Origin of the sequence: Paenibacillus sp. FJAT-27812, assembly GCF_001273905.1 — a bacterium.
Classification (GTDB): domain Bacteria; phylum Bacillota; class Bacilli; order Paenibacillales; family Paenibacillaceae; genus Pristimantibacillus.
The window spans coordinates 7,024,560-7,082,230 of the sequence record NZ_LIGH01000001.1 but is presented as its reverse complement, the minus strand read 5'-3'; the positions used below and the strand labels follow the sequence as shown (position 1 = coordinate 7,082,230).

Here is a 57,671-nt window from a genome sequence, read left to right as displayed (position 1 = left end):
GCTATCGGCTGACCTGTTAGTTATTTCGAATAAAGCTGTAGAAGGGCAAAAGCATACGTACATAGAAATCCGCTTTTTTTAAGCGGATTTTTTTTATCGTGTGTTATGAACGAATGAATAATAGCCGTCGTTGCGGTTAGACAAATATCGGAGTCTCTCTTCAGTTCGGGATGGAACAACAGGATAACCCAGCTGACTTGAAAGTTTAGCTAGTACAATTGTCACTCACTATCATTATTATGAACGCGGACATATGTCCTTTTCGGAACCTTCTCGAATTGTTAAATTAGAGTGAGCTTGAAGGCGAGGGGAGGAGAGAAGGATATGAAAGGTGTAATATACGCTTGTTTGGGCGGTGCGTTTCTGACTCTTCAGGGTGCGGCTAATGCGGCCATTGGCGAAAGTATCGGAACATGGCAGGCAGCTGCTCTAACTCAGGGTACTGGATTTATAGCCGCACTAATGCTTGTTTGGTTTCTCGGAGACAAATCATGGAGAAATCTTAAGCATGTGAAGCCTGCTTACCGGCTCGGAGGGGGGCTTGCAGCTTTTATCCTGTTCAGCAATATAACGGCGTATCACCAAAATGGTGCGGCATTGACCGTATCGGCAGTCCTGATTGCTCAAATCACAGCAACCTTAATCATGGAGAAAATCGGCTGGTTCGGCTCTGTCTCACTTTCCTTGAGACCATCGCAATGGGTCGGTGTCGGGTTGATGGTTATTGGCATCCTTTGTTTAACATAATGAAAAATGTAATACCTAGTAAGGGAGAGGGAGCCAGCTATGAAAGAGATCATGGACACGAAGCGGATCAATCAGTATCTAAGCCAATTTGGCTTGGAAAATGTTGTGCCGGAGGCATTACGACAACATCTGGGTTTATACCGTTTTGGATCGGATGAAACACTATGCCAGCAGGGGGAAGAACCTCAATTCATATATTTTATTGTGCAAGGAAAGGTAAAAGTGTTTACCACCTCAACGGAAGGAAAAACATTGCTCATTAATTTTACTACCCCGCTGGGGGTTATTGGGGAAATTGAATGTTTACGGGGGATGGAAAATTTAAATACGGTTACCGCGGTGTCTAGTGTAGAGGCGATCGGCGTTCACAAACGATGGTTAAGGCAATTTGAAGGAGAGGCATCGTTCCTGAAATTGCTGCTTGACGTGGTGACCCATAAGTTTTACCTGAAATCGATATCGCTTAGTTATAACCTGCTGTACCCAGTAGAAATCAGGGTCGCCAGTTATTTACTCTCTGTCTCAACTGAGGACGTGAAGGGGGCATATTCAGGTATAAGCATAGCGAGTTTAAAAGATACAGCGAACCTCATCGGAACGAGTTACCGACATTTGAACCGGGTGCTTCAAGGATTCGGCCAATCAGGGCTGGTTGTGCGGAGCAATGGCACGCTCATTGTGAAGGACCGGAAGGGGCTATACGATATAGCCGGACAAAATATTTACGAGAACGGGGACAGGAAGTCATGATAGGGGGCATCATGATGGCTTTGGCGGCAGGCACCTTAATCAGTGTTCAAACGATGTTCAACAGTAAAGTCAACGAAGCTGCGCGTTCTCATACTACGACGGCTCTAGTGCTTGGCATGGGATTTTTATTCTCGTTCAGTTTAGGGTCAATGTTGGACGGTGCCGATTTTTTCAATTTGAAACCAATGCCATTATGGTTCTGGTTCAGCGGTTTGCTGGGGATTGGCGTTGTAACATGCGTTGTAAGAGGAGTGAAATTGCTGGGACCAAGCCACGCGATCTCGATCGTCATGGCATCTCAGCTAATCTGTGCGTTATGGTGGGATTCCGCAGGCTGGTTTGGACTGGATACGGTTCCTTTTACGAGTCAAAAGGCAATAGGGGTAATTGTATTAATCTGTGGCGTATTGTTATTCAAAGCACAGCCTGGAACATTTACTAAAAATCAGGGGCAAAACAGTTAGAGCCTTCTTCTTAAAAAATAAATGGCCAACCAGATCAACTGGTTGGCCTTCGTTTTTTTCTGAAATCAGTAAGCCTTACGAGGGTTAGCTATGATGTCAACTGTGCTTTCCTTGTCCTTCAGCTCTGCAAGAAGCTTATCGCCTTCGACATCCAGGTTTGGCAGCATGCGGTCTAACCATTTTGGCAGCCACCATGCTTTATCACCGAATACCGCCATGACTGCTGGGACGAGCGCCATGCGGACGATGAAGGCGTCGATAAGGATGCCGATCGCCAGCGCAAAGCCGATCTGTTTGATCATGATATCATGAGCGAAAATAAACCCGGCGAAGACAGATACCATAATTACGGCTGCGGCTACAACAACGCGGCTGGCCTGCGTATATCCGTGAACGACGCTATCCGTTCCGCGATGGCCATGGACGTAAGACTCGCGCATGGAGCTGACGAGGAAGACCTGATAGTCCATCGCCAGCCCGTAAAGAATGCCGGTAACCATAATCGGCATAAAGCTGAGCAGCGGACCGCCGGTATCAAAGCCGAATAGGGAGTGAAGCCATCCCCATTGGTATACGGCCGTGGTGATCCCGAACGTGGCGAGCACACTGAGAAGAAAGCCGACCGTAGCTTTGAGCGGAACGATGATCGAGCGAAATACGAGCAATAGAATAATCAGCGAGAGGATGACGATAATGCCGACGTAGAGAGGGAACACCTCTGCCAGCTTCGAAGACATATCAATATTAATCGCAGTGAATCCGGTAACGCCAACCGTGACATCATGCGTTAGCGCCATGCTCGAATCGGAAGCCCGAATCTCGCGTACCAGGTTTTTGGTTTCCGCATCCGTCGGTCCTGTTTTCGGAATAAGACTAATAATCGCCATATCTCCGGTCTTGTTTACGCCCATTGGCGTCACGAGCGAAACGTTCTCATGCTGCTGCAAATCCTGAACTAGACCCATCAGCGTTTCCGGCGTCATTTTGTCCGAAGCGCCTTTTGGCTTGGCAACCAGGAGCAGCGGGCCATTGAAGCCTTCGCCGAAACCGTTGGAAATGGCGTCGTAGCTCTGTCTGGACGGTGTGTCCAAGTTCGCCGTGGCACCCGAAGGGATACCCATTTCCATTTTTGCTACAGGTAGTGCGGCTGCGCCAAGAATGACAATGACGCCAAAAATAATAAGCCAACGGCCCTTCTTTACGCCCGTAACCCAGCGGTGTGCGAATCCATGAGAAATTTTATTCGCGTGGGTGCTGCTCTTCGAACGCGCTTTTGCCGAACAGATGCGTTCACCCAGCAGACCTAACAGAGCAGGCAGCAACGTTAGGGCAACCAGGACGTTGACGAGGACGGCCAAAGCGGCAACAAGCGCCATCGCGGACAAAAAGCCAATGCCAATTACAAGCATGCCGCACAGCGCAATGATAACGGTCAAGCCAGCGAAAAATACGGCGCTCCCGGCAGTGCCGACTGCTCTGCTAGCAGCTTCCTGCGCGTTCAGCCCTTGATCGAGAATCATGCGTCGCTGACGGTTCACGATGAACAGCGAGTAGTCGATACCGACGGCAAGCCCGACCATAAGCGCCAGAACTGGCGTGAGATCGGTCATATGAATGAATTTCGAGAAGGCATATGCCCCTCCTACGCTTATGCCTACTCCCATTAGAGCGGTCAGAAGCGGCAAGCCCGCAGCAACAACCGAACCGAGCGTCATGAAAAGCACAACGGCGGCGACGGCAATGCCGATGGCTTCAGTCGAGCCAATGGAAGGCTTGGTCGAAAGCGAGTCGCTAGGCAATGCGGCAATGCCAGTCTGCTCTACAGCCATGACAGCATGGATTACGGAATCGGGGACCGATTCGGGAAGCGACATTTGCTGAACGGTGAATTGGAATTGGAACAAAGCGACGCTGCCGTCAGAGGCAAGCATAACGCCGGGTACCGGAACTCCGTTTACCATCAGTGGGCCGTAGGGAGGCATCTCGCCTGCGGCTGCTTGCGCTTTTTCGTTCCCTTTCGCAGTTTCATTGCCTTGCGTATTTCCAGAAGCGGAAGCGCCGGCTTCCGCGGCCAATTTGGCGGGATTAATGACATAGTCAAGGTTGTATACATCATTAACGGCATTGCTAATGGAGCTCAAACGCTCCGGCGTGTCGAGACGTTCGCCCTTTGGTGCCGTAAATACGATGCTGGCTTGTCCGCCAGAAGCTTCCGGCAGCTCTGCCGACAGCTGGTCTAACACCTTTTGCGATTCCGTGCCCTCAATTTTCATATCGGAAGTGACATGTATTCCGTTGACCCCGAGTATGGCAAGCACAATCCCGAGGATCGCGATCCAACTGATAATGAAATACCAGGGTCTGGTATAGGCTGACTTGCCCAATCTGTACAGAAAAGTTGACATACGTTAATGTTTCTCCTTTGCATGTAGAAATAACGTGAGGTAAGGAACTAGAAGCCGTTTCGCAAGAAACTGAACATGGTGTCTAAATAATGATCGAACGTAATGGCTTCAGGGTTTTCGTCGGCCGATTGACCTGGAAGCAGCACGTTCAGGCTGCCGTCCAGTATGGGCAGCACAGCCCCGTAAACAGCGCCGGCGAGAAGGTGGGTGTACCCCTCGGGATAACGTCCATAGGATAACTCGCTCAATGTCTCTTGGGCGGATATTTGCAAACGGTGCAGTCCGCTGAGGATGTACGGCTCAAGAGACGGATACTGCTTCGAAAGCGATACAAGCTGCCGCAGCTTATAAATATGCTCTGCTGTCAGCTGCATTTTCATCAAATGGTAAAGGACGTCGGGCGGGGCAATGTCCTCGTTTAACTTCGTGATCCAATCCTCGACCTCTTCGGCGCCAATAAAAATAACAGCTGCTGCCGCTGCCGCTTCCTCCTTGCAGGAGTAATGGTTCGCGAACGTTCTTCTGGAGTAACCGGCGCGCTGAACGACATCCTCGACGACGAAGCCGTCCATTCCCCTTTCCAGAGCAAGAGCGAACGCTGCATCGGCAAGCGCATTCGCGGTTGCTTCCCTTTTGATATGGCGTAGGCTTTGTTTATTCATCATATAACGCCTAAGCGTTCACCTCTTTTCAGGTAGACTGACAGTATTTTCAAAAATAATTCTATATCTATATTATTGCCCAATGGGCAATGATGCACAATGGGCAAGTTGTTACGGAATTGTGGCGTTGACGCGGCAGCTTATCAATAGCTTGGTGAAGGGAAGCTCCAATACGGGGATTCTAGCGGCGAAAGGAGAGACAACGTCATTCCGGATCAACCCATTGTGATGGACCGTAAGGCCATTACTTCTTTTAACCCGTCAACCGCCTTCGATGTAGCCTTTACCCTTCTTGCATGGCTTACTTCGACAGAAAATGCAAACGACGTAAAAAGGCTTTTGGGGTTTCTCGCATAATTTCTGTACGAACTGCCGCAGCTCCACAGTCTAGTCAACCTCGTCCTCTGGATGTGGTTTTCTGTTTTATTGGGGACAAAATGAAGCTTTTTACCATTGAAAGCCCTTTCCTATATTGTGATATAATGAAATCCGCTTTATAAATCGTTTCTATAGAGGAGATGAAATCATGTTTAATGTTCTCATTGTTGACGATGAACAAATTGAACGGGAAGGCATAAAAAATATAATCGCTCAGTATAAATTTCCTTTCAACGTGCTGGAAGCAGAGAATGGATTAATTGCCGAAGGCATTCTAAATAGGAAATCGATAGATATCCTCATTACGGATGTAAAGATGCCCATGATGAACGGTTTGGAATTAAGCAAGATTGCGAGGAAAACGCAGGAGGACCTGAAAATCGTAATTTGCAGCGGTTATGACGAGTTTGAGTATGCTAAAAGCGCGATCAAATTAGGGGTTGTGAATTACTTATTGAAGCCATTAGCCGTTGATGAGTTTCTGGAGGCGATGGAAGAAATTACGCAATTCAGCCCTATTCGGGACAATCCAGAGCACGAAACGCAGGAATCGAAGGTCATTAAGCAAGTGAAGGAAATCGTGAAGGATAATTTTCAAAGAGATCTCTCGCTATCGGATGTATCTAAGGAAGTTTACCTTTCTCCGGGTTATTTAAGCATATTGTTTAAGAAAGAAACGGGTGTGAATTTCTCCAAGTATTTGACGGATTACCGGCTGCGCAAGGCAAACTATATGTTAATCCATTCCAATATGAAAATAAATGATATCGCGGTTTTTGTAGGCATTGAAAATACCTCTTATTTCTGCAGATTGTTCAAAGCGAAATACAATGTCAGCCCATTACAATATAGAGAGAGCGGTATCCCTTATGATCAATCTGATAAAGAAAAAGTTCAATGATATCAGATTCCGCAACAAGCTATTGCTTTCTCACCTTATTATCGCTTTAATTCCTATTATTCTATTAGGTCTGTTTTCACTTATTCAATCGTATCGAACGCAGGTCAAAGAATTAAAAAGCGAAGCGGCTTCAAGCTTGAACCAGATTTCCAACATCCTTGATTATAAAATTAATAGATATAACACGTTATGCGAGTTTATGGTGCTTAATCGAGAGTTTTCGAACGTATTTATTAACAATTACGAAGAGAACTATTTTGCTATGTACCTCGATTTCAGGGACAAGGTCGACCCGATGATTTCGCATATCAAAATGATGGATGATAATATCGAGGAAATTACCTTTTATACGTCGGGGGATTTGCTAGGCATCCGCGAAAATATTTTGCCGCTAAGCGAGTTGAAAAATAAGCCCTGGTATGACGGGTTTAGGGGAAGACAATGGGTCGTATATGACGAAAATGTATATTTGGTCCAAGAGCTGATCAGCAATTTCAAAGACAGCAATTTTATGGTGATCTCGATTAATTATGATAGTATTTTTTCGGACCTGGACAAGCTGTCGGAATACATTTTTGTAAAGATTGAGAACGAAAAAGAGCAAATTGTTTTTAGCGAAAAAAAACCAGAGGAACGCTCATCCCCGGCCGCTATATCCGATTATCCCTTTAAAATAAGCGGCCATTTGAAAAATATCGAATGGACGATCCATTATTATCTCTCGAACGCCAACGCTTATATTAATGCTTTTGCCATTTTTAAAATTACCGTATTTGTTATTTTGCTCAGTCTAGCAATCACCTTCTTTCTTATATACATATTTTCAAACAATTTCACGAGACGGATTATCCATTTGAAAAATAAAGTCGATAAAGTGGAACAAAACAATCTAGACGTCATTATTCAAAGTACGTCCATGGATGAATTTGGCGGACTCACAAATGGAATCGGGAAAATGCTGGAGCGGATTAACAGTCTTATTTTTCAAGTGTACCAGGCCGAAATCGCCAAAAAGGAAAGTGATTATAACAAGCTCATAAGCCAGATCAATCCTCATTTTTTATACAATACCCTCTCTTTTATCCATTGGCGGGCGTTGAAGAAGAAAGATATCGAAACGAGTTATATGGTCACCACGTTGGCGAAGTTTTATCGATCAACCTTAAATAAAGGGAAAAATATGGTTACGGTTGAAAATGAAATTAAGCATATTCATGCGTATCTCGATTTGCAGTCCATCATGAATGACGGATCATTCGAAGTGGACTACCGAGTAGACGAATCGATTCTAAATCAATCGATTATTCATTTTATCTTACAGCCTATCGTTGAAAATGCCATTATACACGGATTCACCGAACCGAATCCTCAGGGCAATCAGATTATCATTTCGGTGTATCCACAGAATGAGGAAATCAAAATGATTGTAAGCGATAATGGCGTGGGGATGTCCTTGCAGCAGCAAAAGCTGCAATTAGCAGGGGATGGCGGCGGCTGCGGCGTAAGAAACGTAAATGACCGTATCAAGCTGTACTATGGCAACGAATACGGGTTGGAAATTGAAAGTGAGCCTAATAAAGGAACAACAGTTACGTTAACGATTCCGCTTTCTTGATGCAGGATATTGCTCATCTTCGAAAACCGAGGTACTTCGCGTACAGCGGTTTTTTTATTGTCGATAAAGGAAGATAGAACACTAAAAAGTGCTATAGAAAAGAAAAATGTTGCATATACGCTTTTTCTGATAGCGCATACAATTTAAATATAAATAAGCAAAGGAGCTAATAAATAATGGGGAAAAGCAGGAGATTCGCAGTAATCATGGCCGTTTGTATAAGTTTGCTGGTTGCGAGCGGTTGCAGCAGTACTAAGAATGGCGGAAATGAAGCAGCAAGTCCGGTCAACGAAAACGATTATAATCCCTACGGAAAATATGAAACGCCTGTCGAATTTACGATTGGCCGAAATACAAATCATGTAAATAATTTGCCGGAAGGGGATACGATCGAAAATAACCTTGCTACACGATATGTGGAAGACAGGGTAAACGTAAAAGCGAAGGTTGCTTGGGAGACAGATGATATGGCCCAGAAATTATCCCTTTCGATGACCACCGGTGATTTGCCTGATGTTATGCTGGTCAACCGGGAAATTTTCAATCAATTGGTCGATAATGATCTGATTGCCGATATGACGGAGGTTTATGAAAAAACAGCATCCGAGGGAATTAAGAAAATTTACGATTCTTATGGCAATTTATTATTGGATCAAGTGAAGGTAGACGGCAAAATTATGGGACTTCCAATGACGAATATTGGAAATCAGCACCAGCTATTGTGGATAAGAAAAGATTGGATTGATAAAGTTGGAGCTGAAATACCAAAAAGCTTGGATGATGTCTGGAATTTGGCTAAAACCTTTATGGAAAAAGACGCTTCCGGAACGGGGAAAACGGTAGGATTTGTCATGGATCAGAATGCTATGAATTTTTCGCCTGTTTTTGCAGCGCATCAAGCGTTTCCGGCTCAATGGATTACAGGTAAAGATGGACAAGTCGTATACGGGTCCGTTCAGCCTGAAATGAAAGAAGCGTTAGCAGATTTGAGTGAGCGCTACAAAGAGGGACTTATCGATAAGCAATTCGCAGTCAGATCAAACGAAGAAAAAGAAGCTTTGGTAATTAACGGCCAAGTAGGCATGCTATTTAATCCTTGGTGGATCGGATATACGAACTATAAGGATTCCATTAAGAAAAACCCGGAAGCCGAGTGGATAGCGGTATCTGCACCAGTGGATGACAACGGGAAATTTAAGACGATTCGCCAAGATCCAATCGGCGGCGGGATCGTCGTTGTGAAAAAAGGGTTTAAGCATCCAGAAGCGATTATGAAATCTATTAATCTAACAACGGACTTTTTATATTCGATGACCGATGATGCCGTGCAATACAAAAAAGAGCATTCGGATGAATTGTTGACGGACGCAAGCAGATGGAATAATGACCCTACCCAAATTCCGATGCAAGTGGATTATGACGATGTATTAAAGCGTTACTATGAAGACATTATGGCAACAGACAAATCTGGAGACGAGTCCACGATCCAGGAAGATCGGATTGTGTCCTATCGTGCCTATCAGGCGTTTAAAGAAAAGGGAAATGATATTGACGCCAATACCTATGGTGAATATTTATCCCGGATTGAAGGCCAGCGGGAAGCGAACAATGAGAACCTTGAAGTGATTCCTGGCGGTTTTTATGGAACAACCGAAACGATGAAGATGAAATGGGCTAATCTCAAAAAAATGGAAGAAGAAGTGATTTTGAAAATTATTATGGGTGAAGCCAAGATTGACGAGTTTGATAAGTTTGTTGATACGTGGCATCGTACGGGCGGAGATGAAATAGCCAAAGAGATCAATCAATAGGCAGCAGCATCAGGTGGAGGATGACTCCACCTGAACATTTTCGTGTAGCGGATGCGAGCGAGTTCACTAATTTAGATAAAAGGATGTGATGCGAAAATGGCGCAAGTGGATATGCCTGTAACCAGCGGGGGAAAGCCCCTCAATCACATACATAAAAAACGGAACTGGTCAAACGGTATCGTTTATCATTTCATGCTGTTGCCCGGAATGATCATGCTGTTTATTTTCTCGATCATTCCCATGTTTGGAGCCGTGATGGCGTTTCAACGATTTATCCCTGCGAAAGGGATAGGGGGTTCCGACTGGGTGGGCCTCGCCAATTTCACTTATATGTTTCAACTGCCCGACAGCAAGCAAATCTTCATCAATACGATTGTAATCGCGATAGGGAAAATTTTACTCGGCTTACTGGTACCCATTGTTTTTGCCCTGCTATTAAATGAAGTAAGGCTTAAAGTCTTTAAGAGTACGGTTCAAACCATTGTATATTTACCGCATTTTATGTCATGGGTTGTCTTGGGCAGCATGCTTTCCATGATTTTTTCATACGACGGCATGGTAAACGGTTTGTTTGAATTTTTGGGTCTGGAACGAGTTATGTTTTTGGCAAGCAACACCTGGTTTAGACCTCTGCTTATTTTAACGGATACGTGGAAGGAATTTGGTTACGGGACCATTATTTATTTGGCTGCGTTGACAGCAATTAATCCGGCATTATATGAATCGGCTGCGCTTGATGGCGCTAATCGCTGGAGGCAGATCAGAAGCATAACGCTGCCAGGAATCTTTCCAACCATCGTTTTACTAGGCACCTTGAGTCTGGGAAATGTATTGAATGCAGGGTTTGACCAAGTATTCAATCTCTATAATCCGTTGGTATATGAAACAGGCGATATCATCGATACTTTTGTGTACCGCATGGGTCTGATCAATATGCAGTATTCGTTTGCCACAGCCATAGGTTTAATGAAATCTGTCATCAGTTTTGTTTTAATCATTCTCTCCTATAGGTTAGCTGCAAAATACGCCGGGTATAAGATTTTTTAGGAGGTAAACATGGTACAATCCAAAGCCCTGGGGTCCAGGTTTGTAAGCATATTGATCATAACGGCATTGTTAATGATCACTTTTGTATCCATCGTTCCGATGGTTAATACGATCGCCATTTCGATTAGCAGCAGTACGGCTGTAAATGCAGGAGAGGTTTATTTTATCCCCGTAGATATTAATTTCTCCTCCTACGAAAAGATATTAAATGATACGAAATTTTGGAAGGCATTTCTTGTCTCGGTGGAGCGTGTCGTTCTTGGTGTCAGCCTGAATATGATTTTGACCATATTAATGGCTTACCCGCTGTCTAGAAGCATCAAGCAGTTTAAGTCCAGAAACGTTTATATGTGGGTTATCATATTTACGATGTTATTTAGCGGCGGCATTGTCCCTTGGTTTATGGTCATTAGCAATCTGGGGCTGATCAATTCCATCTGGGCTCTCGTATTACCCGGAGCGGTCCCGGTATTTAATGTCATCTTGCTGATGAATTTTTTCAAAGGGATTCCTAAGGAGCTGGAGGAAGCTGCATTTATGGATGGAGCAGGACCACTGAAAATATTGTTTCATATTTTTCTTCCTGTTTCATTGCCAAGCTTGGCTACCATTGCCTTGTTTTCCATCGTAGGCCACTGGAACAATTTTTTTGACGGGATTGTTTTAATCAACGACAGCAACAAAATTCCTTTGCAGACCTATCTTCAGCAGCTTAGCCTGACGCGGGATCAAATCCAGAATCTTACGGTTGAGCAGCTTAAGGAGTTCAACAAGATATCCAATGTCACCTTGAATTCGGCAAAAATCTTAGTATCCATGATTCCTATTTTATTAATCTATCCCTTCCTGCAGCGGTACCTTATTCACGGAATCGTCTTGGGATCGGTAAAGGAATAGGTAAACACGAAGTTCGCTGCGGATAAAATGGATAATTAACAGTACAGGAGAATGATAATGCATAACCATACGGAAGAACAGATCATTCAATATATTACCGATAAAATGTCCGATCGCCCTAAAATCATCCAAATGTTCAAAAGCTGCTATCAGAATACGCTGGAAACAACCATTCACAGGCATGAAGATGATGGAACGGTATTCATGCTGACCGGAGATATTCCAGCCATGTGGCTGAGAGATTCCGTGAATCAGCTCAGGCCTTATTTAATGCTGGCGGCACAGGATGCCGACCTTAAGAAAATAATTGAAGGGGTTTTAAAAACCCAATATCAATCCATTTTAAGAGATCCGTATGCCAATGCGTTTAATGAGTTTGATAATGGCAAAGGGCACCAAAATGATAAGACTGAGATGTCGGGATGGATCTGGGAAAGAAAATATGAAATAGATTCCTTGTGTTATCCTATTCAATTAGCTTATTTATATTGGAAAAACACAGGTGAAACGGGACACTTTACTCCCGATTTTGAAAAAGCGGTGCGGTTAGTTTTGAAAGTTTGGCGGACCGAGCAATACCATATGGAGCAATCGAATTACACCTTTGAACGAGAAAATTGTCCTGCCACAGATACTTTGGAAAGAAGCGGCAAAGGCAGCGAAGTAGCATATACAGGGATGACATGGTCAGGGTTCCGGCCAAGTGATGATGCCTGCAAGTATGGTTATTTGGTGCCTTCGAATATGTTCGCCGTGGTCGTGTTGAAGTACTTGGAGGAAATAAATGATTTGTTCATTCACGATCAGAGCCTGGGTCAGGAGATTGTGTCCATTCGGAATGATATCGAGCAAGGCATTGAGCAATTCGCAGTCCTAAATGATGAACAATTCGGCCCGGTTTATGCCTACGAGGTCGATGGTTTAGGGCAGGTCAACATCATGGACGATGCGAATGTACCGAGCTTGCTCTCCCTTCCCTATCTGGATTACTGCAAAAAAGATGATCCTGTTTATCTAAATACAAGAAGGATGATTCTAAGCCAAAGAAACCCTTATTACTATGAAGGCAAGTATGCCAAGGGGATCGGAAGTCCGCACACACCGGAGCATTACATTTGGCATATCGCTTTGTCCATTCAAGGAATGACCGCTATCGATGAATCGGAGCAGAACGAAATACTGGACATGTTTGAACGAACAGACGCTGGAACCCATTTGGTCCATGAAGGATTTCACAAGGACAATCCCGATGCATTTACGAGAGAATGGTTTTCTTGGTCAAATGCCATGTTTGTTGAGTTTATATTAAGCGTATGCGGGCTGGAAATCAGAAAATCATAATTAAATAGTATATTGACATACTAATCTAATTAATATTATATATTGACATTAGGTTAGTATGAATATTATAGTATTTATGAAAGCGCTTTATATCATATATGCCCGCTGCGGTTATGCGGAGCCGAAATGGAGGCAATATTACGATTATGGCACTGAAAAAAACGAAACCATCTACGTTATTAGTGTTATGTTTGGCATTTTCACTCATTTTCGCTTCAATGTCTGCTATTGGAAATACAAAAGCATATGCATTTACTTCATCCGATGCAGACACCGCTATGGAGGCATTTAACGCAAAGTTTTGGGATAGCAACGCAAAATATTTTTGGACGAATTCCAACCATGGTGACAGCTACCAGGGCTTCTGGGTGGAAGCGGAGCTTTGGGAGATGGTAATGGATGCGTATGTCCATACTTCTAATCCTGCATTGAAAGCTAAGCTTAGGACGCAGATTGACGATATATTCGATGGCACAGTAGTTAAGTATGGAGATGATTGGACAAACAATCATTTTAATGATGACATCATGTGGTGGGCGATGGCGTCCGCAAGGGCTTACGAAATAACGAAGGATCCGAAATATTTGGATAAGGCCAAGTATTATTTTGACTTTGTATACGATACGCAATGGGATGACAACTTTGCAAACGGCGGCATCTGGTGGATGAATAGCGAGCATAACACAAAAAATTCATGCATTAATTTCCCAGCGGCCCAAGCAGCTGTTTTCATGTATAACATTACTCAGGATGATCATTATCTAGATGCAGCTAACCGTATATACAAATGGGGCAAGACCATGCTTACGGACGGCAATGGCAAAGTATTTGACCGCATTGAGCTTGAAAGAGGCGCTGTTCCTGATGCAACTCATTACAACCAGGGCACATTCATTGGCGCGGCAGTAGGATTGTATCAAATAACGGGAAGCACCGTATATTTGGATGATGCAGTGAAAGCTGCTAACTTTACCAAAGATCATTTAGTGGACGCAAACCAGTTGTTGAACTATGAAGGACCGAATGGGGACTTAAAGGGCGGTAAAACGATATTAATTCGCAATTTGGCCTATCTTCAAGCTGCTTTAAAGGAGAGAAGCGAAAGTGCATACAAGCAGGTTAGGAGCGAATTGAAATATTGGCTTGCGTTGAATGCGCAAATGGCATGGAACAATCGAAATGCTGACAATATTATTGATGGTAACTGGGCAGGGCAGCTGCTTGCCGGAACTTATGAATCTTGGTCATCATCCAGTGCGGTTGAAGCGCTGATTGTTCTAGAATCACAGGATGTGGCTTTACAATATGCGGTTAAAGACCCTTACAAAAAAATAGAAGCGGAAAAGTATAATATCGGTACTGGATTTGTTATGGAGGACAGCAAGGAAGGATCCATGCAGCTGGGAGGAATTCAGCCCGGAATGTATGCCGCATATAAAAATGTGGATTTTGGATCTACCGGTGCAACTGGATTTATTGCAAGAGCGGCAAGCGGAACAGGCGGGGGAAATATCGAAGTAAGGCTTGATTCCCTGAATGGACCTAAAGTCGGCACTTTAAACGTACAAGGAACTGGCGAATGGAATAATTATTCGGATGCCGTTACTGTTCTTAAGGATGATCAAGGAAATCCAAGTGCTATAACAGGAACACATGATGTATATCTGGTCTTCACCAAAACGAATGATCAATATTTGTTTAACTTGAACTGGTTTAAATTCACCGCGACCGATCCAACGAGAACAGATGCATACACAAGGCTTAAGGCTGGAAATTTCGACAGCAGCTCCGGTCTAAGTAAAAATGCGGACGGAGGATTTTTAGAAGGCATTCATAACAACGCTTATGCCTCTTATACAGGAATCGACTTTGGAACAGGCGCCGCTGGCATTACCGTTCATGTATCAAGCGGCAATCAAGGCGGCACGATTGAAGTTAAGCTGGACAGCCTGGACGGCCCAACCGTAGGTGAAATCGGGATTCCGGCATTAGGAGATTGGGATAACTGGGTGGACATCATGTCTAATATTGACGATACCAAAGCGGTAGGTATTCATGATCTATATCTCGTGTTCCATGGGACAGATGGAAGCGACTTCCCTAGTAATTTGGATTGGTTCTCCTTTTCAACGGTGAAAGGGCAAGCTAAGGACGCATATGGCAAGCTGGAGGCTGAAAAATATACGAGCGGCGTAGGATTCGGTACAGAAAATGGCGGAGGCCAAACCTACCTAGCTGGAATATATGGCCCTAATCAACCCTATGCCATGTATAATTACATTGATTTTGGAAGCACAAGCCCGTCTAAGTTTACCGTTAATGCAGCAACCGACACAGGCGGAGGAACGATAGAAGTAAGAGTGGACAGCATGAATGGCCCTGTTATAGCTACAAGTACGGTTTCAGGAACAGGCGGTTGGCAGAACTTCAAGGTGGTCTCTGCGGATATTACAGCTCCTGTAACGGGGAAACATATTGTTTTCCTATTATTTAAAGGAGATGACTGGTTATACAACCTTGATAAATTCACTTTCGGCGATCCTGCCGTATTTACAGAACCAACTCCCCCTATTGAACCTGTGGAGGACCATATTGCTCCGGGAGAAGTGGAAAATGTTCAGATCATTCGTGGCGATGACCAGATGAAATTGTATTGGGATGGTCCATATGATATCGATGGTCAAAAGGTGAAAATCTCTTTATTAAACAAAGGACAACAGGCTGGAGCGGCAATAGAGGTTAATAGAGGGATACAAACGGCAGTTATATCTGGAATTGAAAAGGGCGAAAGCTACACAATCTTGATAAAGACTGTAGATAAGTCAGGAAATGAATCACAGGGAATCAGGATAAATGAAAAGGATGTGCTTTCATTTTCACTTTCTGCAAACGAAAAGGTGTTAAAAGAGGGCGAATCTTTTGAAGATTATAAGGCTTTAACCTTCAAAATAGGAGGCAGCATATCCGTTATCAAATCAGCAATCATTACAATTGATGGAAAACCATACACGATTAATGCGCAGACAAAGGACAAAATAGCCATCGATATGGCCGGAAATTTAGGAAATAAGACGGCTGCAGTTGCAATAGAGGATTACTCAGGCAACAAGCTTCAGCAAACATTTAAATTTAATGTAGCAACGAGTATAAATTCCATGCAAAAATTAATAACTCGTTTCAAGGACTCAGGCGATATAAGTGGAGCGATGGTCCCGCAGCTTACGAATGCACTTGCGCAGGCTCAGCATCAACTGGATAAAGGGAAACAGAAAAATGCGATTAAACATATGCAGGATTTTATAAAGCACTTAAATAAAAAAGCTTTAAATCATAACGTTAAAGAACATGCCAAAGCGATTCTGATTTCGGATGCTCAAGCACTAATCGCGCTCTGGGACAATATCCGTTCAAATTAGATTAAGTCTAATGAAAGAACCTCACTGTTTTCATACACAGTGAGGTTCTTCTTTGTAATTGACAACAGCGGTAATCATTTCGTATACTCTTTTTATTTCGACTGTACAGTATAAATAAAATAAGGAAAAAGGTGAACTCTTTTGCCCAAGCTAGGAATGGAACCGAAGCGCCGAGCCGATGTCATTAACGCCACGTTAACTTGCATAAGCATTCACGGGATAGATGGCATGACACTCGATAAGGTTGCAGAGTATGCCGACTGTTCAAAGGGCGTTGTCACTTATTATTTTAAGAATAAGGATAATTTGACGATTGAAGCGTTCAAGTCGTTTATGGCCTATTATGGCCTTAAGATAGAATCTGAAATTGAACATACAATGAATGCCGTGGAAATGATGGACGTTACTTTGAATCATATACTACCGACATATAGCGACGACTCGGGAAAGCGGATTAATGTTTCGCAGCTTGATGGAATCGATAAGATGTTTATCCCGCATGAAGACCAAGCAAAGCTATTCCTGCAGTTTTTCTCAAAAGCCGTGTTGGATCGCAATTTGCAGGAAGTTGTATCCAAGAGCTATTTGGCTGATCTCCAGGGCATAGCCAAGATTTTTGATTACGGCAAAATGACAGGGCATATGCGTGTAGAAGATTCACAAAGCGCGGCATATGGTCTGTTAGCGATGGTGATAGGTCTAAGCTTCTTTAGAGTAGCGAACATACCGCCAATAAATGGCGAGGATAACCGCTATATTTGTGATGATTATGTGAGAAGGTTTACTGATGGACGCTGACAATAAGCAAAGCGCATGCTGACGAAGCCGGATTTTGATCGAAAGGATAGTGCTTGTCTCATGTCCAAAACATAGAGGAGGATATTTATGAATATTAAGAGTATTGAAGCTGGCGGGGCAAATATTGCGGTCGTGAGCAGCGGCGAGGTTTTAATAGAAGATGTGCAGTCAGCATTGGATTTTATGGCAACCGTGCATTATGAAGCAGGCACAGATCGTATTGTGATAAACAAATCGCTGCTAAGCGAGAGCTTTTTTGATTTGAAAACACGTCTTGCAGGCGATATTTTGCAGAAGTTTACCAATTATCACGTGAAGATCGCCATTGTTGGAGATTTTTCGATGTATTCCAGCAAAAGCTTGCGTGATTTCATCTATGAATGTAATAACGGAACCGATTTCTTTTTCCTGCCGACCGAACGACAAGCGATTGAAAAGTTAAGCATGTTGAAGTAGAAGACAGAACGGGAGGAAGCTAGGTGCCAAACGTGCAGCATATTCATGCTGAGTATCCCATGATCAAGATTTGTGCAGGTGAAATTGAATTAAGGGACGATCGGAAAAAGACGACATGGAAGGTCCATTTGGATTCTTTTTTGCTTGCTCCGGTTCCAGTTACGAAAGCGTTATATTTCTCGATATTGGAAAAGACGGTTGAGCCTAATGAACATCCTCAGACTCCGGCTGTGGATGTCTCATGGCATGATGCGATCTCCTTTTGTAATACGCTATCTCAGCGTGCAGGTCTAGCGGAATGTTACTCCATAAGCGATGATGGCGAGAAGGTTATCTGTATCGTAGGGGCAAATGGCTATCGACTTCCTACGGAAGCGGAATGGCAGTATGCGTGTAAAGCAGGAACGAATGCTTATCAATACGGCGAGCTTGATGCAATAGCTTGGTATCAGGGAAACTCAGGAGGCTTGATCCATGAGGTAGGTAAAAAGCTGCCGAATGCGTGGGGGCTTTATGATATGCTGGGAAATGTGTGGGAATGGTGCTGGGATTTATACGATGTGAAAGTATACGATTCCTATAGAATTTTCCGCGGCGGCAGCTGGGCGGAAGAGGCAAGAGGCTGCGGAGCAACGTGCCGCCGCCGCAGTCACCCGACGTTTCGCATTGATGATCTTGGCTTTCGCCTTGCCAGATCGCTGTCATTATAGCCATTCAAAAATGAATAAATTTGCTAGAGTATGGTGATTGCTAGTCAGACGGACACATGCCTATAATAGATGTAAGCAATTGTGGTAATCCATAATAGATTTGCAGAAGGCGGGGACTATGAAAATGAACAATGAGACAACAAATGAAGAAGCAAACAGCAAGGAAGCTGTCATGTCCGAGGAGCAATGGACGGAGCTTCTAAAGGCTGTTCATCATAACGGTCTCGTAGCTTTAAAAATGCACTTTAACGATGTTGAAGGACAAGCGCTGAATTTGGACCCTTATGGCCCGGTTTTTATATTCCATGTGAAGGATGAACAGGATAGCGTATATTCATGCGGCTTTTTTCTGCGCGAGTTGGTCGCCAGATTCCAATCGGGCAATGATCCTGCACTCTGGATGTCTTCCTTCTTCGTCGATCTTATGGAGGTAGAGGGTGGAAAAGTACTTCCGCAACCGGCTACCAACGAAGATGAAGCTAAAGCGATCATTGACAAAATACTCGTTCCGCAGTGTATAAAAGCAGTAACGGAAGAGTTTGCACCAGAGCAGGTACATGCGGGACTTGCTTGGAACGAAGAACATGGCCCGGTTTTTGAAGCTGGATTTCCAACGATTACAGATGGAAATAATGTATGCGCGATCCCTTTGCACCTATTGTTGACCTATTTGCAGTTGAACCGCGACCCTGGAGAGCTGCTCATTCAAGGATTGTATGACATCCGAAGCGAACATGGCTTGGAATAACAGGCACGGTCAATTTTAACTAGTAAAACGGAAACAGCCACGTCCTCGGGACGTGGCTGTTTCCGTTTCCGTTTCAAATACAGCACTAGTGATTCAAAGCATGCTCTCTTTGCTTGTTATAAACAACGAAAGCAGCGAAGAGCAGCAGAATGATTCCTGTGAACATAAATCCTTCAACGATCGTAAAATTCAGCCAGCCCAGCACGGAAGATCCGGCAACAACGCCTAGCGAGAAGAAGGCGTAGAAGTAACCATAAGCTTTGCCGCGCAGCGCAGGCGGCGTGGATTTGATGAGCATCGTATTAATAGAAGGGAACAAAAAAGCAAAACCTACGCCATATAGTCCTAACACGAAGTAAAGAGCCAATGTCGTCGTTGATTGGCTGATCAGCAGCTGGCTTATTCCCATTAAACCAATGCCTAAAGCCAGCGTTTTGGACGGTTTGATCCGATCGAAAATTCGATTAGTGGGAAGTACGAACAGGAGTACGGCAATGATCCCAAAGGTGCTCATTAAGGTGCCGCTTAATCTCGAATCATAACCGAGCGTTTGAACATGCAAAGGAAGCAAATAAGCGATAACGCCTTGTGAGAACATTAAGAAAAAAGCGCCGGCGTAAGCTTTTAAAACACCGCCATTGAAGAGCGAGCCTGCTGGTTGAACGCCGGCATCGTCCTTTTCTTTTTTCGATATTTTATATTTGCCAAGAAAAATAGCGGACAGGATGGCAAGTGCAAAACCCATTATTGCAACGCATGTAAAAACGAATGGAACGGAGGTTTTGCTGGCCATAATTCCGCTGAAGGCCGGTCCGATAATGGCGGCTAGTCCTACAAATGTACCGGTGAAAGCGACTTTTTTGCCTTGCTGTTCATTTATCGTCGTATTCGCAGAAAAGGTAAAAGCAGCTGGAACAATCAAGCCGGCCACAAAACCATGGATGATTCGAACAGCGATCAAAAATAAAGGCTGATCGACGAAATGATAAAGCAGCAGGGCGCCGCTTGATAAGAGCAATCCGGCCATCAGTATTTTGAAAGGACCGATCTTGTCCGTCAGAATGCCGGATAAAATATTGCCAACCGTATTGGCTAACGAGTATAGCCCAATGACAAAACCTACAATAAACGAGCTGGCACCGACGGAAGCCGCAAATGTACTCATGACGGGCAGCTGCGAGAATAAATCAAAAAAGGAAAAAAACACGATGCTGTACACAAGCAGGGCATAGTTAAAAGGCCGAATAGGATATTGGACTTGCGCCTTCTTCAGCTTCCAGTCCAGCAAAAAGTTGCCAAACGGTATAAAAGCCGCGATTACCGCCGCAGCAGGCCAAAGAAGATTCCACTTTACCCGAATGGCCGCATAAAGAATGGTTAGCGCATATGCACTGAAAATCCCGCCGTGGATGCTGCCTACAATCGTTACGGCTTTGTCTATTCCCCAAATATATTTCAAGGGCATAGCGATACCTAGCAATACTAATAATGAAATACCATCTAAAAGACCAGTAATACGTAAAATGTAAATGGGATGTGCCTTCACTTATTATGCTCCTAAATTGTATTTTGATTGGATTGCTCTATTCTAACATGTTATGAGGCGAGTAAAGAAGGTCAGAATGGAACAAGGTTTGAACATTTCGCTCGAATCCTTCCAGCATGCACCATAAACGTATAAGAAAGCGGCAGAGATGCCGTTTTTTTTATTTTCAATGGCCAAGGTCAAAATATTACTCCTTCGATGTCATAATCGATCCTTTGAAAACACGGCAATTCCATTATGATTATGCCAACATAACAGATTGCTGAGGTGATTCGAGGTGGATGCTACAAGATCTGCTGGATTGGATGAACGGCTGAAAAGTCCAAAAAAGTTTTGGACACCGGGTCGAAAGGAAGCGCTGGTTGGCTGGCTGTTCCTCTTGCCCGAAATCGTGGGCATGCTGCTGCTCAACGTGTTTGCGCTTGTATTTTCATTGTATTTGAGTTTCTCCTCCTGGGATTTACTATCAGGACTATCCGGCATTAAATTTATCGGCATAGACAACTACGTCAAGCTGTTCCAAGACATTACGATAGGCAAGGCGCTCATGAACAACCTGCTGTTCACCGTGCTGACGGTTCCCCTTTCCATAGGGATAGCGCTGGTGCTCGCCGTGCTCATTCATTCCAAGGTGTATGGCAAGGATTATTTCAAAGTCGTCTTTTTTCTGCCGTACATTTCATCTATCATTGCCATTGCGGCGGTTTGGAGCGCCCTTCTGCATCCGTCGCTGGGGCCGATTAACCAGTTCTTGATGGATATAGGCATCAACAATCCGCCGAAGTGGCTCGTCGATCCGAAGACATCGTTAGTATCAATCGCCATTATCAGCACTTGGGCAGGCATAGGCTATACGATCATTATTTACTTGGCAGGACTGACGAATATCTCCGCCGACTTATATGAAGCTGCAGATATTGACGGGGCATCCTCGTTGCAGAAGTTTTTCAAAATAACGGTACCGCTGCTGCGTCCTACGACCTTCTTCTTGTTCATAACGATGCTGATCGGCTCATTCAAAGTATTCGATCTTATTGCCTTCCTGACGGAAGGAGGCCCGCATAATTCATCGACCGTTGTCGTATTCCGAATCTATGAAGAGGGCTTCCGAAATTACAACATGGGCTATGCTTCCGCCATTTCCTGGCTGCTGTTCGCCATTATTGGCTTGATCACGGCAGCAACATGGAAAATGCGAAAAGAAGACACGGCCTAACTAAGGGGAGGGAATAAGATGCTCGTTCTGAAAAAAAACGTATCGAAGATTATTGTAACCATCCTAATGGGAGCTCTTTCTATTTTCTTCCTCGTGCCGTTCATCTGGATGCTGTCATCCGCTTTCAAATTTGAGAAAGACGTGATGCGCTTCCCGATTCAATGGATACCGGAATCGATCAATGTAGTGTACAATTTCAAAACGGTGTGGATGGGGAATGTGCCATTCTACCAATTCTACTTCAACTCGATTAAAATTGCATTGACCGTAACGCTGATTACACTCGTATTCTCATCCATGGCTGCGTATGCTTTCACGAAGCTGCGCTTCAAGGGGAGAGACATGGTTTTCCTGATGCTAATCTCTTATATGATCATACCCGCCCAAGCGACATTGATTCCGCGGTTTATGCTTATTCGCTGGATGGGGCTATATGATACGCATGCGGCGCTTATTCTTATGGACATGTTTTCCATCTATTTCACGTTCCTGCTAAGGCAGTTCATGATTAGCGTTAACAATGATTTTATTGAAGCGGCGAAAATTGACGGTGCGGGCTATTTCCGAATCTTCTGGTCGATTATGCTTCCACTCTGTAAGCCGGTGCTTGCGACGGTCGCGATCATCAAGTTCATCTGGACTTGGAATGATTACCAGAATCCGCTTATTTTCCTGCTCGACAAGGATCTGTATACCATTCCGCTGGGCATGGCGCTATTCCGGGACGATTACACGAACAATTACGCCATTATGATGATGGCTTCGCTATCCGCGATCATACCGCTGCTCATCGTATTTATTATTTTGCAGAAGCAGGTCATTAACGGGATCGCATTAGGCGGCGTGAAAGGTTAAGCGAAAAAGTCAAATATTTTCTCCAACCACCTAAAAATTGTACACGCCGGCATCTGCGCTAAAACCTATAATTCATTTTAAGGACAGCAGTTATTACAAATGTCTACAAGGGGGAATAGCAAGTGAAGAAGAGAAGCGCCATGTTACTACTGAGCATCATGCTGGCGATCGTTACCGTATTGAGCGCCTGCGGCAATTCCGATTCCGGCAAATCGAACAAAGGTGGTTCCGCATCGCCAAATGCATCATCAGACAAGAAAGCTCCATCCGATGAGAAGGTTACGATCAAATATTACAACTGGGATAATGAATCGACATCGCCGAATACAAGGGCGCTGCTTGATCAGTTTGAGAAAGAGAATCCGAACATCAAGGTTGAGCATATCGTTCTTGTTCCCGGCAACTCGGTAGAGATGCTGAAGAAGCTGGACTTCCTCATTTCCTCCGGGGAAGCGATCGACGTAATCGGCGTCCCTAGTCTTGATGCTGTTATAGAGAGAGCCTCAAGAGGGGCGCTAGCTCCGCTGAACGATTATTATAAAGCGGAAGGACTTGTCCCTGAAGACGAATATTTCGTGAATCCGAAAATCGACGACAATTACTATGGCATGCAGAACACGACCAGCTATCAATTCATTTTGATGAACAAAAATGCGCTGGATGAGGCTGGCCTGCCGGTTCCAACTTACGGATGGACGTGGGATGATTTCCGTGAATATGCGAAAAAGCTTAACAAGGGAGAAGGCGTGGACAAGCGTTACGGCAGCTACTTCCACACATGGGAGCTGTACATGAATCCGCCTGCGCAGACCGTTGTAAGAAATCCTTTCCGATACGAGGACGGCACGACGAATTATTCCGATCCAACGTACAAATATTTTTTCCAGCTTCGCAAAGACATGGAAGCGGTCGACAAGTCGGCGAAGCCATATGCTGACGTGCTTGCAGCTAAGCTGAACTATCGTACGGAGTTTTTCAACGAAGATGCGGCAATGATTTTGTCAGGCAGCTGGATGGTTCCTGATCCAGGAAACCTGGAGCAATATCCGCATGACTTTGTGACGGCATTCGCGCCGGTTCCTCTGCCGCCGGCTTCTGCAGAGCCCAAGGATTACGAGGGCGGCAAATATTTCGTGGGCGGCTCCCACTTGGCAATTGGAGCTACATCCAAAAACAAAGAAGCTTCCTTCAAGCTCATGCGTTTCTTGACGACGGTGGAATCCGAGTTTAAAACGGAATTCTCCGGCTGGAAAAAATCCGATCCGAAACCGCTGATTGATCGCTTGATCGGAGGCAATGCGAAGATGTACGATGTGGATTCGCTCAAAAACTCGTTGTTCAGCGATAAGATTGAATATTTGGAGGCCTCTCAGGTCGTAACGACTTTCGGCTCCCAGCTCGCGAAAGTACAAGCGGACTCATTCAGTAAATTTATGCTTGGAAATGAATCCATCGATGATATTCAGAAGCAAATGGTTGACGAAGCAACGAAGATCATTAAAGAGAATACGAAGTAAGAGGAACGAGAGAAAAGTGTTCAGGAGGGGTGTTTCTGCCCATCCGGAACGCTTTTTTTTTATTTTTGATAGGCGGCTTCGGAAGGAGAAGGTCAAAATATTACCCTTCAAGTCAAAAATCGTACTAACGGTAAAGGAGCTAGGTCCTTATAATGGGAGATATAGCGAGCGATAAGTGGAAATGAAATATAACCATAGACGGTGATCATCATGAAGAAGCTGCTTCGCAGCACTTATTATCGAAAGATTCAGCTTTCGTTTATTATTCTTATTTTGCTTCCTATTGTTACCGTATCCATTATTTCTTACCTGCTGAATAGAAATGCCAGCATGGAGAACATCGAGCTGACGAATAAGAGCATTTTGCAGCTTATGGAGAAGGACATTGAGGGGACGATTAGCGATTTGGCTTACGCTTCCCTTATTTTTGTTGAAAATGATCTATTAAAGCCCTATTACAAGCATTACGCGGAGCTAAGCCATATTAACAACTATGAGGATTATAAGGTTTACAACGGGATAGAAAGCCTCCTCAAGTTGGTATCCTTTAAGGCTTCTCCTAATCATATCCATCTATTTATCGCCAATGAGCAAGGAATGATCATCGCGACGCCGGGCTTTTTTGACCAAGGGAAGGACATTGGGCAGCTCAAAGAGCACTGGAGACAAATACGCTCCAATGAGAACCTGACAAATTCCGGGCATTTTCAGTGGCTTGGCGCGGTTTCGTCGGATAGGTATCCTGAAAAATTCTTTTATGGGACAAGGGCGATTCGCGAGTCGGGCACCGGACGTACGCTGGCTGTTCTCAACATCGGCATTTCGGAAAATTATTTCAGCGAGCTGTTTAAACCGTTTCCCAACGGGAAATTTGGCCTTTTTAACAGTGACGGTGAGCTGTTCGCGGGGTCGGAGGAAGTGAAGCTTCAGCCAGCGGCCGATGCCGCGACATCGATTCGGAGCAAAGCCTCCATTCCGATCGTGGATTGGGATCTTGTTTTCGAGACGCCTAAGCAGGACGTAGTCGGTCAGCTTACGAGAACGTTTTATATTAGCGGAATGATTATTGGGATCTCGATGCTGCTGTTTTTATTGTTATCCATGGTACTGGCAAGAAGACTGCATAAACCGATTCATAAGCTGCAGCGGATTGCCTTTCAGTTCGGAAGCGGCAATCGCTCGATGCGCTTTCTTGTTTCCGGCGATGACGAGATCAATGATCTGGGACGGACGCTCAACCAGATGCTGGACCAGATCGAAGAGCTGATCGCCAATATTAACCGGGAGCAGGACGAGAAGCGAAGAATGGAACTTCATACGCTGGCAAACCAGATTAGGCCCCATTTTTTGCTCAATACGCTCAACGCGATCAAGATCAGCCTCATTATGCAGTCGGATTCCCTCCATAGCGAGAAAATCAATTCGCTCATCACGCTGCTGCGGAATTACTTGAGGATGGATGAGCCTTCTACCCTGCGGGAGGAATGCGAGGTGCTCCGGCACTACGTCAGCCTTATGGAGATGAGGAGCGATATGAGCATCGGTCTCAATATGGATTATTCAGAGGATGCAGGCAGCGTCCTTATTCCGAAGCTCCTGCTGCAGCCGCTGGTCGAGAACGCGATCGTACACGGCTTTGTCGAGCGGGACAACCATTCAGCAATTGCGCTGGATGCCCAGATCCTCAGTCAGCACCTGATCATCGCCATCACGGATAACGGCGCGGGAATGACGGAGGAGTCGCTCGCCATGATGAACGACAGACTGCATGAGGAAACCATCGAGGAGAGCGAGGGCTTCGATCAAATCGGACTGCGCAATATTTTGAAACGAACGAGACTTATATACGGCCCTGAAGCGGCTATGTGGCTCGTCTCGAACAAGGATGCAGGCATTACCGTCTATCTTAGCTTTCCTATCTTAGAATCGGATAAGCTGCCGGAGGTCGAGAACGATGTATAAGGTCTTGATAATTGATGATGACGCGCTCATGCTCAAATATTTGCGTCAGCTTATTGATTGGAACGCTTTAGGCTTCAGTTCGCTGCTGGAATCGTACTCCAGCGTTAAAGCACTAGAGCTGTTCAAGCAAGAAAAGCCAGATATCGTGGTGACGGATATCGGTCTTCCGCAAATGAACGGCCTTCAGCTCGCGGATCAATTCAAAAGGCTGAAGCCGGATGTGAGAATCGTATTCTTGACCTGCTACGAGGAGTTCGAATTCGTGAAGCAGGCGCTTCATATGAATGCGGACGATTATTTGATCAAGGACAAGCTGGTGGCCGCGCAGCTTGAGCAAACGTTGAACAAGTCCATTGCGGCGATGAAGCAGCAAGCGGTTTCGGAAGCTACGGAATCGTACCAGGAGGATTTCATTCGCAACCTGGATGTACTTAAGAGCGCTTTCTTCGAGCATCTGGCAAGCGGAGTAAGCAATGAAGAAGCTATGGTGAGGTACGCACGCAGGCTCGGCATTAAGTGGACCTATTCCTCTTTCAAGCTTGCGCTTGGATTTATTCCTTATTCTAGTCTGCGGATGCGTTACGCTCATAAGGACATTGAGCTGCTTCGGTATTCCGTATACAACATGGCTTCCGAGATTTCCAGCCGCTATGAAGGAATCAGTACATTCAAATACAAGGGTTATTTAATGGTGCTGCTCAATTATCGAAGCAGCGTTACGACGACGCCGCAAAGCTATTTGCAGAGTTACTTGATCGACGTGCAGCGGCATGTGGAACAATTTTTGAAGGTAGACCTCCATTTCATTAACTGCACGGCAGAGCTGGCTCTTAAAGACATACCGGATATGTATAAAAAGATAAATAGCAATAGGCACCAGGTTTTCTATGAAGGAGCGAGCCTGATCGAATGGCGTCCAGACCGTAACCGCCTCGTATTTTATCCTGCCAATAATAGCTTTGAAACGTTTAAAAAGTCATTGGATAGAGCTGTGCAGGATGGCGATGTAGTCGCCGTGCAAGAACGGCTTGCAGCTATGAAGGCGGAAGCTTCGGATAAGCGGTTTCAGCCGCTGGATTGGATACAAGCATGTACCGAATTGGTGCGTTCCTTAGAGATGAAGCTGAATATACGGACAAAGGACGATGCTTTCTATCAAGCGCTGGAGTCCGTCATGAACGGCGATGATCTGATTAGTTTGATGGGCGGGAAGCTTGACGAGCTTATTGCGGGAGACAAAATACCGCTGCAATCGCCCTTGCAGGAGCTGAAGCTTCAAGCAATCGATCGCTATATTGTCGACAACCTTTCGGAGAATATCAGCTCCATCGATATGGCACAGTTTTTAGAGTTGAATCCGAGCTACTTCTCGCGATTTTTCAAAAGACTCACGGGGATCAACTTCACGGATTATGCCCACCGCTATAAGGTTGGGATCGCGGAGCAGCTCCTAAAAAACTCGGACGAGAGCGTCGAGATCGTGGCTGCCAAGCTGGGTTATTATGAGCGAAGCTATTTCTCGAAGGTATTCAAGAAATATACGGGACTTACTCCGACAGAGCTGCGGGGAAAATCGGAGTAGGGGACGAGCTTTGTTAATGAGGAAGCACAGAAGGACTAGAAACAATGCCAAAAAAACCATGCTTGCCATAAGGATTGGACGACATATAATACGGGGAGTGAATGACATGCTGCAAGAGGCACTTAGGGATGCTGTGGCAAAAACGAAACAAAATATCGCGAGGTTCAATGGGAGATTTCCGCATGTCAGCGAGAATGGCGTCTATCACCTCAATGATAATACGGATTGGACGAATGGCTTCTGGACCGGCATGTTATGGCTATGCTACGAGAATACAAAGGATGGGGAGTTCCGGGATGCGGCGGTTGCCAATGTGGAGAGTTTTCGCCAGCGGCTGGAAGCACATACGGTATTGGACCATCATGACATCGGCTTTCTCTACTCTCTCTCCGCCAAGGCTCAGTGGATGATCGAGAAGGATGAGACGGCTAAGAAGCTAGCGCTTGCTTCCGCTGATGTGCTTATGAAACGCTGGAGACCGAATGCCGGCATCCTTCAGGCTTGGGGGCCGGAAGGAGACGAGAAGAACGGCGGCCGAATTATTATCGACTGCCTAATGAATTTGCCCCTTCTGTTCTGGGCGGCCCGGCACACGGGAGATCAACGCTACGCTGAAGTGGCTGTGCAGCAAGCTGATATGAGCAGACGTTATCTCGTGCGCGGCGACGACTCCTCTTACCATACGTTCTACTTCGATCAGAGCAACGGAGTGGCCATTCGCGGCGGGACGGAGCAGGGGTATGCCGATAGCTCAACGTGGACGAGAGGACAAGCATGGGGAATCTACGGATTCGCGCTTGCTTACCACTACACGGGCAATCCGCTCTATCAGGAAACCTCGCTTCGTATGTCGCGTCACTTTCTGGAAAGATTACCGGGTGATGGCGTTGTTTACTGGGACTTCTCTGCTCCAATTCATGCAGAGACAAAGAGAGATAGCTCCGCGTCTGCTATCACGGTATGCGGCATCCATCAATTGCTGCTGTCCTTGCCAGCGGATCACCCCGACAGGGCGTTTTTGGAGAATGGCATGAAGCGATCAATGGATGGCTTGATCCATCACTATGCCACGATCGGCAAGCCGGATGCGGAGGGGCTTCTGGAGAGGGGATCATACAGCGTACGCGGCGGAGCTTCACCGGATGATTATATGATTTGGGGCGATTACTATTATATCGAGGCGCTTATGCGGATTTTGCATGGTCATAAAGGCTACTGGTATGAATAGAGTTTGTAAACATGCAGTTGATGGTTAATAGAGTCTCTGAAACGGTTTGAGATTCAAGGAGGGGATATCCATTCTTCACACGAAATTGCCGGCGTCCGTTCATGGAGGTTTCCGGATGGATGGCTACTGGGTATGGTGCGGGTCGGTCGCAAAAGGCGAGGATGGGCGATTTCATATGTTTGCGTCTCGCTGGCCTAAATCATTGCCCATGCATCCGGGCTGGATCGTAGCTTCAGAAATCGTTAGAGCCGTTTCAGATACGCCTGAGGGTCCATATGATTTCCAAGAGGTTGTATTCCCTGCAAGAGGCGCGGAATACTGGGATGGCCGCAGCACGCACAACCCGCATATTGTGAAACACGAACGGTAATTTCGAACGGCCATCTTTACTGTTCCAGGACGGCAGGCCGACTCATTTATTTGGAGCCGTATCGGATGGGAAAACGGGTTTTGGCGATGCACGGCATACATGGAACATGGTGATTCCACTCGGTAATTAAATGAAAGAAACGACAGCTGCTTGGCAGGGGCTCCCTCGTTACGGTGCTGAACGAGTAAAAATGCACGGTGACGTGATAGCTGATCTGGACTGCCGAGCCGCTGCCGGCTGAAAATAGAGCTAAAAACCCGAACGGGGTTAGGGATTTAATTTGAAACAGCCTTCCTTTCACCCTTACTGCTTTGCTCCTGATTCGTCAATAATTGTTCCGCATAATCCGGGTCCTCTAAGAGAGGGCGGCCGATCGCGATGCCGTCGGCTAATTGATCCTCGAGGATGCGGTTGGCGAGGTTTCGGGTATAAATTTTGCCGACTGCAATGATTGGAATGCTGAAATGTTGTTTAAGCGCTGCCGCATGTGGCAGTTGATAAGCGGTGTATACGTCGCTTGGCTGCACGGGAAGATTCCCGCCTGTTGTGACGTGGATAGCATCGAGTTCAGACTCGAGCGGCAGCAGCATGCGCGCCAATTCTTCAGGCGTTAGTCCTCCATCGGAATAATCAGTCGCAGATACCCGTACGATAACCGGATAATTTCTTCCGACTTCTGCCCTAATCGCGAGAAGAACTTCTTTCAAGAACCTGGCTCTGTTATCGGAAGCGCCGCCATAGGCATCCGACCGTCTATTGGATAGCGGCGATAAAAATTGATGAATTAAAAAACCATGCGCCGCATGAATTTCTATGCCATCAAACCCGGCTGCTATGCTCCTTTTTGCCGCAAGACGATATTCCTTCATAATTCCTTCAATGCCAGCAATAGACAGAGACTCGGGAGTGCCGTAATGATCGTCGAACGCAATTGCGCTCGGCGCGACTAAACGATTTGTTACTTCGGGAGAAGATTTCCGTCCCCCATGCGACAACTGGATAAAGACAGGCGTTTCGTGCGCGTGGATGGCGTCTGTAATTTTTTTTAAGGGCTCCACGTGGCGATCCGTAAATATTCCGATATCATTTGCCCACAGCCGTCCATTAGAAGAGATAGCGGTAGATTCCAAAATAACGAGGCCCACATGCTTTGCCCTTCGGCCGTAATGTTTAATGTGATGATCCGTGGCAAAAGCCTCGGAAGTTCCCTTGTACTGCTGCATTGGCGCCATAATTAGCCGGTTTTTTAAAGTTAACCCGCCCATAGCGAGGGGATCGTTTAAGGTCCATGTCATCTTATATTCTCCTTTGCGATTGAATAGTGATATTTTATGATGGATAACATATAAATTACATAGTATTCTTAAGGAAGATTGCATCTGATAACTAAATTATTTAGTTATTTTAAGTCTATAACCTTTAATATTGAGGCGGCGATGATTATGGATCAAATTGATTCCAAAATCTTATCTTTGTTGCATGAAAATGCCCGAATGCCTATTTCTGAGATGAGCAGAATGATCGCGATGTCGCAGCCTGCGGTAACGGAAAGATTGCGAAAGCTGGAAGAGCAAGGCATTATAACTGCCTATCGCGCGCAGTTTTCCCCTTCAAAATTAGGCAAGCATACTACCGCATTTGTACTGTTTAAAACAAATAGCTGCCAGGATTTTGTTGCTTTCAGCGAAACGGCTCCTGAGATTGTTGATCTTTACAGAATTAGCGGAGAATATAATTTTTTATTGAAGGTGTTAACCGAAACGACGGAATCATTGGCGAACTTTCTTGACGGCTGCAGCGCCTACGGATTTTCTACGACCTTGATTGTTCTCTCGACGGCATTTGAGGATAAAAGCCTTGCAGCAACCGCGACCAAGGTGTAATTGCGCAATGATGGAATCAAACAAATCAACCACGCCCAATGGACGTGGTTGATTTGTTTGACATGGTACGGAGTCGAACAGGGTGCCGGTTTTTTATTTTTAACTGAATTAAATAAATATGTAAATTACAAGCTATCCATTGTTATCAGCAAGTAATGACCAGGAGCTTATAGTATAATAAATCTACTAAACAGCTATGAAAATTAACAAGGCTTATCATCATGATCATCCGGCATGTAAGTGACATAGTGAGAGGAGATTGTATGCCGCAAATTAAGAGAGTTCTCAGAAGCAAATGGTTATTATGGACGACCGGCATTTTTTTAATTATGATAATCGCATTCTCCACGGTTTCCTTTCTGCTGGTGAACTCGGTTTCTGCTACTTTTAAGACGGGCAGCGTGGAAGAGAAATATGCGTCACGAGGACAATATGAAGTAGCAGTGAAGGAAATCTCGGACGAGAAAGGAAAAAAACGGTACAAAGTCTACTCTCCAGTATCGCAAGAGTCGATGCATCCGTTAATTGCTTGGGGCAATGGGACGGGCGCTCTGCCTGAGCAATACGACGAGCTATTTCGCCATTTGGCGGGCTGGGGATTTGTAGTTATCGATACGTATAGCACGACAACTGGTACGGGGAAAGAAATTGTTGCGGCCATTGATTATATGCTGGCTCAAAACGATACGTCCGGCAGCCCGTTCCATCAACGCATTCAAACTGATCAAATAGGCGCTGCGGGCCATTCTCAAGGCTCCACCGGCGTAATTAACGCCCATACTAATTTTGAACGCGGCGCTGCTATCAAGACGGTTGTCTCGATCGCGCTCCCGGCGCTTAAATATTGCGATCCAGAGGATGTGTATGACACTTCAGCTTTGAAGGTTCCTTTTTTTGTGATGAGTGGAACCCGTGATTTTATCATATCTCCTTCAGCCTCGAACAAGCTGGCGATCAGCAGCTCAAATCCGGATATTCCGGCGATGATGGCGATGGCCAAAGGGGCAGCGCATACGGCGATCGAACAGGATGGCGGCAAGCATAGAGGGTATCTGACAGCTTGGATGAGATATCAGTTAATGGGCGATTCGGAAGCGATGTCCGCCTTTAAGGGCGAGGACGCGGAAATTTTGACGAACGATAACTGGAAAGATATCTTCTCAGCAAACATGCAGCAACAATAGCCGGCGTATAACGAAACGGTTCGATTGACGGCTTGAAGACGCGGTCCTTATAATTGAGCTATGATTATGCCAATATTATCAACTAAACTATACATCCCCCCGAACCGGCCGGAAATGGTCCTTCGTTCTCGGCTGATTGATCGCTTGAATGAAGGCAAACAACGCAAACTGACATTGATCTCTGCCTCGCCTGGCTTTGGCAAAACGACATTGGTCAGCGAATGGCTTGCCGGATGCGGTAGGCCTGCCGCATGGCTGTCGCTGGACGAAGGCGATAACGATGCTGCACGTTTTCTGACGTATCTCTTCGCTGCCCTGCAGAATATCGGAGCGAATGTTGGAGAAGGCGTGTTTGGACTGCTCCAATCTCCGCAGCCGCCGTCAATCGAATCGATTTTGACATTGCTGCTGAATGAAATGACTACGATTCCAAGCCCTTCTATCCTCGTTCTTGACGATTATCACGTGATTGACGCCACACCGGTTCAAGAGGCTGTCTCCTTTCTGGTTGAGCGGCTGCCTGTACAGATGCATTTGGTCATGATTACTCGGAAGGACCCGCACTTACCGCTTGCAAGGCTGCGCGCTCGAGGACAGCTAAACGAACTGCGCGTTGCTGATTTGCGTTTTACCTCTATTGAAGCTGCTGGATTTCTAAATGAGGCGATGGGGCTAAGTCTCTCTCCAGAGGACATCTCGCGCCTTGAGACCCGCACCGAAGGCTGGATTGCCGGCTTGCAATTAGCCGCTATCTCCATGCAGGGACATAACGATACAAAGGGCTTTATCGATTCTTTTACCGGCAGCCACCGCCACGTCATGGATTATCTAATGGAAGAAGTGCTGCGCCAGCAGCCTGAAAGCATCCAGCTTTTTTTGCTGCGCACCTCTGTTCTCGACCGGATGAGCGGTTCTCTTTGCGATGCCGTTACGAGAAGAAGTGCTCAGCATAGCAGGATGAAGGGGACGTTGGCTGCTTCAAGCTCGCTTCCTCCCGCTTTCACCACTGCTTCAGGGCAAGAAGTTTTGGAATATCTCGAGCAATCCAATCTATTCCTTGTTCCGCTCGATAACGAACGGCGATGGTATCGCTATCACCATCTCTTTGCAGATTTGCTGCGGCAGCGGCTGCATCAGCACAGCGCTGCATCCGCTGGTGATGAAGGCTGGGACGTCGGCGAATTGCACATGCATGCGAGCGTATGGTACGAAAAAAACGGGCTGGAGATAGAAGCCTTTCAGCATGCCGTGACGGCTAATGATGTTCCGCGCGCTGTTCGTCTGATGGAAGGAGGGGGCATGCCCCTGCACTTTCGCGGCGGGGTAACGCCTGTAATGAGCTGGCTGGAATCACTGCCAGCCGCGACATTGAATGCTAATCCTTCCTTGTTGGTGATGCATGCTTCCGCTTTGTTGTTTGTCAGCCAAACAACCGGCGTCGAACAGAAGCTGCAAGCAGCAGAAGCAGCTCTGCAGGATGCCGTCTTAGACGACAATAACAAAAATCTGATTGGCCATATAGCTTCTGTTAGGGCAACGATAGCCGTAAGTCAGCATCAGGCAGATACGATTATTGCCGAGTCGAAGCGCGCCTTAGCGTTTTTGCATCCTAACAACTTGCCTGTCCGCTCGGCTGCAGCGTGGACGCTTGGCTACGCCTACCAGCTGAAAGGAGAACGTGCTGCAGCCAAAAAAGCATATAGCGATGCTTTAGCGGTCAGCCAGACGATTGGGCATTACATCATCCGCATTATGGCGACGCTTGGCCTTGGCAACTTGCAGGAGTCGGAAAATCAGCTTGATCAGGCGTTCCAAACATATCGGCAGGTGCTGGAGCTTGCAGGTGATCCGCCAATGCCGGTATTTTGCGAGGCGTATCTTGGCCTAGCCCGTATTTGCTGCGAATGGAATGATTTGGAGGCTGCTGAGCAGCATTTGCAACAAAGCATGCGATTAGCGAGGCAAATTGAACATACGGATAGACTCGTTACTTGTGAGATATTTCAGTCTAAGCTAATGCTGGCTAAGGGAGATCTTGCCCGGGCTTTCTCGATTCTAATAAAGGCGGGCCAGTTCGTTCGCCGGCATAGCTTCGTGTACCGGATGCCTGATATTTCTGACGCCCAAGTGCTTGTTTCGCTACGAATGGGCAATATGGCTGCTGCTGCTGAGTGGGTAGAGGCGTATGGCCTTCCATTCAGTCCAGTCAGCGCTGCCCGTGTGCATTTGGCACAGGGAAACACAGCCGCAGCTTTGGCGCTGCTGGAGCCTTGGCGCCAGCAAGTGGAGGCAAAGGGCTGGGAGGACGAACGGCTTAAGACGATGGTGTTGCAAACGGTCGCTTTATTCGCGCATGGCGAGAAGAACGAAGCATTACGGCTGCTGGGAGAGACGCTCAAGCTGGCTGAGCCCGGAGGGTTCGTCCGTCTATTTGTCGACGAAGGATTACCGATGGCGAGGCTTATATCAGAAGCATCTGCCCATGGAATAATGCGGGATTATACGGCTAAGCTGCTGGCTGTATTTGAAGCGGAACAGACGCACCATGGACTTCAGTCGGAGCCGCTCCGAGCTCAGCCTCTTATTGAGCCGCTCAGCGCTCGCGAGTTAAACGTACTGCGGCTTATAGCCGAGGGGCTTTCGAATCTGGAGATTAGCGAGCGCCTTTTTCTCGCCCTAAGTACGGTTAAAGGGCATAACCGGATTATTTTTGACAAATTACAGGTGCAGAGACGAACCGAAGCAGTGGCGCGTGCACGCGAGCTCGGCTTGTTGTAATCCATAACATAAACATACTTTAGTATCTATGCGTCAGTACCGGTTTGCCTATAAACTACTCCTAAATAGTGACGGTGGCACAGCTGTTCAAAGCCACGAGTTCATTTCATCAAACAAGGAGAGATTCCCATATGAAAGCTGTCGTTTTTCAAAGATATGGGCCGCCCGATGTCCTCGAACTAAAAGAGGTAGATAAGCCTGTTCCAAAGGATCATGAAGTGCGGATAAAAATATATGCGACTACCGCATCGGCAGGAGATTGCAGAGTTCGAAGCTTTACGCCACCACCGATGTTCAGGCTCCCCATGCGATTCGTAATGGGCTTTAGAAAACCCAGAAAACAAATACTGGGCATTGAGCTCGCCGGGGAAATTGAATCCGTTGGCAAAGCGGTCAAGCGATTTCGCGCAGGCGATCACGTATTTGCGGTTACAGGTTTCGTATTCAGTGCGTATGCCGAATATGTTTGCTTGCCTGAAACGGCCGGAATAGCTTTAAAACCGGCTAATATGTCCTGGGAGGAAGCGGCCGGGGTTCCTGTCGGAGGCCTTGCGGCGCTGCATTTTCTTAGAAAAGGGAAAATTCAGAGCGGGCAAAAGGTGCTTGTATACGGCGCATCCGGCAGCATGGGCACTTATGCAGTGCAGCTTGCTAAGCACTTCGGGGCCGAAGTGACCGGGGTGTGCAGCGGCAAAAACGTCGAGATGGTAAAAGCACTAGGCGCTGATAAGGCCATTGATTACACGAAGGAGGATTTTACGAAAAGCGGCGATACGTATGATATTATTTTTGACACGGTAGGCAAATCTCCTTTTTCCGAATGCCAAAGATCACTTAAGAAAAAAGGCTGCTATTTGATGGCTGTTATGATGCTGCCACATATTGTTCGGGGAACCTGGGCTTCAATGACCGGCAGCATGAAAGTCATTTCCGGCGTGTCTAGCGAACGTGCGGAAGATTTGTTGTTCCTCAAAGAGCTTATTGAAGCGGGCAGGTTAAAAGCGGTCATCGATAGAAGTTATCCGCTGGAACAAACGGCCGAGGCGCATCGTTACGTCGATGCTGGGCACAAGATAGGCAATGTCGTCATTACTGTGAACCATAAATAAACGATTCTAACAGGCAAGCTGGTGCGGGGATTTTAACTGCATCAGCTTTTTTTTTGCTCGTACACCATCATTATGGCTTGCTAGGTTTAAGCCTTGCCTTTATTGGACATTCTTTTATGGACAGGAACGTATGTTCCTTGAATCGAACAGGAATGGGATGATGATATGCTTGAAATGATAGAGGATATTGATGCGAAAATGATTAGCCTGCAATCGCAAATTCGAAATCGAAAATCATGCGAGCGGAATAATTTCAGTTATGAGTCGGATAACCAATATAAGATTTTAGTCTTAACTCTAGAGCTGGAGAAGTGGGAGGCGTTGATGGCGCTAATCGCTCAATATCAGAAAAAGAGAGGGACGCCGATCATCAGAAAGAGCAAGGATTTCGAGAGAACGATTCAGCTTCAAATGAAGGATGTGCCTGGATCCATTAGAAGAGAAACCTGTTTAGCGATGATTGATTACATGAAGCAGCTGGAATGGGAAATCGAGAATAAAGACGAAGCAAATGGGCTCAGTTCACTCGGCTGAGCGGGTTGTTTTTTCACTTTTTTTCGGGTTAATGTGTCATTTGAGGCCAATTCTGTGAAAATGTTAATGCTACAACTGCAATTAGCTGTGATATAATTTTGCCCAGAAGATGAATGTTGGCAGATTACACCAACAGGAAGCGCTGGGAGGTACCTATGATCAGAAAAGGAAAGCCGGTTAGCAGGCTTATAATTGCAATGGTTTTGGGATTGCTTCTGCTTTGTATCGGACCGATGTCCTTCGTCTCCGCAGGGGAAGCTGCTGCTGTGAATGATGTGACGATCAAGTTTAACGGGGAAAATGTAAAGTTGAAAGACCCGGCTTTTATGCTGGACGGAAGAATGTATGTGCCAGTGGCTCGCATAGCTGAAATATTCGGCGCCAAGTCAAGCTGGGATAACGTCAATGAGGAAGTAACGATACATACGGTTCTAAAAGATAAAATCGTGCTTGGAAACGGGGTGCCGGTCGTTTATTTCAACGAGGACCGTTACCGGATGGAAGCGGTTCCTTTCCTGTCGGAGGGCAGGCTGTATGCGCCGCTTCGCCAATTGTCGGAATTGCTGCATGCCAACGTGAATTTGAATACTGCTTCGGACGTTGTCGAACTCATAACGGTGAAGCCAGCCGTCATAACGGAAGAATACGGCTTGGAGGAAATCAGCAAGGAAACGGGCAGCAGCAAGTCTGAGCTGTTGAAGCGGAATGGACTCGACGGCAAAGCAGCGGTCAAGCCGGGAACGAAGCTTAAGGTTGTAGTTCCTTCGATATTTGATAAAGCAGCAGCACCTTATACGGAAGCAGAATTTATGCTGCTAGCCAAGATTACGATGGTTGAAGCCGGATATGAATCGTATGAGGGGCAGCTCGGCCTAGCGAATGTCATATTAAACAGGGTGAAGGATGCAAGCTTCCCTGATTCGATCCGCGACGTTATTTATTCAGGAAAGCAATTTCCGCCAGCCCATAACGGCATGCTCGATAAGAGCAAACCGAACGAAAGCGTTCTGCGTGCCGCGAAGGATGCACTGAATGGAAAAAATAACGTTGGCAACGCGGTTTATTTTTTCAATCCCGAAGTTTCCAAAGGTTCGTTTTGGTCGAGCCTTGATGTGATTACGACAATTGGTCATCATAGTTTTGCGAGATAGGAAGTCCGCTATGGCTACAAGGCCATAGCGGGCTTTTTTTTGGACAAAGATAAGCCACTTCGCTGGGACGAATATATTACGCGTCAATCCCTCATATATACATATAGAAGGGGGATAAGTAAATGTGGATTATTTTGCTATCGCTGGTCGGATGCCTCTCCGGTTTTCTTCTGTTTCGAAAAAATACTTTGCCCGTCTATGATGAGCCTTATCAGGGGCTAAGGAAATTGTCCGTCATCATTCCCGCTAGAAATGAAGAGCTAAATTTGCCTTATTTGCTGGAATCCCTTAAGTCGCAAACATTCCGCCCCTTCGAGATTATTGTTGTGGATGATTTCTCAGAGGACCGGACGAGGGAAATAGCGGAAAGCTATGGGGTCAAGGTTATTGCGGGCAGCAGCCTCCCTGATGGGTGGACGGGTAAGAGCTGGGCGGTTTGGACGGGATACAAGCATGCCTCCGGCGATGTTTACGCCTTTTTGGATGCTGACATAAGATTGGCTCCCCATGCAATGGAATCGTTGATGAAAGCGAGAGAGCGATCCGGAGGGGTTATTTCGGTCGTTCCGTTTCACCATGCGGAGAAGCTTTATGAAAAGCTCGCCATGATGATGAATATTTTAGGCATTTTTGCGTTCACATCGGTTTTTGAGAGAAGCAACCCGAAAAAAGGGCTTTATGGCTCCTGCATCGTTGCCTTAAGAGAGGATTACGAAAAAATCAAAGGCCATGAGAGCGTCAAATCCGAGGTGCTTGACGATTTGTTATTAGGATCAAAATTTATGGCAGCGGGCATCCCTGTCACCAATTTTATCGGGTATGGCCTCGTTTCCTTTCGGATGTACCCCAAAGGCATTCAAAGCGAAATCGAAGGGTTTAGCAAAGGTGCGGTCTTAAGCACCTCACAGCTAAGCCCATGGACGATTATCCCTACAGCGATATGGGTCGTTGGGCTCCTGCTATCTAGCACCGTGTTTATATTCGTGGACACTTCATGGGGAGCGCCTTTAATGATCGGATACATCCTCTATATGCTTCAATTCATTTATTTTATTAAATATGTCGGACACTTTGGGTTTTTGATTCCGGTTTTGCATGTTTTTTCTACGCTATTTTTTGTAGTCATTATGATTTATTCGATGTATCAGGTCGTTTTTCTGGGCCATGTAAAATGGAAAGGAAGGTACGTCCGAGTGAGGGGTAGGCGGGAGCAATGATCATTTTGTTGACGGCTTGTTTATTTCTGTCGGGGTCGCTTATGTTCTCGTACTGGCTCGGCCTGCTGGGCAAAAAAAATCTAAAAGCCGTTGGAGACGGCAATCCGGGTGCCTTGAACCTGTGGAAGGCCAATGGTTATAAATATGGCATAGCCGGCGTTTTGCTCGATTTTTTAAAAGGATATTTGCCGCTATTATGGATTATGGGAAGCGACTACGGGCAAGGATTTTTTATCATTCCGCTTGCGCTTGCTCCCATTGCGGGTCATGCATTCAGTCCCTTTCTGAAAGGGAAGGGCGGCAAAGCTATTGCGGTCACCTTTGGTGTGTGGAGTGCGCTTACGGGGTTCGAGGTTACTTTGGCATATGCAGTCATCTTAGCGTTGTTCATGGCTGTGAATCGCAGTATTTTCAAAAACAGGTATAAGTCCGCGCAATCGGATGGCTTGCAGGTTGTAAGCGGGATGCTGCTGCTCTCCGTTTATGTGTCAATCAGGCCGTTCCCTGCGGCTATTTTCTGGGTCTGGTTGGGCAATTTCGCCATTCTTGTCTTTAAGCACAGATTTGAATTAAAGGCTTGGCTGAAGAGGAGCTTGGGGAAAGGTAATTAAATGGCTTTGGCAGGGCGTGAAATTATGCCGGTCCGCCGGAAAGAGAAAGGGCCGCCTCAAAAGGTCGGAATTGACCTCAGAGACAGCCCTGTTTTTCTGATTATTGATTCATAGACGGCTTGTGCACCACTTTAATTGATTGGTTATAGACGAGCACGATGTACACGATGTCCAGTATAAAGATCAAAACGTACATGATCAGCAACAACACGGATTGTGGGTAAAGCATATAGCAGAGGACGGAAGCGCATACGGTACCGATCATTTTGAAATAAGCGATAGACAGCGATTGGCCTCGAAGCTCCTTGACCAGCAGCATTCTTATAAATAGAATGGACATCATCAGGTTGATGCCAAAGGCGGAATAAMCCCCCATTTTATCATGAAACTCCACCGCCATTCCGTAATGCAGCAGCAAAGCGATGACAAGCAAGGAGAAGACGGAAGCATGAAGCGTGCTTTTTGGATATAAGCCTTTGGAATAATAGAGATATTGAAACAGAATGATACAATCCAATACGAACCATATGAAGGTTACGACTTGCTGAAGCGGGTGGAATGGCATGAAAAAAGTAAATAAAAATTCCCACGTAATATTTGCGCATATGGAGGCGAGGGGCATTCCGCAGGATTGATCCTGGAACCCTTTATAAATGACAAGAATATAGACGATCGTCCAAAATAGGGCTACCCCAACTAGCAGTATTACTTTTAGCAGCAATAGATGCTCCATTTAGCAGTGATCGCATCCTTTCTTAAAAAAATTCGTCATACAAGAATATGAATTTAGCTTGTCTATGTATATGAAACAATCGATTGATGTAGACCGAAGGATAGAACGAATAAGATAAGAACCGTAATATGCCTCGCTTTTTAAGAGCTTTCTTGAAAATACTTTACCGATCGTTCTCAAAATGCTAAGATGGTTTTGGGAGGGATATGTGATGGGACGTACCAAAGCATTTGAGGAAAGCGCAGTTCTGCATAAGGCTATGCAGTTGTTTTGGGAACAAGGCTATGAGAAGACGTCTTTGAATGACCTTGTTGAACATATGGGCATCCATCGCAGAAGTATGTACGATACTTTTGGGGACAAGCATTCACTGTATTTAAAATCACTGGACCGCTATGGGCATATGGTTGGCTCCCAATTAGAAGCCGGGGCAAAAGGCGCGCAAACGGCAAGCCAAGCGATACGTTTTATTTTTGACTTTATCATTGAAGGCGGCGAGGATAGGCCGCTCGGGTGCATGTTTGTCAATTCAGCCATCGAGCTGGCAGCCCGTGATGAAGAAGTAGACGCCAAGGCCGCAAAAGGTTTTGACCATACCGAGCAGCTGCTTGTGGACATCATTCGCAGAGGACAGCAAACAGGAGAATTCACCGCTGACCACGATGCTCAGGCGCTTGCCGAACACCTGCACAATACGCTGCTGGGCTTAAGGGTCCTTGTCCGTACCACAGTCGGTAAAGAGAAGCTGCATCGCATTGCCAATTTTGCATTAGCAGCAATGGAAAAATAAAAAAAATTTTTTTCAGCAAATGAGAATGATCGTTCTCAAAAAGTTGGCCGGCTTACTCCATCGGCAATCCAGCTTTACTCCCACAAATGAAAACCTAAACTAGAGGAGACGATATACATGACAGAATCACTGAATTTAACAGGCAAAGTGGCTTTCGTAACTGGCGCCACACGGGGAATCGGATTAGAAACGGCGCGTGGACTTGGCAAGCTGGGCGCAACTGTAGTGATAGGAGCACGCGATGCGCAAAAAGGGCAGGCCACGGCAGACCAATTCAGAAAAGAAGGATTAACTGTCGAAAGCGTCAAATGTGATGTCAACAGCATAGAAGACCATGCTGCGGTATATGGCTTCTTTGAACAGAAGTATGGCAAGCTGGATATTCTCATTAACAATGCAGGCATTTTGCTGGATGAAGAGAACGTATCGGCGCAAATCATTAACCGTACAAGCACGCTGCCCGCAGAGACCCTTCGTGAAACCTTTGATGTCAATTTCTTCGCGCCAATCCAGCTGACGCAAACGTTGCTGCCGCTGATTCGCAAATCGGAGGCAGGACGAATCGTAAATCTGTCCAGCGTCTTAGGCTCGTTAACGCTGCATGCTGATCCAACGGCTCCTATTTATTCGTTCAAAACGTTTGCTTACAATGCATCGAAGACAGCATTAAACGCTTTTACGGTTCATCTGGCGCATGAGCTGAAGGATACCCCGATCAAAGTCAATTCCATTCACCCTGGTTGGGTCGTAACCGCATTAGGCGGCGACAACGCGGCAATCGATGTTGTGGAAGGCAGCCGTACCAGCATTATTGCTGCTACTTTGCCGGCTGACGGACAAACCGGTGGTTTCTTCCATCTCGATGACCAATTGCCTTGGTAATTCCTGCTTTCATATGAACTATTGCAAAAATGGTTGAACCGGCAGTCGTCGGCTCAACCATTTTTTTTATCGCGTCAAACAGGGATGTTATTTAAAACCTTCAATAAAACGGCTTGCTGCAATGGAAAGCGGCATGTTGCGCATAATCATAATACCTACTTGCGAGGGAGGTAGCTCCACTTCCAATTGGATCTCAAAAAGCGAGCCCTCCTCCAGCTCCTTGGAAACAAATTCTCGGGTGACGTAAGAGATGCCGAGTCCTTTTCGCGCAAATTCAATGAGAAGATCTACGCTTCCGACCTCAATTTCAGGCTTCAGCTCAAAGCCGTAGCCCTGGAACAATTCCGTAATGGCCATTCGTGCCCGGCTATTGCGCGAGAATAGGATGACGGGGTACTGGATTAGCTGCTCGAGCGATAGCGGCTTGTTCTTAAGCTCTGCATAACGGGCTCCGGCCACAAAACAATCCTGCAGCTGAATGCCTTCCCGCACTTCAAGCTGAGCGTCGACAATCGGCATACGAACGACGCCAAAATCAATTTTGCCTTCTTTCAAGAAAGCTATAATTTCCGGGGTAGTCCCATGAATAAGTTGAAGCTTGATGCCAGGGTGAATCTGATGAAAATCTTCTAAGTATGGCAGCAAATAATGCTTGAACAGCGAATCGCTGCCGCCGATCCTCAGCTCGCCGCTGTCCAGGTTTTTGAGCGCCGCCAGTTTTTCTTCCGCCAACGATATTAAGATTTGCGATTTTTCAATATAAGAATAAAGGATAGCGCCTTCTTGCGTCAGGGATACGCCTTTGGAGTTCCGGTAAAACAAGGTGATGCCAAAGCTGTCCTCAAGCTGTTTGATGGCATGGCTGACGCTGGGCTGGGTGATATACAGGAATTTAGCAGCCTGAGTCAGGCTTCCTGTCTTAGCAGCCCAATAAAAAACCTTATACAGCTCATAATTGTTCATAGACATGGTCTATAGCTCCTGTGAAATATATTAATTACTTGTATAGGTGATAAAAGTATTATAGTGGAACTAAGCAAAAGAAACCAGCGCTTGCAGATTGGAACGGATAAGCGCCGCTGTTCCGGTCGCCGCAAATCGTGCTGTTAGAAATAAGAGAGAAGCTATGCTGGAAGGAGTAATGAACATGGAAGCCGCAACGTTTGTCTTGTTTGGAGCGACAGGGGATTTAGCCAAAAGGAAAATTTACCCTGCCTTGTTTAATTTATTTATCGAACAAAAGCTGCCGCAATCATTTTCTGTCATTGGTCTTGGAAGAAGAGAGCTGTCTGATGAAAAATTTCAAGCAAATGTGGAGCAATCTCTTCTTAGCTTCTCTAGACGCAAAGCAAGTGATCCTGCATTATTGAAAAGCTTCTTAAGCGCCTTTCGTTACAGTGTATTGGATGTAGGAAATAAAGAGGATTACCAGAAGCTTCTGAAGCTAATTGAACAACGCGAAGAAGAGCTGGATCTTGCGCCAAATCGAATGTTTTATTTGTCCGTTGGACCAGAGTTTTTTGAAACGATCGCATTCAACATCAAGGAAAGCGGGCTAGGAACGACAACGGGATGGAAACGGCTGATGATCGAAAAACCATTTGGACATGATTTGCAATCTGCTCGGGATTTGAATGAAAAGCTGAGCAAAGCTTTTGCGGAGCATGAAATTTTTCGGATTGATCATTATCTCGGCAAACCTATGGTGCAGAAGCTTGAGGTGCTGCAGCAGACTAACCCCGTTCTTCAAGCATTATGGTCAAATCGTTACATTGCCAACGTTCAGATTACGGCTAATGAAACAGTGGGCGTTGAAGAAAGAGCGGGTTATTACGATCACGTAGGTGCGGTTAGAGACATGTTCCAAAACCATATGCTGCAATTGCTTATGATGCTGGCGATTCACCTTCCGAAAAACAGCAGCTCCGATGATGTTCGCTTTAAAAAGAAGCTGGTGATGGAATCGCTTGAGCCGCTGCAAAAAGAGGATGTAAAATCGAGCGTGATCCGCGGCCAATACGCAGCAGGCGCAATCCAAGGGAATCCGGTAGTCGGCTATACTTCCGAACCGAGCATTCCTAAAGCATCCATGAACGATACGTTTATTGCCGCTAGGCTGCAAATCGATGATGTTTTTTGGCGGGACGTTCCTTTCTATATCCGAACCGGCAAAAGAATGAAAGAAAAATCAACACGAATCGTCATCGAGTTCAAGGAGCCGTTAAAGCAGCAGTCGTCGGCAAATGACAACAAAACACCAAATCTGTTGGTGTTTGAGATTAGCCCTAATGAAGGGATAACGCTGCAATTAAATACAAGGGACCCTCAGCAAAAAGGGGAGTTCAAGCCGATAAACATCGACTTTCATACGAGCCGCAACGATGTGCCTGAAGCTTATGAAAATTTGCTGCATGATGCCTTGCACGGTGATCCTACGTTTTTTGCGCACTGGGATGAAGTGGAGCTGTCATGGAAATGGGTTCAACCGATTTTACATGCGTTTGAAGAAAATCTTGTTCCGCTTCATCTTTATTCAGCGGGAACTTACGGACCTGCTGAGTCTGATGCATTACTGGCGAGAGACGGCTACCATTGGTGGTTCGATACGCTGACTGAACAAGAAATCGATACAATAAAAGGAGAACAATATGCCTATCACACAAACGATTGACCAGCTAGCTATTGATACGATCCGCACTTTGTCTATTGATGCCATTAACAGCGCCAATTCTGGCCATCCAGGCCTGCCAATGGGGGCTGCCCCAATGGCTTATGCCCTTTGGTCCAAATTGATGAATCACAATCCAAGCCATTCCAAATGGTTTAACCGTGACCGCTTCGTTCTTTCTGCGGGCCATGGCTCTGCATTGCTTTACAGTCTCCTGCACTTGTCAGGTTATAACGTGTCCATTGAAGATTTAAAGCAGTTCCGCAAGCTTAACAGCAAAACGCCGGGGCATCCCGAATTTGGGCACACTGATGGTGTAGAAGCAACGACGGGCCCACTTGGTCAAGGCCTTGCGATGGCTGTTGGGATGGCGATGGCCGAAGCTCATCTGGCATCTAAATTTAACCAAAGCAGCTTCCCGGTTATCGATCATTATACGTACGCGCTTGTTGGCGACGGATGTTTGATGGAAGGGGTAGCTTACGAGGCGATGTCCATGGCTGGACATATGAAGCTTGGCAAATTAGTGGTCTTGTACGATTCCAATGATATCTCACTAGATGGAGAGCTAAACCTTTCCTTCGGAGAAAATATGCAAAAAAGAGCGGAATCGGCTGGATGGGAATATTTAAGGGTTGAGGACGGCAATGACGTGGCGGCAATTGCGAAAGCGATCGAAGCCGCTAAGCAAAACGATTCGCAGCCTACCATTATTGAAATCCGGACGATTATCGGCTTTGGAAGCAAGAAGGTAGCCGGAACGAACAAGGCGCACGGCAATCCGCTTGGCAAGGACGAAGCGAGGGCTACCAAGGAAGTTTATGGCTGGCAGTATGAGGAAGAGTTCACGGTTCCAGAAGAAGTCAAAGCACACTTTGAGCAGCTTAAGCATAAAGGCGAGGCAAAAGAAGAAGACTGGAACAGATTGTTAGCTTCCTATAAAGCGCAGCATCCTTCGCTTGGCGAGGAGCTGGAGCAAGTAATCGATGGGACTGTCGTATTTGAAGCCGAAGACATCCTAACGTTTGACACGTCGAAAACCGTTTCTACCCGCATAGCAAGCGGTGCTGCTATCAATCATTACATCAAATCCGTACCATCGATTTTTGGAGGCAGCGCAGATTTATCGCATTCGACGATGACGGACATTAGCGGCGATCAAACCTTTGCCGTGGAATCCTATTTGGGACGCAACATTTACTTCGGCGTTCGCGAGCATGCGATGGGCGCAGCCGGCAACGGGATGGCGCTCCATGGCGGCGTAAAACCGTTCGTCAGCACCTTCTTCGTATTCAGCGATTATTTGAGGCCGTCCATTCGGTTGGCTGCTCTGCAAAAGCTGCCTGTCATTTATGTCTTTACGCATGATTCGATTGCCGTTGGGGAAGATGGTCCAACTCATGAGCCAGTCGAGCACTTGGCAGCGCTGCGAACGATTCCAGGCCTGACGGTCATTCGGCCATCAGACGCAAATGAAACGGCAAATGCATGGGCGTATGCCTTGCAGCAAAAGCAAGGTCCGGTAGCGCTTGTGCTAAGCCGCCAAAACCTTCCCGTATATGAAGCGACGAAAGCAAACGTTGACGGGGTAGCAAAAGGCGCTTACGTGCTGGAGGAAACGAATGATCAACCGGATGTCATTCTTATCGGTACCGGATCAGAGGTTTCACTTGCGGTGAGCGCGAAGGAAGAGCTGGAGCGGGATAACCTCTCTGTACGTGTAGTTGCCATGCCGAGCAGAGAACTATTCGATCGCCAATCCGAAGATTACAAGCAGTCCGTTCTGCCTGCATCTGTTACGAAGCGGATAGCCATTGAAGCAGGTATTTCGCTTGGCTGGGAGCGTTATACGGGACCTACCGGAAAAGTATTGTCCATCGATACTTTCGGTGCATCAGGTCCTGGAAATGAAGTAATGGAGTACTTCGGTTTTTCAGTAAATAATGTGGTTCGCCTAACTAAACAATTGCTAAGCAATTAAAAAAATGGAGGTTGATCATTATGAAATTTTTTATCGATACGGCAAATGTGGAAGACATTAAAAAAGCGTACAAAATCGGCGTTTTATCCGGCGTAACAACGAATCCTTCTTTGGTTGCCAAAGAAGGAGTGAAATTCGAGGACCGCATTGCAGAAATTTTGCGAGAAGTGCCTGATGTAGAATCCGTGTCCGCTGAAGTAACGCCTGACGCACTTACAGCAGAGGAAATGATCGCGCAAGCGAACGAACTGATCAAAATCAATAACAATGACAAAAACATTACGATCAAGCTTCCAATGACGCTTGCAGGCTTAGAGGCTTGCCGTTATTTAACTAAAAAAGGCGTGAAAACAAACGTTACGCTGATCTTCACAGTGAACCAAGCGCTCCTTGCTGCTCGCGCTGGCGCCACCTATGTCTCGCCGTTTCTAGGCCGCTTGGATGACATATCGGAGGATGGCGTTCAACTAATCGTGAAGGTTGCGGAATTATTCCGTACGCATAACCTGGACGCGCAAATTATCGCTGCCTCTGTCCGCCATCCGGATCATGTGACTCGCGTAGCGATGGCGGGTGCGCATATCGCAACGATTCCGTTTTCGGTTATCGAACAAATATCCAAGCATCCACTTACGGATCAAGGGATGGAGAAATTCGCAGCCGATTGGAAAAAAACAGTTCAGCAATAAGATAGCTTGAAAGTTGAAGATGCAAATTGCAGGGAGGTAGTTACAATGACAAAACAGCAAATTGGCGTGGTCGGCTTAGCCGTAATGGGTAAAAACCTTGCCCTAAACATGGAGAGCAAAGGGTTCTCGGTTGCTTTATACAATCGTTCGCCTGAGAAAACGAATGAGCTTTTGGCAGAAGCGCCGGGCAAAAATTTCGTCGGGGCTTACAGCATCGAACAATTTGTTCAATCGCTGGAGACGCCGCGCAAAATATTAATCATGGTTAAAGCGGGCCAACCGACTGACGATACCATTAATCAGCTTGTGCCTTACCTAAGCCAAGGTGATATACTCATTGACGGCGGCAACGCGCATTTCCCGGATACGCAAAGAAGAAATAAGGATCTGCAAGCCAAAGGCTTCCGCTTTATCGGCGCAGGCATTTCCGGCGGCGAAGAAGGAGCGCTGAATGGCCCTTCGATTATGCCAGGCGGGCAAAAAGACGCTTATGAGCTGGTTGAACCGATCTTGACAGCCATATCGGCTAAAGTTAACGGCGATCCTTGCTCCACGTATATCGGTGAAGACGGTGCCGGGCATTATGTCAAAATGGTTCATAACGGCATCGAATACGGCGACATGCAGCTCATTGGCGAGGCTTATCATTTGCTCAAGGATGTATTGCACCTTGGCACAGACGAGCTGCATGACATTTTCTCGGAATGGAACCGCGGCGAGCTGGATAGCTATCTAATCGAAATAACAGCCGACATTTTCGCCAAAACGGACCCGGAAACAGGCAAACCAATGGTCGATGTTATCCTTGATTCGGCAGGGCAAAAAGGAACAGGGAAGTGGACCAGCCAAAGCGCACTGGATTTGGGCGTTCCGCTGTCCATTATTACGGAGTCGGTGTTTGCCCGGTTCATCTCCGCAATGAAAGAGGAGCGCGTAGCCGCAAGCGAGCGGTTGAACGGTCCGGCTGTACCAAGCTATGACGGCGATCCGAAGGAATTTATCGAAGCGGTACGCAAAGCGTTGTATACAAGCAAAATCGCTTCTTATGCGCAGGGCTTTGCCCAAATGAGAGCGGCCTCCGACGAGTACAAATGGAATCTCAATTATGGCAGCATTGCGATGATATTCCGCGGTGGATGTATAATCCGTGCAGCCTTCCTGCAAAATATTAAGGATGCTTATGATCGTGATCCGGCTTTGAGAAACCTGTTCTTGGACGATTATTTCAAAGGAATAGTCGAGAATTATCAAGACGCTTGGAGAGACGTTATTTCTATCGCGGTTACTAGAGGGATTCCGGTTCCTGCTTTTTCTTCCGCACTAGCTTATTATGACAGCTATCGTTCAGAGAGGCTGCCGGCTAACTTGCTGCAAGCGCAGAGGGATTATTTTGGGGCACATACCTTCGAGCGGCTTGACCAAAAGGGCAGCTTCCACTTTCAGTGGATGAAATAAGGTATGGGGGCTTCGAGCAATCATTTCAACTGATCTCATAAGATGACAACAAACAGAAACGAATCGGATAATTATAATGTGAGGAGGGTGCCCCTTTTGGGTCACCCTCTTTTGATTTTTACAGCCATAATCTTGTGATTTATCATCTTTTGAGGGGCGTAGAGGGGACGATTGGCGGAACATTCACCTCGCTCATGCATAAGCTTGGCAGCTTGCAGCCAGCCCTGTTGAAAGGAGGATATGATTTTTGCGCCGCTTACGCTGTAACTTTACCTCACCAAAAATAATCGCTGAAAGGCGTCACGTCCATTTAGCAAATTTAAGCATATAGACATGTAGGTGTTTTCCGCTGTTTAGGATATAATTGGTAAATGGCTTGGTCTACTAATTACATTCCTATTTTAAAGAGGGCAGGTGCGGTATGAAATTTAACGAATATCGTTATGAGCGTCCGGATGTAAAGGCTTTGGAGCAAAAGATCAAAGTATTATTGGAATCGTTCCAATCAGCTGAAAGCTTCGAGGAGCAGGATGCCGCAATGGCGGCATTTAATAAGCTTCGGAGTGAATTCGATACGCAGCAGCAAATTGCAAGCATTCGCCACTCTATCGATACGAACGATGATTTTTATAAAGCGGAGCAGGATTTCTTTGACGAGAACGGGCCGGTCGTGCAAGAATATTTGACAGACTATTACCGTTTGCTCGTGAATTCGAAGTTCAGGGCTCAATTGGAAAATAAGTGGGGGCGGCAGCTGTTCCAATTGGCTGAGCTGGCGCTTAAGATTTTTAGCCCGGAGATCATAGAAGACCTTCAGCGTGAAAACAAATTGACAACGGAATACGCCAAGCTGATTGCATCGGCCAAAATTTTGTTCGAAGGCGAGGAGCGGACGCTCTCGCAGCTCGCGCCATTCCAGCAGTCCACTGATCGCGAAATGCGAAGGCGAGCTTCGGAAGCATCATCCGGCTTCATGGCTGAGAACGAAGAAACGTTTGACCGCATCTATGATGATCTTGTTAAAGTACGGACAAAGATCGCAACGAAGCTTGGTTTCAGCAATTATGTCGAGCTTGGTTATGCCAGAATGTCACGTACCGACTACAACGCGGAGATGGTAGCAAACTTCCGGAAACAAGTGCTAGAGGGAATCGTTCCGGTTGCGACGAAGCTGAGGGAGCGCCAGCAAGCTAGGATCGGCGTCAGCGAGCTGTTGTATTATGACGAGAACTTCAGCTTCAAATCCGGGAATGCGACGCCGAAGGGCGATCCGGAATGGATCGTAAGCAATGGCGCGAAGATGTACGAGCAATTATCCCCGGCGACGAACGAGTTTTTCCGCTTCATGCAGGATAATGATCTCATGGATCTCGTCAGCAAGAAGGGCAAGCAAAGCGGAGGTTACTGTACCTATATTAGCGATTACGGCGCTCCTTATATTTTTTCCAACTTTAATGGGACATCAGGCGATATCGACGTGCTAACGCATGAAGCGGGCCACGCCTTCCAAGTGTACGAAAGCAGGAGCTTCGAGGTGCCGGAATACAGCTTCCCGACTTATGAGGCTTGCGAGATTCATTCGATGAGCATGGAGTTTTTTACTTGGCCGTGGATGAACCTTTTCTTCGAGGAGGATGCGGATAAATACCGGTTTGATCATCTAGCGAGCGGCTTGATCTTCCTCCCGTACGGCGTAACGGTGGATGAATTCCAGCATTATATTTATGAGAACCCGGATGCGACACCTGCCGAGCGGAAGCAGGCATGGCGGGAAATAGAGCGCAAATATTTGCCTCACCGCAATTATGCGGATAATGCCTATTTGGAGCAGGGCGGCTTCTGGCATAAGCAAGGGCATATTTTCAACACGCCATTCTACTATATCGATTACACGCTGGCTCAGATTTGTGCCTTTCAGTTCTGGAAAAAGATGCATGAGGATCGTTCCGGGGCATGGGCAGATTATTTGAAGCTTTGCCGCCTTGGCGGAAGCTTGTCTTTCACGGAGCTGGTTAGCGTCGCGGGACTAAAATCTCCGTTTGAGGACGGCTGCGTCTCATCCGTTATCGGCAGCATTTCGAACTGGCTTGACAGCGTGGACGATAAGGCGCTTTAGAAGTCAATCTTCATATCGGCCACAAAAACGTAAAGCAGCCTAATGAGCTGCTTTTTTTTTATTCGTGTTCGAAATGATTTATAGCTTATCCAAGAAATATTGGTACTCGGAAGTTGGCATTTAAGTTGATTCGGTCAAATGGTTTACACTGTTGCTCAGTAAAAGGATGTTTTCTATTCGTTGCTTGGAATGATAGCTCATTGCTAATAAATGATAGTTTGGCATAGTTAAGAGAACCGTTTTGTTTTGCACCTTGTTTCATATAAAATGAAATCACGATACTGCCTTAAAGGAGCCATCCATTGAGAAGAAAAAGCAAAAAAATAGCTAAAGGTAGCCTAATATTCATTGCTGTGCTGATTGCAGTCGGATTGATTTTTCCCACATGGACCCCGCAAATAAAAGGCGATAACAGCATAAGCTCATTAGAACAGGTTACGATCAATGGCACGGGCCATGAAGTCATGATCAGGGGAGCAGACCGGCGGAATCCGATTGTCATTTTTGTGCATGGCGGACCGGGGTGCTCCGAAATTCCTTATGTGAGGAAATATCAAGATTTGCTGGAGGAAAACTTTACAATCGTCCATTATGATCAGCGTGGAAGCGGGAAGTCGTATCATTTTTTTGAGGACTATTCCAATTTATCAACCGATTTGCTCGTAGATGATCTGCTCTCTTTGACAGATTACGTTGCAGAGAGGCTTGGACAAGAGAAGGTGCTGCTTATCGGCCATTCCTTTGGCACATACATCGGCTTGAAAGCGGCGGCCAAAGCGCCAGATAAATATATGGCTTATATTGGGATTGGGCAGGTTGCCGATACGGTGAAAAGCGAATTAGACAGCTTGAATTATACGATTGAGCAAGCAAAGCTTGCCGGTCATTTGAAAGATGCGAAGCGATTGGAGCTTCTTCGGGGGCGAGTCGAGCAAGGGGAGGCGACTACTCCCAGAAGCATGGTTCGAAAATACGGCGGAGCGGCAAGATTAATTAACGATAACATGGATTATTACAAAGGGTTTCTCTTTGAACCGGAATATAATCTGCTTGATGTGATTCGATATGTAAGAGGGATATGGGTGTCGCAGAAAAAATTATTGAAGGAAGAAGCCCAAAATAATATTACAACACTCGTTAATAAATTGGATATCCCCGCTTATTTTGTCATGGGACAATATGATTATATGACATCCGCAAATGCGGCAAAAGATTATTTTGATAGGCTGGACGCGCCTTTAAAGGATTTTGTCATTTTCAAAAAATCAGCTCATTATCCCCAGTTCGAGGAAAAAGCGTCGTTCGCGAAGTGGTTGAAAAAAATATGGGATCAGCTCACGGTCTAAGCATTTTCCTATGCTAGCATTCAACGGAATGGAGCAGCGCCGGCAGCCGCTTCGTTCAATTGAGGTTTTGCCAAGGCCGATATGGAGCTTAAGCTAGCTTCGAGCCTAGCTGCTTCACTTTATCTAGCCATTTGGCGCGTTTTTCCGGTGACGACGTTTTTACGGGCGTAATCTCTGTAATCCGTACGGGGGTGATACCGCTAAACTGCAAAATATTACGCTTCATAACATTATGGCCCGCACTTCTGTAAATCCATTTGTAGTACCAGGCTGGAGTATCCATAGTGACGATTAAGTGCGCAGATTTGCCAGTGAGGAGCTTATCCCAAAAGGCGGAATTTGTACGGTATTTGAAAGCATAACCGGGCAAAAAGACACGATCAATAAAACCTTTCAAAATGGCAGGCATCGCCCCCCACCAGGTAGGATATACGAATACGAGATGATCTGCCCAGCTTATTAATTTCTGAGATGCTATGAGATCATCCTCCAGCTCCGTTCTTTGGCGGTAACCATACTTTAGGTTTGGGTTAAACTCTATTTTGCTCAAATCAATGCTTCGTACCTCTGCATCACTGCCCGCTGCCCCTTCCATATAAGCCCCAGCTAAGGCAGAGCACAAGCTTTGCGAATCGGGATGTCCGTTAATAACGAGAATTTTTGATTTCATATCGATGTTCCTCCTCAATTAAATGCCGCTCTATCTCTTCATTTCTGTCCTTCGGAGCGGTTTGCGCTATAATATAGTGGTGTATGACTACAGTTAGCTTAGTACGAATTCCAATATAAATGAATGATCAATGACGCAAAAAAGGTTACTGATTCGCGCAAAGGAGGTTTAAAGCTTGGACAGTCAGGGTGTGGCCATATCGATGGTTTATCCGATTATGAAAACCATTGTTCATAAAGGATTTGATACGGAGCAGTATTGCAGCTACGCTTCTTTTGACGCTGGACTCTTGAGTGATGTGGAGGCTCGTATTTCTGCTGAGGAATTAGTACGGTTAATGATCGCAGCCGCCCATTACACGCAAGACGATCATTTTGGTTTGCATCAAGGCGAAATAATGGAGTTCGGGGATTTGGGCATTCTCGGCTACGTTATGATGCATTCGCGTACGATTGCCGAATCGTTAGCTGCCTACCAAAGATATAATGTGATTTTGTCCAGCGGCTTCAATTTAGAATGGGAAGTGCAAGGCGATGATCTCCTGATTCGGCTGTTTTTAGAGCATTCCGGCCAAATGTCTCGGCACTGCGTGGAGGATATGGCGAGCTCCGTGTATCGATTGATAGGCAGATTAAGCAACCGGCGTATTTTGCTGAATGAGGTTCAGTTTTCGCATGAAGCACCGTCAGATACGAGCCCCTACACGCCAGTGTTCGGAGTTATTCCTAAATTCGGCGGCGAGGACAATGTTCTGCGCATGAGCAAGGATGTGCTGTCCTATTCCGTTATGTATTCCGATTCCAAGCTGCTCGGCGTGTTTGAGGCCATCGCGCAGGAAACAAAAGATGGGCTGATGCCGGCAAGCGTGTTCTCGGAGAAGGTGATAAAGTGGATGAAAAAATGTATCCCTTCTTATTTTCCGACATTACAGCAAACGGCAGAATCGTTCGGAATCAGTACGCGGACACTTCAAAATAAGTTGAAGGAAGAATTCACGACCTACAATGACCTTTCTATCCGCGTTCGCAAGGAGCTCGCTATGGGTTATTTGAAGAAATGGGAGTATTCGGTTGGCGAGATTGCTTATGTTATGCATTTTTCGGAGCCTAGCGCTTTTCAGAGCGCATTTAAGAAGTGGACGGGACTGACGCCAGGGCAATATCGGACAAAAGTAATGAAGGAGCTTACAGAAAGATCCTCCTAGCGCTCCGCAGGACTTAATTCTGCCCGAACCCCCGCTAAGATTTCATAATCTCCATTCCATTATTCCTCTTCATCGACAACTGGAATGATCACCTTATTGGAATCGGTGCTCATCGGGGAGAGCTTGCGGCTCGGATAAACCGAAACGTACGTGGAGTGAGCCTGGTTGATAATCGTGCCCGATTCAATAAGAACCCGAACCGCATAGGTCGCGCTCGCCCGCTCTCCGGGCTTTAGATTGCCGATGAGTATGTGAAGGATAGGGCTATTTGCTGGCTGCGGCACACCGTTGCGAGAACTTGGAAGGTGAACGTTACATGCCCTTTGGTTAAAGTCGTTCCAATGTTGATGCCCGCAGACGGGTTTGAGCCGGGGAACACAAAAAAGAAGCTGTCTCCTTCCATACCGGGACTGGTTATAATCAAACCGACTGCTGCGGCTGGACGCTTGAAGTCGCATATAGGAAATGAACTCGTTTATTTACATACATACTGTATGTATGTTAATATCCGAATAAGCCATAATGATCTAAAAACAAGGGAGAGTGTGAAAATGAAATGGAACAGTTTCTATCCGGTTGTCATGACACAGACGGTAGCGGAAAGCGCGGCATTTTATCAACGCTACTTTGGTTTTGAAGTTGTATACGAGTCGGATTGGTATGTGAGCTTGCGCTCAGGCGCAGGCGATAATGGATTATCGTATGAGTTGGCACTGCTTGATGCCGGGCATCCAACGATTCCTGCTGCTTATCGCAAGAGGGCAGAGGGATTGATTCTGAACATGGAAGTTGATAATGTGAATAGTGAATACCAGCGGCTAGTCATTGACGCGAAGCTGACGTTGGAGCAGGATATTCGGGATGAGGATTTTGGGCAGCGTCATTTTATACTTTCTGATCCTAGCGGCGTATTGATAGATGTAATAGAAATGATTCCGCCTACGGAGGAAGAAGCTTCCCATTATTCGGAATCGGTGTGGCAGCAAGAGCAGTAAGGAAAGGTTAGGAAGACAGGAGAAACCAGATGAGAAGAAACAAGAAGGATACCGCAGAAACCATTCAACGGCTGCTGGAAGTTGCGCGGCAGCATTTTACTGCCCATGGTTACGCTGACTGTTCACTGGAGGAAATAGCTAAAACGGCTGAAGTGACCCGAGGCGCCGTCTATCACCATTTTGGCAGCAAAAAAGGCTTGTTCAAGGAAGTGCTGGAGCTTGTGCAGCGTGAAGTGGCTCGGCGGCTGGAAGTGGAGGCTGCGCGCAGCGACGATCTGTGGGAGCAGCTTTATGTTGGCTGCCGGGCGTTTATGACTGTGGCGACAGAGCCTGAGAACAGGCGGATCATGTTAATCGATGGCCCTGCAGTGCTTGGCTGGGAGGAATGGCGGCTGATGGATGAACAGCAGTCCATGCGTCAGTTGTATGAACAACTGGAGCTCATGCAGCAGCAAGGTTATCTTAAGGACATTCGTCTCGCGGCAGCGACGCATCTGCTGTCAGGCGCACTAAATGAAGCAGCACTCTGGCTGGCACAGATCGCGAGCTCAGCAGAGGCTGTCGAAGCGATGGAAGACTGTTTGCATACGCTGCGCAAGCTGCTGGAAGGCATTCGTTAAACGATACAGCAGCCATTAAGGATACATGTTTGGTTCAGGCTTCACTCGTTTGTGCAAGTCGGGAGATCCCCCTTAGGGATTGAACGACTTTCTCTTCAGCATATCAGAATTGTTCAGCCAGCCTATTCACATCCCCGACCTCACTTCTAACTTGCCCCTTTTTTATGCCTGACTATCCTTTCCGTTGGAGCCCACTTAAAATAGGTTGATTTTGTCAAGCATGCGACTTACACTTTAATGGTTAAAGCTGAATTGGCCATGAATAGAATGATGCTATTTTATAATGATGCCGGTAGGCTTCTATTTTGGCGAGTTCGGTTAATGAAGTTAGAGGAGGGGAATGTGTCGTGGAAAATCCTATTTATGATAGGCTGCTTCCAGCTCCAAAAAATGGCGGCTTCCATATGGACGATTATTACATTTGGTGCGGTTCTGCGATTCAAGGAGAAGATGGGAAGTATCATTTATTTGCATCAAGATGGCGCAAGGAGCTTGGCTTTGGCCCGCAATGGCTGTTTAATTGTGAAATTGTAAGAGCAGCGAGTGACACCCCGGAAGGTCCCTATCAATTTGAAGAGGTAGTATTCGAAACTCGGGACCGTTCTTATTTTGATGCGCTTAATCAGCATAACCCTTCTATTAAATATTGGAATGGCACTTATTATCTTTATTATTTCGGAACCTCTTATGGCGGTCCAATACCTGAGCCGGGAGATGAGATTTCCTCCGATCGCGTCATTGAGGTATGGAACCGCAAAAGAATTGGACTGGCTACCAGCCAATCGGTATACGGTCCTTGGGAGCGCATGGGTTCGCCTCTGCTCGAGCCGAGAACGCCTGGATATTGGGATTGTACCATTACGACAAATCCTTCGGCAGCTATTCTGCCGGACGGAACCACCTATATGATATACAAATCACGTGAGTATGCTGGGGCGCCGCTGCAGCTCGGAATTGTGAAAGCGCCTCATCCTGCGGGTCCGTTTGAACGATTGAGCGATTCTCCGATATTCAAGTTTGACAATGAGGATTTTCATGTCGAGGACCCTTACCTTTGGTACGCCGATGGGTTGTTTCACGTGATTATGAAGGATGATTACAAAAATAACAGCGGCGGACTTACCGGCGAGTGGGGAGCTGGCGTCTACGCCACAAGCGAGGATTGCATCCATTGGAGCCTGCACCCTAGTCCATTGTCTTATACGCGCAGCGTGACATGGGATGACGGGACAACAACCCTGCAATGCAATCTGGAGAGGCCGAATCTCTTATTTCACGACGGGAAACCAACCCATCTGTTTCTTGCGACCGGAAATGGCAAAGGGCCATGGGAGTTTGAAGGGGTAACCTGGAACATGGTGGTTCCTTTAAAATAATAATGATCATGCAGCTGTTCTGTTAAAATAAGCCTCCGGCAAATTGGTCAAGACCCCATATAGCGGACACTGAATAAAAGACCCTACCTAACAAGCTGGAGCCGGTACTGAATCGGAGCCAGCTTGTTTAGTTTTCTTTGCGGACGCTTGTTGTTGTAAAAGTGTATATATTCTTCAATTCGGCTTTGTGCTTCTTCTACAGATCGAATATCATAAGGGTAGAGTGCTTCTGTCTTCAAATGCGAGAAGAAGCTCTC

Annotated in this window: 51 protein-coding genes (1 of these 51 only partly in view); 42 read left to right on the top strand and 9 right to left on the bottom strand. The window is 46.2% G+C overall.

Annotation, left to right across the window (positions count from 1 at the left end):
• The 4 genes from ADU23_RS30520 to ADU23_RS30505 all read left to right on the top strand — a co-directional run.
• Positions 1 to 12, top strand: the end of a protein-coding gene (locus tag ADU23_RS30520; protein WP_053377920.1) for an NAD(P)/FAD-dependent oxidoreductase. It extends 1,113 nt beyond the left edge of the window; the window shows 12 of its 1,125 coding nt (coding positions 1,114-1,125); the start codon falls outside the window, past its left edge; it ends in the stop codon at positions 10 to 12.
• A 312-nt stretch (positions 13 to 324) separates the two neighbouring features.
• Complete coding sequence (locus ADU23_RS30515; protein ID WP_053377205.1) at positions 325 to 747, top strand: DMT family transporter; 423 nt, start codon at positions 325 to 327, stop codon at positions 745 to 747.
• A gap of 39 nt (positions 748 to 786) precedes the next feature.
• On the top strand, positions 787 to 1,497 hold the full coding sequence (locus ADU23_RS30510) for a Crp/Fnr family transcriptional regulator (protein ID WP_053377204.1): 711 nt from the start codon (positions 787 to 789) through the stop codon (positions 1,495 to 1,497).
• Positions 1,494 to 1,961 (top strand): DMT family transporter, encoded by a 468-nt coding sequence (locus ADU23_RS30505; protein ID WP_053377203.1) that lies wholly within the window; start codon positions 1,494 to 1,496, stop codon positions 1,959 to 1,961. Before ADU23_RS30510 ends, ADU23_RS30505 begins: the two co-directional genes overlap by 4 nt.
• 65 nt (positions 1,962 to 2,026) lie before the next feature.
• Here the strand turns inward: ADU23_RS30505 and ADU23_RS30500 are convergent, their stop codons facing one another.
• Together ADU23_RS30500 and ADU23_RS30495 are read right to left on the bottom strand one after the other, a co-directional pair.
• Positions 2,027 to 4,366 carry an MMPL family transporter gene (locus ADU23_RS30500; RefSeq protein ID WP_053377202.1) on the bottom strand — a complete coding sequence of 780 codons (2,340 nt, stop codon included), beginning with the start codon at positions 4,364 to 4,366 and terminating at the stop codon, positions 2,027 to 2,029.
• Positions 4,367 to 4,413: 47 nt separating this feature from the next.
• Positions 4,414 to 5,028, bottom strand: coding sequence for a TetR/AcrR family transcriptional regulator (locus ADU23_RS30495; protein WP_053377919.1), 615 nt, complete (start codon positions 5,026 to 5,028; stop codon positions 4,414 to 4,416).
• Positions 5,029 to 5,554: 526 nt separating this feature from the next.
• Between ADU23_RS30495 and ADU23_RS30490 the strand changes: the two genes are divergently transcribed.
• From ADU23_RS30490 to ADU23_RS30440, 11 genes are all read left to right on the top strand, one after another.
• The gene (locus ADU23_RS30490; RefSeq protein ID WP_053377201.1) at positions 5,555 to 6,307 is read left to right on the top strand and encodes a response regulator transcription factor; all 753 of its coding nucleotides are present in this window, start codon (positions 5,555 to 5,557) and stop codon (positions 6,305 to 6,307) included.
• Entirely contained in the window at positions 6,276 to 7,922 is a 1,647-nt protein-coding gene (locus ADU23_RS30485; RefSeq protein WP_053377200.1) for a sensor histidine kinase, read from the top strand. The genes ADU23_RS30490 and ADU23_RS30485 overlap by 32 nt, the downstream gene beginning before the upstream one ends.
• Before the next feature lie 176 nt (positions 7,923 to 8,098).
• On the top strand, positions 8,099 to 9,733 hold the full coding sequence (locus ADU23_RS30480; RefSeq protein ID WP_053377199.1) for an extracellular solute-binding protein: 1,635 nt from the start codon (positions 8,099 to 8,101) through the stop codon (positions 9,731 to 9,733).
• 111 nt (positions 9,734 to 9,844) lie between these two features.
• A complete protein-coding gene (locus tag ADU23_RS30475; protein ID WP_082311342.1) occupies positions 9,845 to 10,780 on the top strand; it encodes an ABC transporter permease subunit in 936 nt (311 codons plus the stop codon).
• A 9-nt stretch (positions 10,781 to 10,789) separates the two neighbouring features.
• On the top strand, positions 10,790 to 11,677 hold the full coding sequence (locus tag ADU23_RS30470; RefSeq protein WP_053377198.1) for a carbohydrate ABC transporter permease: 888 nt from the start codon (positions 10,790 to 10,792) through the stop codon (positions 11,675 to 11,677).
• Positions 11,678 to 11,728: 51 nt separating this feature from the next.
• Positions 11,729 to 13,018 (top strand): glycoside hydrolase family 125 protein, encoded by a 1,290-nt coding sequence (locus ADU23_RS30465; protein ID WP_082311254.1) that lies wholly within the window; start codon positions 11,729 to 11,731, stop codon positions 13,016 to 13,018.
• 98 nt (positions 13,019 to 13,116) lie between these two features.
• Positions 13,117 to 16,434, top strand: coding sequence for a carbohydrate-binding protein (locus tag ADU23_RS30460; protein WP_331459302.1), 3,318 nt, complete (start codon positions 13,117 to 13,119; stop codon positions 16,432 to 16,434).
• Between the two features lie 141 nt (positions 16,435 to 16,575).
• Positions 16,576 to 17,232 carry a TetR/AcrR family transcriptional regulator gene (locus ADU23_RS30455; protein ID WP_053377195.1) on the top strand — a complete coding sequence of 219 codons (657 nt, stop codon included), beginning with the start codon at positions 16,576 to 16,578 and terminating at the stop codon, positions 17,230 to 17,232.
• A gap of 87 nt (positions 17,233 to 17,319) precedes the next feature.
• Positions 17,320 to 17,688, top strand: coding sequence for a DUF4180 domain-containing protein (locus ADU23_RS30450; protein ID WP_053377194.1), 369 nt, complete (start codon positions 17,320 to 17,322; stop codon positions 17,686 to 17,688).
• A 59-nt stretch (positions 17,689 to 17,747) separates the two neighbouring features.
• Positions 17,748 to 18,398, top strand: coding sequence for a formylglycine-generating enzyme family protein (locus ADU23_RS30445; protein ID WP_053377917.1), 651 nt, complete (start codon positions 17,748 to 17,750; stop codon positions 18,396 to 18,398).
• A gap of 118 nt (positions 18,399 to 18,516) precedes the next feature.
• Positions 18,517 to 19,146, top strand: coding sequence for a hypothetical protein (locus ADU23_RS30440; protein ID WP_231637561.1), 630 nt, complete (start codon positions 18,517 to 18,519; stop codon positions 19,144 to 19,146).
• Positions 19,147 to 19,231: 85 nt separating this feature from the next.
• Here the strand turns inward: ADU23_RS30440 and ADU23_RS30435 are convergent, their stop codons facing one another.
• Positions 19,232 to 20,692, bottom strand: a complete 1,461-nt coding sequence (locus ADU23_RS30435) for an MFS transporter (protein ID WP_053377193.1) — start codon at positions 20,690 to 20,692, stop codon at positions 19,232 to 19,234.
• Positions 20,693 to 20,969: 277 nt separating this feature from the next.
• Between ADU23_RS30435 and ADU23_RS30430 the strand changes: the two genes are divergently transcribed.
• The 7 genes from ADU23_RS30430 (at position 20,970) to ADU23_RS30400 (ending at position 29,422) form a co-directional block, all read left to right on the top strand.
• A complete protein-coding gene (locus tag ADU23_RS30430; RefSeq protein WP_053377192.1) occupies positions 20,970 to 21,908 on the top strand; it encodes a carbohydrate ABC transporter permease in 939 nt (312 codons plus the stop codon).
• An 18-nt stretch (positions 21,909 to 21,926) separates the two neighbouring features.
• Positions 21,927 to 22,763 (top strand): carbohydrate ABC transporter permease, encoded by an 837-nt coding sequence (locus ADU23_RS30425; RefSeq protein ID WP_053377191.1) that lies wholly within the window; start codon positions 21,927 to 21,929, stop codon positions 22,761 to 22,763.
• A 122-nt stretch (positions 22,764 to 22,885) separates the two neighbouring features.
• Positions 22,886 to 24,280, top strand: a complete 1,395-nt coding sequence (locus ADU23_RS30420; RefSeq protein WP_053377190.1) for an ABC transporter substrate-binding protein — start codon at positions 22,886 to 22,888, stop codon at positions 24,278 to 24,280.
• Positions 24,281 to 24,490: 210 nt separating this feature from the next.
• Positions 24,491 to 26,242, top strand: coding sequence for a cache domain-containing sensor histidine kinase (locus ADU23_RS30415; RefSeq protein WP_053377189.1), 1,752 nt, complete (start codon positions 24,491 to 24,493; stop codon positions 26,240 to 26,242).
• Complete coding sequence (locus tag ADU23_RS30410; protein WP_053377188.1) at positions 26,235 to 27,824, top strand: response regulator transcription factor; 1,590 nt, start codon at positions 26,235 to 26,237, stop codon at positions 27,822 to 27,824. Before ADU23_RS30415 ends, ADU23_RS30410 begins: the two co-directional genes overlap by 8 nt.
• Before the next feature lie 106 nt (positions 27,825 to 27,930).
• Entirely contained in the window at positions 27,931 to 29,052 is a 1,122-nt protein-coding gene (locus ADU23_RS30405) for a glycoside hydrolase family 88 protein (RefSeq protein ID WP_053377187.1), read from the top strand.
• A gap of 115 nt (positions 29,053 to 29,167) precedes the next feature.
• Positions 29,168 to 29,422, top strand: a complete 255-nt coding sequence (locus tag ADU23_RS30400; protein ID WP_053377186.1) for a hypothetical protein — start codon at positions 29,168 to 29,170, stop codon at positions 29,420 to 29,422.
• Between the two features lie 275 nt (positions 29,423 to 29,697).
• Here ADU23_RS30400 and ADU23_RS30395 read toward each other — a convergent pair whose 3' ends face one another.
• Positions 29,698 to 30,717 carry an oxidoreductase gene (locus ADU23_RS30395; protein WP_053377185.1) on the bottom strand — a complete coding sequence of 340 codons (1,020 nt, stop codon included), beginning with the start codon at positions 30,715 to 30,717 and terminating at the stop codon, positions 29,698 to 29,700.
• Between the two features lie 147 nt (positions 30,718 to 30,864).
• On the opposite strand from ADU23_RS30395, the gene ADU23_RS30390 reads away from it, so the two are divergent.
• The 8 genes from ADU23_RS30390 (at position 30,865) to ADU23_RS30355 (ending at position 39,889) form a co-directional block, all read left to right on the top strand.
• Positions 30,865 to 31,305, top strand: a complete 441-nt coding sequence (locus ADU23_RS30390) for an Lrp/AsnC family transcriptional regulator (protein WP_053377184.1) — start codon at positions 30,865 to 30,867, stop codon at positions 31,303 to 31,305.
• Positions 31,306 to 31,568: 263 nt separating this feature from the next.
• Positions 31,569 to 32,489: a poly(ethylene terephthalate) hydrolase family protein gene (locus ADU23_RS30385; RefSeq protein WP_053377183.1), complete on the top strand. Its 921-nt coding sequence runs from the start codon at positions 31,569 to 31,571 to the stop codon at positions 32,487 to 32,489.
• 114 nt (positions 32,490 to 32,603) lie between these two features.
• A complete protein-coding gene (locus ADU23_RS30380; RefSeq protein WP_331459301.1) occupies positions 32,604 to 35,267 on the top strand; it encodes a LuxR C-terminal-related transcriptional regulator in 2,664 nt (887 codons plus the stop codon).
• A 131-nt stretch (positions 35,268 to 35,398) separates the two neighbouring features.
• A complete protein-coding gene (locus tag ADU23_RS30375; RefSeq protein WP_053377181.1) occupies positions 35,399 to 36,376 on the top strand; it encodes an NAD(P)-dependent alcohol dehydrogenase in 978 nt (325 codons plus the stop codon).
• Between the two features lie 165 nt (positions 36,377 to 36,541).
• On the top strand, positions 36,542 to 36,910 hold the full coding sequence (locus tag ADU23_RS30370) for a hypothetical protein (RefSeq protein WP_053377180.1): 369 nt from the start codon (positions 36,542 to 36,544) through the stop codon (positions 36,908 to 36,910).
• A 155-nt stretch (positions 36,911 to 37,065) separates the two neighbouring features.
• The gene (locus tag ADU23_RS30365) at positions 37,066 to 38,061 is read left to right on the top strand and encodes a cell wall hydrolase (protein WP_053377179.1); all 996 of its coding nucleotides are present in this window, start codon (positions 37,066 to 37,068) and stop codon (positions 38,059 to 38,061) included.
• A gap of 122 nt (positions 38,062 to 38,183) precedes the next feature.
• Positions 38,184 to 39,278, top strand: a complete 1,095-nt coding sequence (locus ADU23_RS30360) for a glycosyltransferase family 2 protein (protein WP_053377178.1) — start codon at positions 38,184 to 38,186, stop codon at positions 39,276 to 39,278.
• On the top strand, positions 39,275 to 39,889 hold the full coding sequence (locus tag ADU23_RS30355; protein ID WP_053377177.1) for a glycerol-3-phosphate acyltransferase: 615 nt from the start codon (positions 39,275 to 39,277) through the stop codon (positions 39,887 to 39,889). The genes ADU23_RS30360 and ADU23_RS30355 overlap by 4 nt, the downstream gene beginning before the upstream one ends.
• 100 nt (positions 39,890 to 39,989) lie before the next feature.
• On the opposite strand, the gene ADU23_RS30350 is transcribed toward ADU23_RS30355, so the two are convergent.
• Complete coding sequence (locus ADU23_RS30350) at positions 39,990 to 40,622, bottom strand: transmembrane-type terpene cyclase (RefSeq protein ID WP_053377176.1); 633 nt, start codon at positions 40,620 to 40,622, stop codon at positions 39,990 to 39,992.
• A 211-nt stretch (positions 40,623 to 40,833) separates the two neighbouring features.
• Here ADU23_RS30350 and ADU23_RS30345 point away from each other — a divergent pair, with 211 nt between their 5' ends.
• Complete coding sequence (locus tag ADU23_RS30345; protein ID WP_053377175.1) at positions 40,834 to 41,412, top strand: TetR/AcrR family transcriptional regulator; 579 nt, start codon at positions 40,834 to 40,836, stop codon at positions 41,410 to 41,412.
• A 117-nt stretch (positions 41,413 to 41,529) separates the two neighbouring features.
• A complete protein-coding gene (locus ADU23_RS30340) occupies positions 41,530 to 42,294 on the top strand; it encodes an SDR family oxidoreductase (RefSeq protein WP_053377174.1) in 765 nt (254 codons plus the stop codon).
• Positions 42,295 to 42,381: 87 nt separating this feature from the next.
• Here the strand turns inward: ADU23_RS30340 and ADU23_RS30335 are convergent, their stop codons facing one another.
• Positions 42,382 to 43,263 (bottom strand): LysR family transcriptional regulator, encoded by an 882-nt coding sequence (locus tag ADU23_RS30335; protein WP_053377173.1) that lies wholly within the window; start codon positions 43,261 to 43,263, stop codon positions 42,382 to 42,384.
• Positions 43,264 to 43,441: 178 nt separating this feature from the next.
• Here ADU23_RS30335 and zwf point away from each other — a divergent pair, with 178 nt between their 5' ends.
• The 6 genes from zwf to ADU23_RS30305 all read left to right on the top strand — a co-directional run bounded on the left by zwf (position 43,442) and on the right by ADU23_RS30305 (position 52,549).
• Positions 43,442 to 44,965: a glucose-6-phosphate dehydrogenase gene (zwf, locus tag ADU23_RS30330; RefSeq protein WP_053377915.1), complete on the top strand. Its 1,524-nt coding sequence runs from the start codon at positions 43,442 to 43,444 to the stop codon at positions 44,963 to 44,965.
• Positions 44,949 to 46,943: a transketolase gene (gene tkt, locus ADU23_RS30325; RefSeq protein WP_053377914.1), complete on the top strand. Its 1,995-nt coding sequence runs from the start codon at positions 44,949 to 44,951 to the stop codon at positions 46,941 to 46,943. Before zwf ends, tkt begins: the two co-directional genes overlap by 17 nt.
• A 20-nt stretch (positions 46,944 to 46,963) precedes the next feature.
• Entirely contained in the window at positions 46,964 to 47,632 is a 669-nt protein-coding gene (fsa, locus tag ADU23_RS30320) for a fructose-6-phosphate aldolase (protein WP_053377172.1), read from the top strand.
• 45 nt (positions 47,633 to 47,677) lie between these two features.
• Entirely contained in the window at positions 47,678 to 49,087 is a 1,410-nt protein-coding gene (gene gndA, locus ADU23_RS30315; RefSeq protein ID WP_053377171.1) for an NADP-dependent phosphogluconate dehydrogenase, read from the top strand.
• A 421-nt stretch (positions 49,088 to 49,508) separates the two neighbouring features.
• Complete coding sequence (locus ADU23_RS30310) at positions 49,509 to 51,203, top strand: M3 family oligoendopeptidase (protein ID WP_053377170.1); 1,695 nt, start codon at positions 49,509 to 49,511, stop codon at positions 51,201 to 51,203.
• 302 nt (positions 51,204 to 51,505) lie between these two features.
• The gene (locus ADU23_RS30305) at positions 51,506 to 52,549 is read left to right on the top strand and encodes an alpha/beta fold hydrolase (protein WP_053377169.1); all 1,044 of its coding nucleotides are present in this window, start codon (positions 51,506 to 51,508) and stop codon (positions 52,547 to 52,549) included.
• Positions 52,550 to 52,637: 88 nt separating this feature from the next.
• On the opposite strand, the gene ADU23_RS30300 is transcribed toward ADU23_RS30305, so the two are convergent.
• Positions 52,638 to 53,219 (bottom strand): NAD(P)H-dependent oxidoreductase, encoded by a 582-nt coding sequence (locus tag ADU23_RS30300; protein WP_053377168.1) that lies wholly within the window; start codon positions 53,217 to 53,219, stop codon positions 52,638 to 52,640.
• Between the two features lie 175 nt (positions 53,220 to 53,394).
• Between ADU23_RS30300 and ADU23_RS30295 the strand changes: the two genes are divergently transcribed.
• Positions 53,395 to 54,423: an AraC family transcriptional regulator gene (locus tag ADU23_RS30295; protein ID WP_053377167.1), complete on the top strand. Its 1,029-nt coding sequence runs from the start codon at positions 53,395 to 53,397 to the stop codon at positions 54,421 to 54,423.
• Positions 54,424 to 54,482: 59 nt separating this feature from the next.
• Here ADU23_RS30295 and ADU23_RS30290 read toward each other — a convergent pair whose 3' ends face one another.
• A complete protein-coding gene (locus ADU23_RS30290; RefSeq protein ID WP_053377166.1) occupies positions 54,483 to 54,707 on the bottom strand; it encodes a hypothetical protein in 225 nt (74 codons plus the stop codon).
• Between the two features lie 267 nt (positions 54,708 to 54,974).
• On the opposite strand from ADU23_RS30290, the gene ADU23_RS30285 reads away from it, so the two are divergent.
• The 3 genes from ADU23_RS30285 (at position 54,975) to ADU23_RS30275 (ending at position 57,414) form a co-directional block, all read left to right on the top strand.
• Complete coding sequence (locus ADU23_RS30285) at positions 54,975 to 55,418, top strand: VOC family protein (protein WP_053377165.1); 444 nt, start codon at positions 54,975 to 54,977, stop codon at positions 55,416 to 55,418.
• Between the two features lie 29 nt (positions 55,419 to 55,447).
• Complete coding sequence (locus ADU23_RS30280; RefSeq protein ID WP_053377164.1) at positions 55,448 to 56,038, top strand: TetR/AcrR family transcriptional regulator; 591 nt, start codon at positions 55,448 to 55,450, stop codon at positions 56,036 to 56,038.
• A gap of 347 nt (positions 56,039 to 56,385) precedes the next feature.
• A complete protein-coding gene (locus ADU23_RS30275) occupies positions 56,386 to 57,414 on the top strand; it encodes a glycoside hydrolase family protein (protein WP_053377163.1) in 1,029 nt (342 codons plus the stop codon).
• An 83-nt stretch (positions 57,415 to 57,497) separates the two neighbouring features.
• Here ADU23_RS30275 and ADU23_RS32540 read toward each other — a convergent pair.
• Positions 57,498 to 57,671 (bottom strand): IS3 family transposase (locus tag ADU23_RS32540; RefSeq protein WP_157266115.1); only part of this gene is annotated, 174 nt, incomplete at its 5' end.

Bases quoted from the DNA above. Each gene is read 5' to 3' on its own strand.
- ADU23_RS30515 (WP_053377205.1), top strand. From the start codon at position 325: ATGAAAGGTGTAATATACGCTTGTTTGGGCGGTGCGTTTCTGACTCTT.
- ADU23_RS30510 (WP_053377204.1), top strand. From the start codon at position 787: ATGAAAGAGATCATGGACACGAAGCGGATCAATCAGTATCTAAGCCAA.
- ADU23_RS30505 (WP_053377203.1), top strand. From the start codon at position 1,494: ATGATAGGGGGCATCATGATGGCTTTGGCGGCAGGCACCTTAATCAGT.
- ADU23_RS30500 (WP_053377202.1), bottom strand. From the start codon at position 4,366: ATGTCAACTTTTCTGTACAGATTGGGCAAGTCAGCCTATACCAGACCC.
- ADU23_RS30495 (WP_053377919.1), bottom strand. From the start codon at position 5,028: ATGAATAAACAAAGCCTACGCCATATCAAAAGGGAAGCAACCGCGAAT.
- ADU23_RS30490 (WP_053377201.1), top strand. From the start codon at position 5,555: ATGTTTAATGTTCTCATTGTTGACGATGAACAAATTGAACGGGAAGGC.
- ADU23_RS30485 (WP_053377200.1), top strand. From the start codon at position 6,276: ATGATCAATCTGATAAAGAAAAAGTTCAATGATATCAGATTCCGCAAC.
- ADU23_RS30480 (WP_053377199.1), top strand. From the start codon at position 8,099: ATGGGGAAAAGCAGGAGATTCGCAGTAATCATGGCCGTTTGTATAAGT.
- ADU23_RS30475 (WP_082311342.1), top strand. From the start codon at position 9,845: ATGCCTGTAACCAGCGGGGGAAAGCCCCTCAATCACATACATAAAAAA.
- ADU23_RS30470 (WP_053377198.1), top strand. From the start codon at position 10,790: ATGGTACAATCCAAAGCCCTGGGGTCCAGGTTTGTAAGCATATTGATC.
- ADU23_RS30465 (WP_082311254.1), top strand. From the start codon at position 11,729: ATGATAATGCATAACCATACGGAAGAACAGATCATTCAATATATTACC.
- ADU23_RS30460 (WP_331459302.1), top strand. From the start codon at position 13,117: ATGCCCGCTGCGGTTATGCGGAGCCGAAATGGAGGCAATATTACGATT.
- ADU23_RS30450 (WP_053377194.1), top strand. From the start codon at position 17,320: ATGAATATTAAGAGTATTGAAGCTGGCGGGGCAAATATTGCGGTCGTG.
- ADU23_RS30445 (WP_053377917.1), top strand. From the start codon at position 17,748: ATGATCAAGATTTGTGCAGGTGAAATTGAATTAAGGGACGATCGGAAA.
- ADU23_RS30440 (WP_231637561.1), top strand. From the start codon at position 18,517: ATGAAAATGAACAATGAGACAACAAATGAAGAAGCAAACAGCAAGGAA.
- ADU23_RS30425 (WP_053377191.1), top strand. From the start codon at position 21,927: ATGCTCGTTCTGAAAAAAAACGTATCGAAGATTATTGTAACCATCCTA.
- ADU23_RS30415 (WP_053377189.1), top strand. From the start codon at position 24,491: ATGAAGAAGCTGCTTCGCAGCACTTATTATCGAAAGATTCAGCTTTCG.
- ADU23_RS30410 (WP_053377188.1), top strand. From the start codon at position 26,235: ATGTATAAGGTCTTGATAATTGATGATGACGCGCTCATGCTCAAATAT.
- ADU23_RS30405 (WP_053377187.1), top strand. From the start codon at position 27,931: ATGCTGCAAGAGGCACTTAGGGATGCTGTGGCAAAAACGAAACAAAAT.
- ADU23_RS30400 (WP_053377186.1), top strand. From the start codon at position 29,168: ATGGATGGCTACTGGGTATGGTGCGGGTCGGTCGCAAAAGGCGAGGAT.
- ADU23_RS30395 (WP_053377185.1), bottom strand. From the start codon at position 30,717: ATGACATGGACCTTAAACGATCCCCTCGCTATGGGCGGGTTAACTTTA.
- ADU23_RS30390 (WP_053377184.1), top strand. From the start codon at position 30,865: ATGGATCAAATTGATTCCAAAATCTTATCTTTGTTGCATGAAAATGCC.
- ADU23_RS30385 (WP_053377183.1), top strand. From the start codon at position 31,569: ATGCCGCAAATTAAGAGAGTTCTCAGAAGCAAATGGTTATTATGGACG.
- ADU23_RS30380 (WP_331459301.1), top strand. From the start codon at position 32,604: ATGGTCCTTCGTTCTCGGCTGATTGATCGCTTGAATGAAGGCAAACAA.
- ADU23_RS30375 (WP_053377181.1), top strand. From the start codon at position 35,399: ATGAAAGCTGTCGTTTTTCAAAGATATGGGCCGCCCGATGTCCTCGAA.
- ADU23_RS30370 (WP_053377180.1), top strand. From the start codon at position 36,542: ATGCTTGAAATGATAGAGGATATTGATGCGAAAATGATTAGCCTGCAA.
- ADU23_RS30365 (WP_053377179.1), top strand. From the start codon at position 37,066: ATGATCAGAAAAGGAAAGCCGGTTAGCAGGCTTATAATTGCAATGGTT.
- ADU23_RS30360 (WP_053377178.1), top strand. From the start codon at position 38,184: ATGTGGATTATTTTGCTATCGCTGGTCGGATGCCTCTCCGGTTTTCTT.
- ADU23_RS30355 (WP_053377177.1), top strand. From the start codon at position 39,275: ATGATCATTTTGTTGACGGCTTGTTTATTTCTGTCGGGGTCGCTTATG.
- ADU23_RS30345 (WP_053377175.1), top strand. From the start codon at position 40,834: ATGGGACGTACCAAAGCATTTGAGGAAAGCGCAGTTCTGCATAAGGCT.
- ADU23_RS30340 (WP_053377174.1), top strand. From the start codon at position 41,530: ATGACAGAATCACTGAATTTAACAGGCAAAGTGGCTTTCGTAACTGGC.
- ADU23_RS30335 (WP_053377173.1), bottom strand. From the start codon at position 43,263: ATGTCTATGAACAATTATGAGCTGTATAAGGTTTTTTATTGGGCTGCT.
- zwf (WP_053377915.1), top strand. From the start codon at position 43,442: ATGGAAGCCGCAACGTTTGTCTTGTTTGGAGCGACAGGGGATTTAGCC.
- fsa (WP_053377172.1), top strand. From the start codon at position 46,964: ATGAAATTTTTTATCGATACGGCAAATGTGGAAGACATTAAAAAAGCG.
- gndA (WP_053377171.1), top strand. From the start codon at position 47,678: ATGACAAAACAGCAAATTGGCGTGGTCGGCTTAGCCGTAATGGGTAAA.
- ADU23_RS30310 (WP_053377170.1), top strand. From the start codon at position 49,509: ATGAAATTTAACGAATATCGTTATGAGCGTCCGGATGTAAAGGCTTTG.
- ADU23_RS30300 (WP_053377168.1), bottom strand. From the start codon at position 53,219: ATGAAATCAAAAATTCTCGTTATTAACGGACATCCCGATTCGCAAAGC.
- ADU23_RS30285 (WP_053377165.1), top strand. From the start codon at position 54,975: ATGAAATGGAACAGTTTCTATCCGGTTGTCATGACACAGACGGTAGCG.
- ADU23_RS30280 (WP_053377164.1), top strand. From the start codon at position 55,448: ATGAGAAGAAACAAGAAGGATACCGCAGAAACCATTCAACGGCTGCTG.